Origin of the sequence: Reichenbachiella carrageenanivorans (assembly GCF_025639805.1) — a bacterium.
In the GTDB taxonomy this organism is placed as follows: Bacteria; Bacteroidota; Bacteroidia; order Cytophagales; family Cyclobacteriaceae; genus Reichenbachiella; species Reichenbachiella carrageenanivorans.
Genome location: NZ_CP106735.1, coordinates 3,999,975 through 4,057,645 on the forward strand (window position 1 = coordinate 3,999,975; position 57,671 = coordinate 4,057,645).

28 protein-coding genes and 1 other RNA gene (2 of these 29 cut by a window edge) are annotated in these 57,671 nt (G+C 43.6%); 22 read left to right on the forward strand and 7 right to left on the reverse strand.

The features are described 5' to 3' along the window. The 8 genes from N7E81_RS16320 to ssrA form a co-directional block, all read left to right on the forward strand. A protein-coding gene (locus N7E81_RS16320) for a PorP/SprF family type IX secretion system membrane protein (protein WP_263050666.1) crosses the window boundary here: on the forward strand, positions 1 to 190 show its 3' portion. Its footprint begins 1,388 nt before the window's first position; the window shows 190 of its 1,578 coding nt (coding positions 1,389–1,578); the start codon falls outside the window, past its left edge; its stop codon occupies positions 188 to 190. Positions 191 to 196: 6 nt separating this feature from the next. After that, positions 197 to 3,538, forward strand: coding sequence for an FG-GAP-like repeat-containing protein (locus N7E81_RS16325; RefSeq protein WP_263050667.1), 3,342 nt, complete (start codon positions 197 to 199; stop codon positions 3,536 to 3,538). 228 nt (positions 3,539 to 3,766) lie between these two features. Further along, complete coding sequence (locus N7E81_RS16330; RefSeq protein WP_263050668.1) at positions 3,767 to 24,220, forward strand: gliding motility-associated C-terminal domain-containing protein; 20,454 nt, start codon at positions 3,767 to 3,769, stop codon at positions 24,218 to 24,220. A gap of 6 nt (positions 24,221 to 24,226) precedes the next feature. Next, positions 24,227 to 25,156 (forward strand): PorP/SprF family type IX secretion system membrane protein, encoded by a 930-nt coding sequence (locus tag N7E81_RS16335; protein WP_263050669.1) that lies wholly within the window; start codon positions 24,227 to 24,229, stop codon positions 25,154 to 25,156. Between the two features lie 226 nt (positions 25,157 to 25,382). Further along, entirely contained in the window at positions 25,383 to 26,642 is a 1,260-nt protein-coding gene (locus tag N7E81_RS16340; protein ID WP_263050670.1) for a M24 family metallopeptidase, read from the forward strand. Positions 26,643 to 26,781: 139 nt separating this feature from the next. Continuing rightward, complete coding sequence (locus N7E81_RS16345; RefSeq protein WP_263050671.1) at positions 26,782 to 28,029, forward strand: parallel beta-helix domain-containing protein; 1,248 nt, start codon at positions 26,782 to 26,784, stop codon at positions 28,027 to 28,029. 1 nt (position 28,030) lies between these two features. Beyond that, entirely contained in the window at positions 28,031 to 29,092 is a 1,062-nt protein-coding gene (locus tag N7E81_RS16350) for an SO2930 family diheme c-type cytochrome (protein ID WP_263050672.1), read from the forward strand. A gap of 75 nt (positions 29,093 to 29,167) precedes the next feature. Next, positions 29,168 to 29,563: a transfer-messenger RNA gene (ssrA, locus tag N7E81_RS16355) on the forward strand. A 24-nt stretch (positions 29,564 to 29,587) separates the two neighbouring features. On the opposite strand, the gene N7E81_RS19520 is transcribed toward ssrA, so the two are convergent. Together N7E81_RS19520 and N7E81_RS16360 are read right to left on the reverse strand one after the other, a co-directional pair. Further along, positions 29,588 to 29,716: a hypothetical protein gene (locus N7E81_RS19520; protein WP_407692716.1), complete on the reverse strand. Its 129-nt coding sequence runs from the start codon at positions 29,714 to 29,716 to the stop codon at positions 29,588 to 29,590. Continuing rightward, positions 29,665 to 29,850: a hypothetical protein gene (locus tag N7E81_RS16360; protein WP_263050673.1), complete on the reverse strand. Its 186-nt coding sequence runs from the start codon at positions 29,848 to 29,850 to the stop codon at positions 29,665 to 29,667. Before N7E81_RS16360 ends, N7E81_RS19520 begins: the two co-directional genes overlap by 52 nt. A 473-nt stretch (positions 29,851 to 30,323) precedes the next feature. Between N7E81_RS16360 and N7E81_RS16365 the strand changes: the two genes are divergently transcribed. Continuing rightward, on the forward strand, positions 30,324 to 31,301 hold the full coding sequence (locus N7E81_RS16365; protein ID WP_263050674.1) for a sialate O-acetylesterase: 978 nt from the start codon (positions 30,324 to 30,326) through the stop codon (positions 31,299 to 31,301). 271 nt (positions 31,302 to 31,572) lie between these two features. Here N7E81_RS16365 and N7E81_RS16370 read toward each other — a convergent pair whose 3' ends face one another. Beyond that, positions 31,573 to 32,559, reverse strand: a complete 987-nt coding sequence (locus N7E81_RS16370; protein WP_263050675.1) for an SDR family oxidoreductase — start codon at positions 32,557 to 32,559, stop codon at positions 31,573 to 31,575. Positions 32,560 to 32,784: 225 nt separating this feature from the next. Between N7E81_RS16370 and N7E81_RS16375 the strand changes: the two genes are divergently transcribed. Together N7E81_RS16375 and N7E81_RS16380 are read left to right on the forward strand one after the other, a co-directional pair. After that, positions 32,785 to 33,234: a hypothetical protein gene (locus N7E81_RS16375; RefSeq protein ID WP_263050676.1), complete on the forward strand. Its 450-nt coding sequence runs from the start codon at positions 32,785 to 32,787 to the stop codon at positions 33,232 to 33,234. A 127-nt stretch (positions 33,235 to 33,361) separates the two neighbouring features. Further along, positions 33,362 to 35,563, forward strand: coding sequence for a B12-binding domain-containing radical SAM protein (locus N7E81_RS16380; protein ID WP_263050677.1), 2,202 nt, complete (start codon positions 33,362 to 33,364; stop codon positions 35,561 to 35,563). Positions 35,564 to 35,778: 215 nt separating this feature from the next. Here N7E81_RS16380 and N7E81_RS16385 read toward each other — a convergent pair whose 3' ends face one another. After that, the gene (locus N7E81_RS16385; RefSeq protein WP_263050678.1) at positions 35,779 to 36,396 is read right to left on the reverse strand and encodes a histidine phosphatase family protein; all 618 of its coding nucleotides are present in this window, start codon (positions 36,394 to 36,396) and stop codon (positions 35,779 to 35,781) included. Between the two features lie 110 nt (positions 36,397 to 36,506). Here N7E81_RS16385 and N7E81_RS16390 point away from each other — a divergent pair, with 110 nt between their 5' ends. From N7E81_RS16390 to N7E81_RS16415, 6 genes are read left to right on the forward strand one after another with little or no spacing between them, the layout of a single operon-like run. Next, positions 36,507 to 36,872 carry a hotdog fold thioesterase gene (locus N7E81_RS16390; protein ID WP_263050679.1) on the forward strand — a complete coding sequence of 122 codons (366 nt, stop codon included), beginning with the start codon at positions 36,507 to 36,509 and terminating at the stop codon, positions 36,870 to 36,872. Further along, positions 36,872 to 37,198 carry a hypothetical protein gene (locus N7E81_RS16395; RefSeq protein WP_263050680.1) on the forward strand — a complete coding sequence of 109 codons (327 nt, stop codon included), beginning with the start codon at positions 36,872 to 36,874 and terminating at the stop codon, positions 37,196 to 37,198. The genes N7E81_RS16390 and N7E81_RS16395 overlap by 1 nt, the downstream gene beginning before the upstream one ends. Positions 37,199 to 37,211: 13 nt before the next feature. Next, on the forward strand, positions 37,212 to 38,090 hold the full coding sequence (locus N7E81_RS16400; protein WP_263053096.1) for a chorismate-binding protein: 879 nt from the start codon (positions 37,212 to 37,214) through the stop codon (positions 38,088 to 38,090). Positions 38,091 to 38,093: 3 nt separating this feature from the next. Next, entirely contained in the window at positions 38,094 to 39,767 is a 1,674-nt protein-coding gene (menD, locus tag N7E81_RS16405) for a 2-succinyl-5-enolpyruvyl-6-hydroxy-3-cyclohexene-1-carboxylic-acid synthase (protein ID WP_263050681.1), read from the forward strand. Positions 39,768 to 39,807: 40 nt separating this feature from the next. Beyond that, positions 39,808 to 40,632 (forward strand): 1,4-dihydroxy-2-naphthoyl-CoA synthase, encoded by an 825-nt coding sequence (gene menB, locus N7E81_RS16410; protein WP_263050682.1) that lies wholly within the window; start codon positions 39,808 to 39,810, stop codon positions 40,630 to 40,632. Positions 40,633 to 40,635: 3 nt separating this feature from the next. Beyond that, complete coding sequence (locus tag N7E81_RS16415) at positions 40,636 to 41,187, forward strand: DUF4136 domain-containing protein (RefSeq protein WP_263050683.1); 552 nt, start codon at positions 40,636 to 40,638, stop codon at positions 41,185 to 41,187. Between the two features lie 26 nt (positions 41,188 to 41,213). Here N7E81_RS16415 and N7E81_RS16420 read toward each other — a convergent pair whose 3' ends face one another. Continuing rightward, positions 41,214 to 42,398: a C40 family peptidase gene (locus N7E81_RS16420; RefSeq protein ID WP_263050684.1), complete on the reverse strand. Its 1,185-nt coding sequence runs from the start codon at positions 42,396 to 42,398 to the stop codon at positions 41,214 to 41,216. A gap of 138 nt (positions 42,399 to 42,536) precedes the next feature. Between N7E81_RS16420 and hisS the strand changes: the two genes are divergently transcribed. The 4 genes from hisS (at position 42,537) to N7E81_RS16440 (ending at position 47,207) form a co-directional block, all read left to right on the forward strand. Then, a complete protein-coding gene (gene hisS, locus N7E81_RS16425) occupies positions 42,537 to 43,907 on the forward strand; it encodes a histidine--tRNA ligase (protein ID WP_263050685.1) in 1,371 nt (456 codons plus the stop codon). A 103-nt stretch (positions 43,908 to 44,010) separates the two neighbouring features. Continuing rightward, the gene (locus N7E81_RS16430; protein WP_263050686.1) at positions 44,011 to 45,867 is read left to right on the forward strand and encodes a gliding motility-associated C-terminal domain-containing protein; all 1,857 of its coding nucleotides are present in this window, start codon (positions 44,011 to 44,013) and stop codon (positions 45,865 to 45,867) included. A 4-nt stretch (positions 45,868 to 45,871) separates the two neighbouring features. Further along, positions 45,872 to 46,210, forward strand: a complete 339-nt coding sequence (locus N7E81_RS16435) for a YbaB/EbfC family nucleoid-associated protein (protein WP_263050687.1) — start codon at positions 45,872 to 45,874, stop codon at positions 46,208 to 46,210. Then, the gene (locus tag N7E81_RS16440; protein WP_263050688.1) at positions 46,203 to 47,207 is read left to right on the forward strand and encodes a glycosyltransferase family 2 protein; all 1,005 of its coding nucleotides are present in this window, start codon (positions 46,203 to 46,205) and stop codon (positions 47,205 to 47,207) included. Before N7E81_RS16435 ends, N7E81_RS16440 begins: the two co-directional genes overlap by 8 nt. Positions 47,208 to 47,224: 17 nt before the next feature. Here the strand turns inward: N7E81_RS16440 and N7E81_RS16445 are convergent, their stop codons facing one another. Beyond that, positions 47,225 to 48,640 (reverse strand): DUF5723 family protein, encoded by a 1,416-nt coding sequence (locus N7E81_RS16445; RefSeq protein ID WP_263050689.1) that lies wholly within the window; start codon positions 48,638 to 48,640, stop codon positions 47,225 to 47,227. Positions 48,641 to 48,690: 50 nt separating this feature from the next. Continuing rightward, positions 48,691 to 50,289, reverse strand: coding sequence for a hypothetical protein (locus N7E81_RS16450; RefSeq protein ID WP_263050690.1), 1,599 nt, complete (start codon positions 50,287 to 50,289; stop codon positions 48,691 to 48,693). Positions 50,290 to 50,839: 550 nt separating this feature from the next. Here N7E81_RS16450 and N7E81_RS16455 point away from each other — a divergent pair. Next, positions 50,840 to 57,671, forward strand: the 5' end (the start) of a protein-coding gene (locus tag N7E81_RS16455) for a PKD domain-containing protein (protein WP_263050691.1). The gene runs 9,131 nt beyond the window's last position; the window shows 6,832 of its 15,963 coding nt (coding positions 1–6,832); the start codon lies at positions 50,840 to 50,842; the stop codon falls past the right edge of the window.

A 57,671-nucleotide genomic window follows, 5' to 3' on the forward strand; every position in this document is an offset into this window, starting at 1 on the left:
TGAAGATTACAGTGACGACCTATTTGAAAGAGGCTTTCATGGAACTATCGTAGGGTACGTTACTGCATTGAAACAGTATTTTGTAGTCGTACACAAAGGAGCCACCATGGGAATTGCCGAAGAAGAGCAGCGAAAATGGAGCAAGCTCCCAGGCCTAAGTCACGTGTACATATTAAATGTGGTAGAATAATCAGCTATGAATAAGAACATCCATACAATGACCAAATATATCCTTACCACCTTATTATCTATAGCGTCTATGACTTATGTCCATGCTCAGGCGCCATACATTAATAGCATCAGTCCATCATCCGCAGGCGTAGGTGAGGTGATCAACATCACAGGAAGCAACTTTACTGGTGTCAATAAAATTTATTTTGGCGGTGTATTGGCGGATAATGCCACGATTTCCGTCAGTCCAAATTATATAACTGTTGCAGTTCCTTTTGGAGCTACTTTCGATCAAATAGTAGTCCTCCACCCTACTAACGGGGCAGGCTACTCTAGTCAGAAGTTTAACCCAACTTATGGTGGGCAATCCACTACAGCCGCAAATGTAGCACTGGCTATGGCTTCAGAAAGTGGTCAACACTTGTTCTCTACTGGACAAAACCAATCTCAAGACTTATGTGCATGTGATTTTGACAATGACGGTGATTTGGATGTGATCGTATCCAACGTAGAAGGCAACTCCATCACGGTATTTACAAATACCACTTCTGCAGTAGGTACGGTATCATTTTCAAGTTCGTCTATCATCAACTCATCCCCTGTAACCAACGTAACTTGTGGAGACATAGACGGAGATGGTAAGCCAGACTTCACTGCCAACGCACTAAGCGATGACGCATCTATCTATATCTATCACAATACATCTACAGTAGCCAATACTATCACTTTTGACCCCATCAAAACGTACAAGTTACCACGAACACCCAGTAATGACATCCGAAAGCCTGGCAGAATGGTAATACATGACTTAGATTTGGATGGCAAACCTGAAATTTCTGTAGTTACACAAGGTGAAAATATCATTTACTACTTTAAAAACAGCAGCACTGTAGGCACCATTGATTTAGAAGACCCAGAACCTCTTACTGCTACCGAAAATGCAGGAGCAGTAGGTCTTGGAGGCTTTGACGTAGCAGACCTCAACAATGACGGCATGCCTGAACTAGTTGTCTCAAACTTCTCTGGTAATGGCTATTACATTTTCAAAAACAGTAGTTCGCCTGGCGTACTACTGTTTGACCAACCAGACTACTACCCTACGATAAAGAACATCAACAACCTAAAAACAGGTGATTTGAACAATGATGGTTTTTTGGACATCGTATTAACCAACGGTGACTTACCAAGTGAAAACTACATCGAAATAGCTCAAAATACGACCAGCAATTCAGGTGGAACCATCTCATTCAACACAACTTTCAAAGTCACTGGCATCACATCCAACTGGGGTTTAGACTTCGGAGATATAGATGGTGATGGCAAGCTCGATTTGGCAATAGCCTCATACGGCGTTCAGGGCTACTTTGCTGTAATGAACAAAAACAACGGCGTAGATACACTAAGTCCTAGCGACTTTGACGTAGCCAAAATTAGCGATACCAATGACACCAAAAACATTCTTATAGCAGATGCGGATCATGATGGCAAACCAGATTTCCTTTATATAAGTAAATCCAAATCAGGTCTTGTGGGAAATCTAGGAGTAATGCTCAATCAAAACTGTTTTACCCCCGTAATATCCCCTTCTGGCACAATCAAACTTTGTGATGCTGAGTCGATCGACTTAATAGCTCCAGGCTCTGGCTATACTTATCTATGGGAAAAAGATAATGTACCCCAACCTTCAACGACGAATACACTATCCACATCAACAGCTGGTGTATATACCGTAACCATTGAAGATGGCTGTTCTACTACCTCTGCTGCAGTTACTGTAGAAGTAGTTGGAGAGTCTTATACCAGCCCATCATTTACATTCACAGATGCCACTCCTTGTTCTGGCGACGACATTACATTAAATGTGAACGCAGGAGCAGGTACAGCATCATATTTATGGTCAGGGCCAAATGGCTTTACCAGTACAGATGAGAACCCAATTCTCACAGGGGTCACTGCACAGCATTCAGGTAATTATACGGTGACGACCACTTCCAATACATTTGGTTGTCAAAAAACTTCAGCCGAAGTAACACTGACAGTCACAACTACCCCTGTAGTATCCGTTATCAATCCACTACCGGATTCATTTTGTAGTGGGTCTACCCTAGACTTGTCTACCAATGAATTTTCTGGATACACTTATGATTGGAAATTAGATGGGGCGAGTTTTACTCCCACTGCCCAAACCGATCCTTCTTTATTAGAAGCCTCGGCTGCAGGAGATTATAGTGTGACCGTTACAGGAAGTGGGTGCTCATACACCAGTGAGGCTCGTACCTTAAGTGAAGTAGCCCCTCCTGTATCTTCTTTTACTGTCTCAGATGCAGATTTAACCTTTTGTGAAAACACAGCAGCAATATTTACAGCCAGTTCAACAGGGGCATTCGACATAGAAAATACTTGGGATTTTGGAGATGGGAGTACTCCAGAAACTAGCAACAGCCTCAGCCACACTTTTAGCAGTAATGGATCGTATGACGTAAGCGTAACTGCCAAATACATCGGCATAGCTAACTGTACTTATACAGCTGCTACACAAGAAATGACTATTGTTGCGCCTCCTAGCGGAGCAGCACTTGACTTGATCCAATCCACCAATAGCGACCCACTGACCTATGACAAATGTCCAGAAAATGAGGTTACTCTTCTACTGGCCGACAGTTATATGAGTTATGATTGGGTAGTGAACGGTACCGACACGGTGAGCACTACAGCTGTAGCCAAAGTTTCAACGGAAGCCGAAGTGTATGTGGAATTGGTCAACGACGACAATTGTGCCTTTAGAAGCAGCTCCATAGACGTAATCAATTACGCAGGTGGAGGAATAGAAATTTCCACCACCAACCCAAACAGCATAGAAGATGACATAGATTTAGGAAAAATCATCAATCTTGAAGACAACCAAACTACTGTTTCGTTGAGCGTGAGCAATACGGCAAATCCAGCATGGGAGCCTGCTGCGTATATAGACGACACCACAGCTGTCGATGTCACTGTATCGCGAACTAGTGGAAAACAACTCATCAAAGTATACGGCACAGACGTACTCGGGTGTAATGTACAAGACTCTGTAACCCTGATTACACCAGGAGTAAGAGCAGATCGCAGTTTCACCCCAAATGGAGACGGCATAGGTGACTGCTGGCAAATCAGCAATGTGGGAAGTACAGACTGTGAAGTAGTTATCTTCGACAGTAAAGGAAGACGCATCAGAGACATCGCATTTAATGGCGATACTACGGACGACTGTGTATGGGATGGCACTAAGTCTGGAGGCTCTCCTCTTCCTGATGGCGTGTATTATTATTTCATAAAATGCTCAGATGGAGATAATGAAGGAAGCGGATCCATTTTTATGGCTAGATAGTCGACGTATTTTTTACCTAGTCTATAAGAGATATCCGTAAATTCATCGAAAAACGACCTTTAATAAGTCATATTATTTATAAAAATAATACACCGTACGTTTTTTATTTTACCTTTAAAGCATAATTAGCCACATTGAGATCGATGTATATTACCAACCAACTGATATTATCAATGGTTACTTTTTCGAACTTAGAGGCATTAAAAAGTAGAACTTTTTCACAATTGTATGAATAGCTATAGAAAGATTATTGTCCTTATCCTGTGTTTATTTCCTGCTACACTCTGGGCTCAAGAGATATGTGACGATGGAATAGACAATGATGGAAACGGGTTTATTGACTGTTATGACAATGCATGTTCTGGAACAGACGCTTGCGACGATTTCTATTTTGGAAATGCCGTACTCTGTCAAGACCCAGCCACACAGAGTCCAGCCTTTGATATTTCACTTCAATGGGCTTCGGATGAGCTAACCGCTTTCAACTCTATGACGCCTGCTATCGGAGATTTGACCCGAAACGGCACACCAGAAGTAGTAGTAACCAACAGAGAACTAAACACACTGACCGTACTAAGAGGTTCGGATGGAGTCACACTCAAAGGACCTCTAAACGTAGGTTTTGATATTGCAAAAACAGTAGCTATTGCCAACCTAGATGACGACGAATGTGGAGAAATTTTTGTCAGAGGATTCAACAACGGAGCATTAAGAGCCTATGATTGTAATTTGAACCTCATATGGAGCAAAACAGTCTCAGGCAATAAAGTAAACCTCATCTCACTTGCCGACTTCAATGGTGACGGTCAAGTCGAGCTGTTGCATGGTAATGAAATCAGAAACGCACATACAGGTGATGTCATCGTTGCAAAAAGTGGAAACTTTAGTAGTGAGGTAATTTACGGGTCATTAGCAGTAGACATCTTACCAGATGCCGCCTGTGCAGACTGTAGTGGCCTTGAAATAGTCGCAGGCAGTAAAATATACTCTGTCAATATTGGCACAAAAACACGTACCCTAGTAAGGGACATGAACGACATTGATGGTGTAGACTTTGCCATCAAATACAGCGGGTGGAACAAAAATGCCGCTGCTGTAGCCGATTACAATCAAGACGGAAATATAGACGTTGTTTTCAGTGGAGGACAAAATGTAAGTGGTAGCCTAAAAGCTGCTGCTTTTTTCTGGGATGTTGCCAATTCTACCGTTACAACCTTTATTATTCCCCAAAACCACAACAATGCTACAGGACGAATCAACATCGCAGACATCGATGGTGACGGCAAGCTCAATTGTACTTTTGTATCCAAACAAAGGCTATACGCACTAGATGAAAACATGACCCCCCTCACCTCTTGGAATGGGGGAAAAGGCTATAAAGACATTACTGAGGGGTCTTCTGGGTTTACTGGATGTACCGTATTTGACTTTAATGATGACAAAGCTGCTGAAGTTATCTATCGAGGCGAAAAATATGTGCATATTATAGATGGAAAGACGGGCGTTTCTTTGAAGCAAATTTTCTGTACTTCAAGAACTTATGAAGAATATCCAATTGTAGCCGATGTAGATGGCGACGGAGCTAGTGAAATTTGTGTATCCTGTTCGTATGACAACAATACACCATTTTCTCCTTACTCTCTTGGTCAATATGCACACATCAGAGTATTCGAAGCTGGCGGTGGAGAAAACTGGCAGCCATCTAGACCTATATGGAACCAACATGGTTATTTCAATGTAAATATCAATGACGACCTTACCATTCCGATTATTCAGCAAGACCCAGGCAAAGTCTTTTCAAGCAACGTCTGTACAACAGGAGAAAACCGTCCACTTAATGCCTTTTTGAATCAAGCCCCATACCTCGATGAATCGGGGTGTCCTTCGTATATCTCTCCAGACATAGAGTTTATCGAAGTAACTAGTGTAGGCTCTGCACAATGCCCTGAAGGAGATTTTCCTGTTAGTCTAAAAATAAGAAACACAGGTGACACAGACATGACTGGCGCACTCCCTATCACCTTCTATAATGGTGCACCTGACTTAGCTTCTTCAGTCAAATTAAACACAGTATATGTAGAACTTATCAACTTTAATGTAGGTACAGACTGGCCAGTCAACGAAACTGTAAAAAGTGATGGGGGAGATTTTGATTTATATATATCTATCAACGACAATGGTTCTCAGAACCCTCCTGTTTCAAATTTTGTAAGACCTATTCCCGAATGCGACGACAGCAATAATATTTCATTTACAAGTGTTACAGCGCAAAATTTTGACTTACAACATGAAATCATCAGTCACAACGTGAAGTGTGATGATGACGCACTAGATAATGGAGACGCCAGAGTCTACTACTACGGTACCATATCCGAAACAATAACTACACTTTGGAGCGAGAATTTTGACAACCTAGCTGAAGGAACTGAGATTGACAATGGGTCTACTGCATGGGAATTCACTACAGCTCCTTCTGGAGCCAACAAACTAGAAGTATCTTTTACAGGCACTAGTAACAAGTTGGTATTTGCTGGTGTAAGTAATTCAGCTACTGCAGTTTGGGAATCAGAAGCTATTGATATTTCAGGTCAAGAATCTGCAAAGATTTCATTGAGTTTAAGCTCAAGTAGTAATCTTGAGAATAGTGGTGATGGAAAAGATTTTATAGAGGTCTATTATGTCATTGATGGTGATCAAGAAGCCATGACCAATGGCATCCATGTTGCAGAAACAGGAACTGTAGTAGCTACTGCCGAAAATATCACCGGTAGCTCTTTAAAAATCAGAATTAAGGCAAAGAACAACACCAACGACGAACTTTACTACGTAGATGATATTTTAATTGAAGGAGTAAAAGATCCCCAAAATGGTGAAATCACTGCAGGTTTCAACTTTTACTGGTTTCAAAACAACAACTTCAACGATACTATATATGTAGGGAATAGATACTCTGCACTTGCTGATGGCAACTACCAAGTAGTAGGAGCATCTCAAAGTAATTCTTGTATCTCTAATGTGGAACACATCACCATAGAGAAACAAGAAAACCCACCGACTATCGGCATAGATGTAATCAGTAACCTCAACAATTGTGAGTCTCCCAACGGGGAACTTCAAGCTTATGCCATTGTAAATGGTGTTAAAGTCACCTCTGGTTTCTCATTCTTCTGGACGATTGCCAGTGATCCTACCACGCCAGTGTCTATCACTGCTACTGCAGAAAATCTACTTGACCGAACATACCAAGTCACTGTAACTGATGATATTTCAGGCTGTTTTAGTAATGCCACTCAAGAAATTACTACAGATCAAATAAAACCTAATTTAAGGGAAGAAAGTATTGTCCACATCACGGACTGTACTAACTCTGCTAGCGGATCAATCACGGTAAGCTCAGGATCCGATGGTAGTCCTGAAGTAAACGGCTATACCTTCAACTGGTATAATGGAAATGGAGTAAAACTAGTCCCAGACTATACAGCGTCAGGAGCTGCTGGTGCTACTTATGACAATCTAGAGCCTGGCGATTATATGGTTGAAGTACAGGATGAGAGCAGTAAATGTATATCAGACCCTATACTTTTTACTGTTTTGGACAATTCGACATCTCCAGACATAGTAGTGTCTCCTACCAACAGTACCTCATGTACCGAAAACGGAAATGGATTAGCTTCTGCTGAGATTTTTGGTAGAGATATAGATGATTATATCTTCACTTACTACAAAGGGTCTAATGCATTGCCCGCAAATAAAATTACTACTGTAAGCGGCACACAACAAGAAGTTGCTCAATTACTAAGTGCTGGACAATACCTCGTTACTGCCGAAGAGATTGGAGTAGGCTGTGTAGGTAGAGCTAATTTCACCATTGCAGACGACTCTGTAGAACCCATTACACTGCCTGTAGATGCCGCTGATAAAATTGTAATTGCAAATATAGTTTCATGTAATGGTGTACTCGATACTACTTCAGGTATTATCGATGCCAGTGGTATTGATCCCGCAGATGTTGATACCGATGAATTCGAAGCTATTCAAAATGGCAGTTTTGAAGTTCCAAACATCCAAACAGAATTCGGTTCTAGTACATATAAAATCTTTGATCAAGCATTAGCAGATGGTTGGTCATCCACAGATGGCGTACTAGAATATTGGAGAAGTGGATTCAATGGTGTCCCTTCTTTGGAAGGCAATCAATTTGCAGAAATCAACGCCAACAACCCTGGTGCATTCTACTTTGATGTAGTAACCAAACCAGGCGTTCGTATGAACTGGTCATTCGGACACAGAGGCCGAAGCGGAGTAGATGAAATGGCTTTGCAAATTGATGATCCCGCGGCAGTAAACCCTACTGAAATAGGGCGATTCTCTACAGATAAAAACGCATGGGCGGTATACTCTGGAGACTATACAATCCCTGCAGGTCAGACTATCTCAAGATTTTCTTTTAAAGCGATTAGTACAGCAGGTAACAGTTTATCTGTAGGTAACTTCATTGATGACATTGTGTTTGAAGTTGCTGATTACTATTTTCAACTCTTCTCTGGAAACAGTTCTACAGGAACTCCTATTGCAGAAAACACTACTGGTATTTTTGACGGTCTTGACAAAGGCACCTATACCCTGTCTGTTATCAATAACATCACAGGTTGTCCTGCCAAAGACATTGTAGTTAATGTAAAAGTTAATGAGCAGGCCCCCCTTCTAGTTCGTCAATTAAAAGAGTCTGACGATTATTGCGTAGGAGGTAACGGTTCACAGCAAATCAAAGTAACAACAGAAGGTACTGAAGCAAATGATGAGCCCGTCAACGGTTACAAATTTGAAATATACCCTACTGCTGATACGACTACAACACCATATTCGACCCCTGTCGTAGTAGTTGGAGGAGAACCTAGCACTACATACAAATTCACAGACCTAGAAGAAAATCCTAATTATAGAATTTTGGTCATCAATAGGGACAATGGCTGTAGTTCATATACTGATATTTCGATTGTTGACGATTCAGAAATTCCATCCTTCTCTGCTCCTATTACAGTGGACAATACAAGTTGTGACCCTGCCTCTCCTACTGGCAGCATCATTGCCAACGTATTTGGAGAACCAAAAAGCGAGTATACTTGGTCATGGCTAGACGATAGTGGTCTTCCTATTTCACCAGACAAAACAGATGCAGACGGAGCAGCTGATGGCACAGCCAACAACCTTACCAATATAGCAGGAGGTACTTATCAAGTACACGCTACCCATACGCTCACTGGCTGTGTAACTGGTTGGCTTTCCGTTACAATAGATGACGATCCTTCAGGGGAGTTCACAACACTTACACTAACCCAAGAAGCTGAAAACACTAGCTGTACAGTAGGAAATGGTCAACTTAAAGTTCTAATCGATGACGGCAATGGCACTCCGATCGATCCTCCAGCAGACCACACCGTAGAATGGTTTATTGGACCAGATGCTACAGGAACTCAACTCATAGATGGTGTAGATCCTGGTAATAATTCTATGCCTGTAATCGCTGGAGCGAATGAAAACGAAGTATCAGGCCTTAATGCTCCTTCGGGCAATAACACCTATACCGTAAGGGTAACTAATGCAACGGCTTGTGCCAATACGGCTACGATATCAATCACAAATGCACCCGTACAAGCAATCATTGCTGCAAACAATGTTACTGAAGTACAAACATGTGTAGGCAGCGTATCTCACCCTGAGGGAGCTATAGAAATAACTTCTATGACTGAAGCAGGAAACCCGACAGCCGTAGGAGACTATGATTATACGTGGTACTTTGGATCTTCAAATGACCCTACTAAAACGTTAGCAGACGGAGACAACATCGGCACTAAAAAAGGAATGACGGCCGTTGCCATCACAGTGTCCGATGCTACGACTAATCACATAAAAGGCCTTAATGCTGGTTTCTACACAGTAGAAGCTATCAACAAAACTACAGGTTGTACTTCTGATGCTGTGACAATTGAAGTGACGGAGAATTTTGTTTCCTTCAGTGCCACTCTAGATGGAACAGGCACAGATGATAATACCGTTTGTAGTGTTTCGGGCGGCGGTGATTATGATGGTCAAATCACTATGACACCTTCTGCTGGAGTTGCCTCTGATTACACTTGGGAATGGTTCGCTGGACTCAATGACAATGCAGGAAATGAGATAGCTACAATCGTTCCTACAGCTACCGTAGCGCTCAACGTACTAAGTGAAATCCCTGGAGGTGACTACACCGCCAGAATCACTAACAATACTTCACAATGTGCTGTTTTACAATCTTTCAGCATCAATGATAACCAAGACAAACCAGGTAGCACGGCTACCCCTACTACTTCGGCCACCCCTGTCTCTGAATGTGATGGTGGTACTGGATATGCCAATGGGTCAGTAACTGTCGAAACCATTGACGGAAACCCTGTTGCTGGTACTGGTGACTATTCTTATGAATGGTATTGGGGTAATAGCGTAGACCCTGCCAAAATATTGACTACTGATGGTTCGATTACCATATTCGACGCTGCACACAAAAACGACGCTACTAAAACGGCTGCCGCTTTTGTTCTCGAAACCGACAACGTACTCTCTGGGTTGAACCAAGGTTCATATACCGTGGTAGCTACAAGCACGGCTACTGGATGTGTTGCAGATCCTGTCACCATCGAAGTGGTAGAAACGCTCATCCCGATCACTGCTACACTAGATGGCGTTGGGTCTAACGACAACACCGTGTGTGACTTGGCTACTGCCACTAACTACGATGGACAAATCACGGTAATCCCAGGGCCAGATGCCATAGGGGATTACACGTGGGAATGGTTCGCTGGACTTAATGTAAATGCAGCAAATGCCATTGCGACTGCTGTCCCTTCTGCGGATGCTTCTGTCGATGGTGTATTGAGTCTAATACCGGGAGGAGACTATACACTCAGACTCACCAACAATACGACCAATTGTGAAAACACCTTCTCATTCAATATCAATGACGACCAAGACAAACCAGGTAGCACGGCTACCCCTACTACTTCGGCCACCCCTGTCTCTGAATGTGATGGTGGTACTGGATATGCCAATGGGTCAGTGACTGTCGAAACCATTGACGGAAATCCTGTTGCTGGTACTGGTGACTATTCTTATGAATGGTATTGGGGTAATAGCGTAGATCCTGCCAAAATATTGACTACCGATGGTTCGATTACCATATTCGACGCTGCACACAAAAACGACGCTACTAAAACGGCTGCCGCTTTTGTTCTCGAAACCGACAACGTACTCTCTGGGTTGAACCAAGGTTCATATACCGTGGTCGCTACGAGCACGGCTACTGGATGTGTCGCGGATCCTGTCACCATCGAAGTGGTAGAAACGCTCATCCCGATCACTGCTACACTAGATGGAGCTGGGTCTAACGACAACACCGTGTGTGACTTGGCTACTGCCACCAACTACGATGGACAAATCACGGTAACACCAGGGCCAGATGCCGTAGGGGATTACACATGGGAATGGTTCGCAGGACTTAATGTAAATGCGGCCAATGCCATTGCGACTGCTGTCCCTTCTGCGGATGCTTCTGTCGATGGTGTATTGAGTCTAATACCGGGAGGAGACTATACTCTCAGACTCACCAACAATACAACCAATTGTGAAAACACATTCTCATTCAATATCAATGACGATCAAGACAAACCAGGTAGCACGACTACCCCTACTACTTCGGCTACCCCTGTCTCTGAATGTGATGGTGGTACTGGATATGCCAATGGGTCGGTAACACTCGAAACCATTGACGGAAACCCTGTTGCGGGTACTGGTGACTATTCTTATGAATGGTATTGGGGTAATAGCGTAGATCCTGCCAAAATATTGACTACCGATGGTTCGATTACCATATTCGACGCTGCACACAAAAACGACGCTACTAAAACGGCTGCCGCTTTTGTTCTCGAAACCGACAACGTACTCTCTGGGTTGAACCAAGGTTCATATACCGTGGTCGCTACGAGCACGGCTACTGGATGTGTCGCGGATCCTGTCACCATCGAAGTGGTAGAAACGCTCATCCCGATCACTGCTACACTAGATGGAGCTGGGTCTAACGACAACACCGTGTGTGACTTGGCTACTGCCACCAACTACGATGGACAAATCACGGTAACACCAGGGCCAGATGCCGTAGGGGATTACACATGGGAATGGTTCGCAGGACTTAATGTAAATGCGGCCAATGCCATTGCGACTGCTGTCCCTTCTGCGGATGCTTCTATCGATGGTGTATTGAGTCTAATACCGGGAGGAGACTATACTCTCAGACTCACCAACAATACAACCAATTGTGAAAACACATTCTCATTCAATATCAATGACGATCAAGACAAACCAGGTAGCACGACTACCCCTACTACTTCGGCTACCCCTGTCTCTGAATGTGATGGTGGTACTGGATATGCCAATGGGTCGGTAACACTCGAAACCATTGACGGAAACCCTGTTGCGGGTACTGGTGACTATTCTTATGAATGGTATTGGGGTAATAGCGTAGATCCTGCCAAAATATTGACTACCGATGGTTCGATTACCATATTCGACGCTGCACACAAAAACGACGCTACTAAAACGGCTGCCGCTTTTGTTCTCGAAACCGACAACGTACTCTCTGGGTTGAACCAAGGTTCATATACCGTGGTCGCTACGAGCACGGCTACTGGATGTGTCGCGGATCCTGTCACCATCGAAGTGGTAGAAACGCTCATCCCGATCACTGCTACACTAGATGGAGCTGGGTCTAACGACAACACCGTGTGTGACTTGGCTACTGCCACCAACTACGATGGACAAATCACGGTAACACCAGGGCCAGATGCCGTAGGGGATTACACATGGGAATGGTTCGCAGGACTTAATGTAAATGCGGCCAATGCCATTGCGACTGCTGTCCCTTCTGCGGATGCTTCTGTCGATGGTGTATTGAGTCTAATACCGGGAGGAGACTATACTCTCAGACTCACCAACAATACAACCAATTGTGAAAACACATTCTCATTCAATATCAATGACGATCAAGACAAACCAGGTAGCACGACTACCCCTACTACTTCGGCTACCCCTGTCTCTGAATGTGATGGTGGTACTGGATATGCCAATGGGTCGGTAACACTCGAAACCATTGACGGAAACCCTGTTGCGGGTACTGGTGACTATTCTTATGAATGGTATTGGGGTAATAGCGTAGATCCTGCCAAAATATTGACTACCGATGGTTCGATTACCATATTCGACGCTGCACACAAAAACGACGCTACTAAAACGGCTGCCGCTTTTGTTCTCGAAACCGACAACGTACTCTCTGGGTTGAACCAAGGTTCATATACCGTGGTCGCTACGAGCACGGCTACTGGATGTGTCGCGGATCCTGTCACCATCGAAGTGGTAGAAACGCTCATCCCGATCACTGCTACACTAGATGGAGCTGGGTCTAACGACAACACCGTGTGTGACTTGGCTACTGCCACCAACTACGATGGACAAATCACGGTAACACCAGGGCCAGATGCCGTAGGGGATTACACATGGGAATGGTTCGCAGGACTTAATGTAAATGCGGCCAATGCCATTGCGACTGCTGTCCCTTCTGCGGATGCTTCTGTCGATGGTGTATTGAGTCTAATACCGGGAGGAGACTATACTCTCAGACTCACCAACAATACAACCAATTGTGAAAACACATTCTCATTCAATATCAATGACGATCAAGACAAACCAGGTAGCACGACTACCCCTACTACTTCGGCTACCCCTGTCTCTGAATGTGATGGTGGTACTGGATATGCCAATGGGTCGGTAACACTCGAAACCATTGACGGAAACCCTGTTGCGGGTACTGGTGACTATTCTTATGAATGGTATTGGGGTAATAGCGTAGATCCTGCCAAAATATTGACTACCGATGGTTCGATTACCATATTCGACGCTGCACACAAAAACGACGCTACTAAAACGGCTGCCGCTTTTGTTCTCGAAACCGACAACGTACTCTCTGGGTTGAACCAAGGTTCATATACCGTGGTCGCTACGAGCACGGCTACTGGATGTGTCGCGGATCCTGTCACCATCGAAGTGGTAGAAACGCTCATCCCGATCACTGCTACACTAGATGGAGCTGGGTCTAACGACAACACCGTGTGTGACTTGGCTACTGCCACCAACTACGATGGACAAATCACGGTAACACCAGGGCCAGATGCCGTAGGGGATTACACATGGGAATGGTTCGCAGGACTTAATGTAAATGCGGCCAATGCCATTGCGACTGCTGTCCCTTCTGCGGATGCTTCTGTCGATGGTGTATTGAGTCTAATACCGGGAGGAGACTATACTCTCAGACTCACCAACAATACAACCAATTGTGAAAACACATTCTCATTCAATATCAATGACAACGAGACTAAGCCAGTAATTACGAATGCTGTATTGGCTGATGTAGCTGAAAACAACAATACAGCTTGTATAGGTGCTGCCACCTACCCTAATGGGTCTATTCAATTGAATAACCTTACAGGAACAGGCACATATACTTTCGAATGGTACTATGGCACAAGTATAGACGCTGCTAAGTTGATTGCTGACGGTACAAACATTCTTGATCAAAAGGGAACTGGTACTGGATCTGGTGTTGTAGCAGATGCTACTACGAACCACATTCTAAACTTAGATGCAGGTGATTACACTGTAAGGTCAATTGATCAAGGTACAGGTTGTGTATCTGACCCAATTACCATTACTATTGGAGACGACATCCCTGCTATCGTTATAGATGCAGTTGTAGATCGAGATGACTACAGTTGTGATATTGCAACCCCAACAGGAAAAATAACTGCTGATGTGAATGGAGGAAACACTGGCTACCTGATTGACTGGTATTTAGGTACTAATATTTTGGGTGCATCGCTACAGCAAACTGACGAAGCTACTAACACGCTTGATAATCTTTCATCAGGAACCTACACTGTGAAAGTGACTAATAAGACTACATTCTGTTATGAAACGGCACAAGTAACCATTATTAGAACGCTTCCTATAATCACAGTTACTGGATCAGACATCGATCAAACCACATGTGCTCCTAATGGTTCGGCCACAGCTACACCACAAGCGATCACCTACACCAATGGAACACCAAGATATGACGGAGGAACTGGTATACCTACCACCTATACCTACGAATGGTATGAAGGGCAAGATGATTCTACCACTCCTCTTGCAGAGGTTTCTGCCACACTCGGCTCTCAAGTCGCAGGTTTTTATACAGTAGTCGCTACCAATACGGCTGCAGGATGTGAAAGCTCGGTTCTAACGATTGAGATTGGAGATGGCGTATCAGCCAACGCTCCAGTTGCGGATATTAGAGCCCTTGGAACCCAACCTATATCTGGAATTACAGGAAATATCCCAGGCTCATGTAATGCTAATGATGGCATCATCATCGCTAATATTACAGCCAACGCCAATGGCAATGAATTGGCTCTTTCTTGGTATGGTGGATCTGACGATTATACAGATGGGTCAGGAACAGAATTGACTACCAATAGCACAAATGTGAATGGCACTGGTACAAGCGCCTATGCAGCCTTAGGCGCTACAGGTGCTGGCAATGGCTACCCATCAGGGTTGTATTCGTTGTTAATGGAAGACTTAGTTACGGGCTGTATTTATCAGCAAGTATTTGATCTGCCTTTCAATGGCCAGCAAGCCACTACTACCCTATCCGTAGAGCATGTAGAGCAGTGTCCAGATGATGGAGTAGCCAAAGTAGGTATGGGAGACAACATCACAATCACCTATAATACCTTGGCTGGAACTTTCTCTGATGGAGAAGAGGTCACTGCACCAAGTGGAGCAACAGGTATTGTAGGCTTTGATAATGGAGCTCATACCATGCAAATATCTTCAACTACCAACCCAAGTGCATTTTCTATTGGAGATGTCATTACTGGTAGTTTTTCTACGGCAAGTGCTACTATTGATGGAATAAGTGGCATAGGGAACGAAGCAAGCAGCGTAGACGATATTACGAATTATGACATCTATTTATTTGTAGGAGATGGCGTTCCTGCAGGATATACACCAGTTCATCAAGTCATTCCAGGGAATACAGTGCTAGTTGGGGAAGAAGTAGAATTCACAGGACTTCCAGCTGGAACATATACTGCAGTAGCTAGGGAAAGAACAGGTGTACTAGGAGGCGGAGAATGTTACTCAGCAGCATCTACTGACGAAATCCTGCAAAATGCTTATGCTCCTTTAATTGATTCTTATTCCATTACTGAAAATACTATTTGCGATCCTGTGACTTATACTGGTAATGGATCTATTACGGTAACGGCAAGAAAAAATGCGGCAGATACTACCCAAACCAAAACAGACCATTTTACATTTACTTGGTATAAAGTAGGAGCTGAAAACCCAGGAGATGAACTACAAGCTGCTGATGAAAATGTTACAACTTCCACCCTACTTAACCAAGCCCCAGGTGATTACATCGTATACATTGATCGCTTAGGACTAGTAGGACCTGCTCCAAACGGTTGTCAGCTGATTGCCACATACACCATTCAAGACAACCCTGAACTCCATGAAATCACTGGCGTAGATGTGGCAACCATTGTAGACTGTGATGGCACTTCTGACGCTACGATCACTGATGCATTGATCACTGACGCGGCAGCCAACTATACCTATACTTGGTATAAAGGCACCTATCCAGGCGGCATCATCGCATTGGAAAACGGACCTACATTGGCTGGGCAAACTGAGGGCACCTACTTTGTAGAAGCCACTGAAAATGTAACCAAAGGGTGTACTACTTCAGTATTCGAATTTGAAATTGAAAAAGATGTTACCCCTCCTGCACTTACACTTACTGTAACTACCGAAGATTCTTATTGTTTAAGTGGTGATCAAGGAAATGGAGTGGTGACATGGAGCATCGGAGCCCCAACTGATAACTACACTTACCAATGGTACAAAGGAGCATCCGCTACCCCTGGTCAGGAACTTACAGATGTGACTATTACAGGTAAATCTGGTACTGATGTCAACATCACTGGAGATGTATTATCCAATGTTAATGCAGGTACTTATACCATTGAAGTTACTGATGTCACTAGTCCTCCAAATAATGCTTGTTCTTCAATAGCAACTATTGTGGTGCCAGATGCTACGCCTACGATTTCAATCAACGATCCAGCAGCCGACTACACGCTGACTCACAAGCTAAACTGTAGCAATACAGGTAGCTTTGAAATACTTCAAGTAAAAGAAGACGGTATCGTTACTGGCAATTTGAGTGACTATAACTTCACCTACACCAAACAAGATGATACGGCTGCTGGAGGTTCCCTTTCAGGAACAAACAACAATATCATCTCTGACTTATCAGAAGGAGACTACAAAGTAGTTATATCTAGTATTGCTTCTACTTGTACAAGTTCTGAATTCTTCTTCACTATTGAAGATCAATCGGTAGATCCTACCATCGACTTCACTGTCAATGCTGTGGATACCTTCTGTGGTGATCCAATCACTGACGGAGGTAATGGGTCTATCACTGCTACCGTACAAGGTGGTGCCCCTAGCTCAGACTATACCTTCGAATGGTTCTATGGGTCTGGAACAACTACCACTCTCGCTGCTTCGGGAATTGTAAGCCAAACGGCTACTGCGGGTACTGCTAGTGGTTTACCTCAAGGCACTTACACTTTAAGGGTAACAGACAACAACCCAAACAACGCAACATGTCAGACTATTTCTGAATTTGTATTAACCGAAGATCAGCCAGTTATTTCTATCAATGACCCTGCTGCGGACTATACGCTTACTCACAAACTAAACTGTAGTAATACAGGTAGCTTTGAAGTCCTTCAAGTAAAAGAAGACGGAGTTGTATCATTTGGCTTGGCTAGTTACACCTATACATTCGCTAGACAAAGTGGAGACCCACTAGGTGTAACACCTTCAGGTCTGAATGGACAAACAATAGCTGGGCTTGATGCTGACGACTATCAAGTGACGATAACAAACAAAAATTCTGATTGTGCTAGCTCTATTTTCTACTTCACTATCGAAGACCAGTCTGTAGACCCTACCATCGACTTCACTGTCAATGCAGTAGATACCTTCTGTGGTGATCCTGTTACCGAAGGCGGTAATGGCTCAATCACTGCGACTGTTCAAGGGGGCACTCCTATCGGAGACTATACCTACGAATGGTTCTACGGTGCGCAGACTACTACCCCATTGGACAATACCCAGATCGCTTCTTATGTCGCTGGTGCTACCGACAACATTGCTACAGGATTGCCTCAGGGTACTTATACCCTCAGAGTCACGGACAACACTGATCCGAACAATACTTGTCAGACTACTTCTGAATTTGTGTTGACTGAAGATCAGCCAGTCATTACCATCAACGATCCTGCGGCTGACTACACCTTAACACACAAGCTAAACTGTACGAACACGGGTAGCTTTGAAATTAGTCAAGTAAAAGAAGATGGTATCGTTACTGGTGCATTGGGTGACTATAACTTCACCTACACCAAACAAGATGGTACTGCTGCTGGCGGAACGCTTTCTGGTACCAACAACAGCATAATTTCTGGATTGGAAGAAGGTGACTATAAAGTAGTCATCGAAAACGATGCTTCTACTTGTAGCAGCTCTGAGTTCTACTTCACTATCGAAGACCAGTCTGTAGACCCTACCATCGACTTCACTGTCAATGCTGTAGATACCTTCTGTGGTGATCCTGTTACCGAAGGCGGTAATGGCTCAATCACTGCGACTGTTCAAGGGGGCGCTCCTATCGGAAACTATACCTACGAATGGTTCTACGGTGCGCAGACTACTACCCCATTGGACAATACCCAGATCGCTTCTTATGTCGCTGGTGCTACCAACAATATTGCTACAGGATTGCCTCAGGGTACTTATACCCTCAGAGTCACGGACAACACTGATCCGAACAATACTTGTCAGACTACTTCTGAATTTGTGTTGACTGAAGATCAGCCGGTCATTACCATCAACGATCCTGCGGCTGACTACACCTTAACACACAAGCTAAACTGTACGAACACGGGTAGCTTTGAAATTAGTCAAGTAAAAGAAGATGGTATCGTTACTGGTGCATTGGGTGACTATAACTTCACCTACACCAAACAAGATGGTACTGCTGCTGGCGGAACGCTTTCTGGTACCAACAACAGCATAATTTCTGGATTGGAAGAAGGTGACTATAAAGTAGTCATCGAAAACGATGCTTCTACTTGTAGCAGCTCTGAGTTCTACTTCACTATCGAAGACCAGTCTGTAGACCCTACCATCGACTTCACTGTCAATGCTGTAGATACCTTCTGTGGTGATCCTGTTACCGAAGGCGGTAATGGCTCAATCACTGCGACTGTTCAAGGGGGCGCTCCTATCGGAAACTATACCTACGAATGGTTCTACGGTGCGCAGACTACTACCCCATTGGACAATACCCAGATCGCTTCTTATGTCGCTGGTGCTACCAACAATATTGCTACAGGATTGCCTCAGGGTACTTATACCCTCAGAGTCACGGACAACACTGATCCGAACAATACTTGTCAGACTACTTCTGAATTTGTGTTGACTGAAGATCAGCCGGTCATTACCATCAACGATCCTGCGGCTGACTACACCTTAACACACAAGCTAAACTGTACGAACACGGGTAGCTTTGAAATTAGTCAAGTAAAAGAAGATGGTATCGTTACTGGTGCATTGGGTGACTATAACTTCACCTACACCAAACAAGATGGTACTGCTGCTGGCGGAACGCTTTCTGGTACCAACAACAGCATAATTTCTGGATTGGAAGAAGGTGACTATAAAGTAGTCATCGAAAACGATGCTTCTACTTGTAGCAGCTCTGAGTTCTACTTCACTATCGAAGACCAGTCTGTAGACCCTACCATCGACTTCACTGTCAATGCTGTAGATACCTTCTGTGGTGATCCTGTTACCGAAGGCGGTAATGGCTCAATCACTGCGACTGTTCAAGGGGGCACTCCTATCGGAGACTATACCTACGAATGGTTCTACGGTGCGCAGACTACTACCCCATTGGACAATACCCAGATCGCTTCTTATGTCGCTGGTGCTACCGACAACATTGCTACAGGATTGCCTCAGGGTACTTATACCCTCAGAGTCACGGACAACACTGATCCGAACAATACTTGTCAGACTACTTCTGAATTTGTGTTGACTGAAGATCAGCCAGTCATTACCATCAACGATCCTGCGGCTGACTACACCTTAACACACAAGCTAAACTGTACGAACACGGGTAGCTTTGAAATTAGTCAAGTAAAAGAAGATGGTATCGTTACTGGTGCATTGGGTGACTATAACTTCACCTACACCAAACAAGATGGTACTGCTGCTGGCGGAACGCTTTCTGGTACCAACAACAGCATAATTTCTGGATTGGAAGAAGGTGACTATAAAGTAGTCATCGAAAACGATGCTTCTACTTGTAGCAGCTCTGAGTTCTACTTCACTATCGAAGACCAGTCTGTAGACCCTACCATCGACTTCACTGTCAATGCTGTAGATACCTTCTGTGGTGATCCTGTTACCGAAGGCGGTAATGGCTCAATCACTGCGACTGTTCAAGGGGGCGCTCCTATCGGAGACTATACCTACGAATGGTTCTACGGTGCGCAGACTACTACCCCATTGGACAATACCCAGATCGCTTCTTATGTCGCTGGTGCTACCGACAACATTGCTACAGGATTGCCTCAGGGTACTTATACCCTCAGAGTCACGGACAACACTGATCCGAACAATACTTGTCAGACTACTTCTGAATTTGTGTTGACTGAAGATCAGCCGGTCGTATCTATCTCAGCTTCTGAGTACACACTTACAGATAAAACCAACTGTTCAAATGACGGTTCTTTCGAAATTACAGATGTATTAGAAGATGGTATTGCTCAAGGACTTGCTGATTACACCTTCACTTACGAAGTAGCAGGAGGAGGAGCACTGCCTGTAGCATCTACTCCATCCATGACTGGTTTAGCTACAGATGATAATAGAATTGATGATCTACCAGCTGGCGACTACCAAGTAACGATTAGTAGTGATATTTCTACTTGTTCAAGTTCTACCTTCTTGTTCACCATCGAAGACACTACTGTTGATCCTGTTGCTATTTTAACATCTAAGACACCAGATACTAATTGTACGACCCCTACTCCTGAAGATGGCAACGGTACTTTAACTGTCGCTCTACAAGGAGGTGCCGCTGTTGCTGACTATGATTACACTTGGTACAGAGGATCTATTGACCCTGCAAACAATATTACTTTGGGTAATAAAGTTGGCTCTGCGGTCATAGGAGGTGTAGGAGAATCTCTGACAGGATTGGCTCCAGGCCAATACGTTTTGGTCATTGAAGACTCGAATGGAGATGATGCCAATGATGGCTGTTCAAGTACAGCTACATTTACAATCACCAATACACCAACAACCATCACTATAGACGATGCTAATGTTGACACAGGAATTGTACATGTGACCGATTGTAATAACAACAATGGTTCTATTACACTTACTGACGCTGACGTCAATCCAGGTGTATTGGCAGACTATGACTTCACTTGGTATACTGATGGTCCTTTGACTGACATGGGATTAGCGGCTAACACCACTGCAATCACAAGTCAATCCCCTGGCCAATACTATGTGAAAGCAACACACAAGGCTACTGGTTGTAATTCAGGTCAGATTGGATTTGTAATAGAAAATCAAGCAGAACCTGCTACGATAGTCATTACCGAAAACACACCTGACACCAGTTGTGACCCTGATGCCAACGAAGGCAACGGTGCTCTCGATTGGACTATCGGAGATACTGATGGAGGCGTTGCCCCTGCAGGAGATTACACTTACCAATGGTATGTTGGCGGATCTGTAGCTACTGGAACCATACTAACAGATGGTGCTACAATTACAGGAGCAACAGGTACAGTAAGCGGACCATACACAGGTACAATTTCAGGGTTAGATGCTGGAGTATATACTTTACTGATTACCGATACTTCTACTCCAAATAGTACTTGTACTGTTGAGTCTACATTCAAATTGTCAGAATCTATCACTACATACGAAATCACGGCATCCTCTTTGACTAACAATACCCATTGTGAAGATAATTTGACTTTCTTCTCCAACGGAGAATTCGAAATCACAACGATCACTGGTGGAGCACTGGCCGACTTTACTTACACGTTTGTGAATAAAGATGACGCAGGCTATGTATTCAACAATGTCGCCGATGGGCATGTAGATCAATTAGATCCGGGGTCTTACGAAGTCACTGTTGAGCATACTTCAAATCAATGTATACTAGATGTATTTGACTTTGAAATAGAGGATGAATCAGTAACTCCAAGTTTAACATTCACACTAGATCAAGCAGATCAGTACTGTGTAGGAGGAAATGGAGAGTTAACTGCAGCCACGGATGCCACTACCCCTACTTATACTTGGGATCATGGCCCTGCTACAGCGCAAGTCACTGGCTTAGACAATGATTTTAATGCAGATGGAGAATACACCGTTACTGTACAAGATGGCATCACTGGATGTACAGTGACTGGTTCATTTATCATACCGCTCAAATCTGAGTTGATCGATATCGATATGACTGCTGTCAATATCACAGACGCTTCATGTAGTACCTCTACCGACGGTAGTGTTGAAATCACGACGATGTCACCAGACACTAACGCTGATTATGACTTTGCTTGGTATAAGGATACCTATCCTTCCCTCGCGATTGCAGGACAGTTTACTGCTACTTTGTCTAATCAAACGCCTGGTACCTACTACGCCGAAGCGACCAGTACCATATCTGGCTGTACTTCAGGAGTATTCGAATTTGAAATTGGCGACCTTGGCTTGAACCCAATAATCACCCAAGTATATAGTCAGAAACAATTCAACTGTGACCTAGGTAATCCTAACGGGGTGCTAAAAGTCATGGCCGATTCTACCGCTGGAGCCAATCAAGCAGATTATACATTCGCTTGGTCTTCTCCACTAGGTACGCCTGCACCAGCCGCTGGTCAGATCTACTCAGGCTTGGGAGAAGGTAATTACAACATCGAAGTAACTAACATCGCTACGGGATGTGTGTCTACAGAGTCATTGCCAATGGTGAATGACATTAACTTCCCTCTGGTACTTGGACTCTCAGCCGATGGTAACGACAACTGTATCGATGAAAATGGTCAGTTGGTCATCAACGTATTGAACTCTAAAAACCCAACAGCGGTATTTAACTACTACCTCTACTCTGGCGAACTTGCCAACCCTGGGTTTGTAGCAGCCAATCAGTTGGGCAGCTCTTATGTAGACGACTTGGTACATGGTAAATACACCGTAATGGTAGAAGATATCGACGGGGGTTGTGAGTCAGAACCCAACTATGTAGAGATCGAAGATTTCAGAAACACTGGAGATATGGCCATGAACATTGTTCAAAATCACGCTTTAACCAAATGTGATTTGACTCGTGCGGATGGAGAAGCGACTATCACACCTCTACCGAAAACGCCAAGCACCTATACCATCTACTGGCACGATGGCTCTAGTCTATCTGATCCTATCTTGGACTCAGCACTCAACTTAAATCAGTTGGTAGACAAGACTTACGCAATCGAAATGACAGACAGATATACAGGGTGTATGATATCAGATAATATCACAATAAGCAACGAAGCCTTAGATATACCGACACCTCTCATTACTGTACTACAAGACAGAATGAATTGTATCACTCCTGATGGAGCTATATCTGCAGAGGTAGACAGTACTGTAGTAGGCTATGCATTCGAATGGCAAGATGCCTCCGATGCGGTGATTAGCTCTACATTCTCTGCTAGTGGATTAGACATCGGAGAATACAGTGTTAAAGCGACGAGTCTAAGTACTGGTTGTGTATCTGACGAAGCTACAGTTCAGGTAACCGATGCTAGAGTAGATCCTTCGTTCACAGTTATCACTACTGAGTCTAGATGCTCTGAGGTATCAGAGTTCGGAGATGGATATGCTGGAAATGGAGAAGCTGTATTGGCATTTGACCATAACACAAGCATTGAAAACCAATACTGGGCAGTTGACAACGGCATAGAAATAGATCCTGCTGATGCCAGCACAATTATCAGCACCAACGAGCAAATGAGTGGATTGAGTCCTGGAGAATACAGAGTATTGGTGACTGATGTAAATGATTGTTCATACGAAGCCTCTTTCGTCATAGCCACTGACATCGAAATATTTAACGGTGTCTCTGACAACGGAGATGGTTTAAATGATTACTTTAGAATCTCTTGTGCGGATAGATTCCCATCCAACCATGTTAAAATTTATACTCGATCAGGAACATTGGTATATGAAACTGATGGATATGAAGATGATGTAACTGGGAACGTATTTACAGGAAAAAGAAATACTGGACTAGGTGGTGGTAGCGATGGCTTGCCATCTGGAACTTATTTCTATATTTTTGACAAAGGAGAAGGACAAGAAGGAGATGTTTACCAAGGATATTTGGAATTGGTCAGATAACGATAGATGAAACTGATAAAAGGATTATATATAGTAGTATTGGTATGTATGTGTCAGCTGGCGATAGCTCAGCAGCGACCCGTATTTTCAACTTACCCGTACAATGGGCTCGCACTTAATCCTGCCTACGCAGGGAGCTTAAACATGTTTTCGGCCATACTGACAAACAGAAATCAATGGGTCAATATCGACGGCGCACCTGTATTTCAGTCACTCACGGCACACACTACATTGAAAGAAAAAAATGTAGGTGTTGGCTTGAATGTAGTACGAGACGCAGTGGGGGTACATGAGCAGTATAGTGTATATGGTAGTTTTGCCTATAAGATCAGAATGCGAAAAGGTATCCTATCCATGGGACTACAAGGAGGGTTCGATCAGCGGGCTTCCAATCTGGATGACATCAATTGGCTTGACCAATCCGATCCCCTTTCTGTTTATACCAAAACTTTCAATCCTAATTTTGGTATGGGGATTTATTTTGCCAACAGAGATTATTTTATTGGAGCTTCAATCCCCTATTTTCTTACTCCAGATGTGATCGATGGTGGTGGAGATGGTGCCATTCCCTCTGACGGAAAGGCTTCCCGATATTATTATATCACAGCAGGATTTGTAAAGGATCTTAATCGTAATTTGAAAATTAATCCTTCTATCTTGGTTCGATTACAAGATAATTCTCCAGCTGCATTTGACCTCAATTTAAATTTCATTATCAATGAGATTGTCTATGCAGGAGTTTCTTACCGCTATCAAGATTCTTTTTCTATCATGACGCAATTGGTACTCAATGAAAATTTTAGACTTGGCTATGCCTACGACATCCCTACAGGAAGTCTGGGAGAATACACTGCTGGATCTCATGAGATATTCATCAATTATAGAATACCATTGAAGTTTGGTAAAAAAGACGGCCTTTGCCCAGTCTATTTCTAAAAAATATTTAAAGGAGTTTCGGCTCCTTTTTTTATACCGTCTTCCTTTGGTTTAAGTCAGATTTTGTATGCTGCTAACTGCTTCATCAAACTCCCCAAATAACTTTGGAAAGGAGGAATACTAACTACGCACTTCCCTGAATTTCTGTACCGCTCATCAATTTCTTCATTCCCCTCATTGGTATTTTCATTAAATTGTATGACTCATACAGCAAATCATTAATACCGTGAATCGAAGAAAATTTATAGAAAATAGTGCCCTAGCAGGATCTGCATTGGCTTTAGTAGGCACTACTGCCTGCGCAAGTGAAGCACCAACTACCGCAAGCAAACTAAACCTCAAACCCATGACCGACGGGGTGGAGTTTATCAACACACAAGATCGAATCCAGCGAGTAGAAAAAGCATCCCGTCTCATGCAAAAAAATGGTTTTGATGCCATTTTTATAGAATCTGGCACATCACTCGACTACTTTTCTGGTATACAGTGGTGGGCTAGCGAGCGAATGACTGGCCTACTCTTATTCTCAGACGGTACCATTCAGTATGTATGTCCAGCGTTTGAACAAGAGCGATTGCATGAGAAGATCACCATCAAAGGAGAAATTTACATCTGGCAGGAGCATGAAAGCCCTTTCGCGCTAGTAGCCAAGCTCATCAAAGACAAAGGTCACGCTCTCGGCACATTAGGCATCGAAGAAAACGTCAGGTTTTTCCAATCCGACGGCATAGCCGCACACCTACCGCAAGCCACTATCATCAACGCCAAACCCATTACCGCTGGGTGTCGAGCCATCAAAACCCGAAAAGAACTGGCACTGATGAAAAAAGCCAACGAAATAACGCTAGAAGGCTACCGAATTGGGTTTTCAAAACTAAAAGAAGGCATGTCGCAATATGACCTAAGTGCCACCGTAGCCGAAGCATGTTCTGCACTCGGAGCTACAGATGCAGGCTGGGCAGGGTCTATGTTTGGTGCATTCACGGCTTTCCCACATGGTAGCAAAACTGCCCAACAGCTCAAGGAAGGTGATTTGGTCTTGATAGATGGAGGGTGCAAGCTAGACGGGTATCAAGCAGACATTACCAGAACGACTATTTTTGGGAAACCCTCCCAGCGCCAACAAGACATATGGAATATAGTGAAAGAAGCACAGACCGCAGTATATGAACAAGCCAAAGCCGGGGTGCCCTGTGAACTGCTCGATGCAACAGCTAGAGCGATAGTAAACAAATATGGTTTTGGTGGTGGTTATGAAAACTTCTTCCATCGTGTAGGACATGGTATCGGTATGGATTTTCACGAGTGGGAGTACCTTGTAAAAGGGAATCAAACGATCATGCAACCTGGCATGTGTTTTTCAAACGAACCTGGAATTTATATCTATGGTGAATTAGGTGTCCGGTTGGAAGATTGTTTTTACATCACCGAAGATGGTTATGAAGCCTTCACTCCACAAAGCCCATCCATAGAAAATCCGATATAGCCCATAGTTGAAAAATAATACATTTAGCATCAGCGCGTATTTCGAACATAACAGTTTTTTGTTCAAATACTCTCTCATTCCTTTCGGATTCAGGCAAATAATTGCTTAATTGGTTATACAAAACACATCAACTCATGCTATGAAAACGACCTCTTTCGCCCTTATCCTACTGGGCTTAGTCTCATGTACCAAAACCGCTGAATACAACCCCGAACGAAATTTCTCCAATAATCAAAAGTCGATTTTAACCTCATTTATCTTAGCCCAAGACAGTAGCGTTATCGAACTACCAGCAGGGCATTTTCAGTTTGACAAAAGTTTGATTTTGGAAGGAAAGTCAAACGTAACCATCAAAGGACAAGGTAAAGACAAAACGATACTCTCATTCAAAAACCAAACACAAGGAGCAGAAGGGATACGAGTGGCCAATTGCAAAAACATAACACTGCGGGGCTTTGGTATCGAAGATGCTGCTGGCGACAACATCAAAGTAACAGATACTGACCATATCCTCTTCGAAGAACTAATGGTGGGTTGGACTGGCAAAGTAGACTCTACCAATGGTGCCTACGGCCTCTACCCCGTGATATGCTCCAATGTAACAGTAAGAAACTGTATCGTAATGGGAGCTAGTGATGCTGGCATCTATGTAGGACAATCCGACACCGTACTGATCGAAGGCAATACCACCTACTGGAATGTGGCAGGTATAGAAAGTGAAAACTCAAAAGAGGTCATTGTACGAAACAATATCTCGTATGACAATACAGGTGGCATACTCGTATTTGACCTACCAGGCTTAACACAATATGGCAACAATATAGAAGTATATGGCAACAATGTCTATGAAAACAACAGAGAGAACTTTGCCCCTCTAGGCAATATGGTCAGCGTCACTCCCCCAGGTACTGGCATCCTAATTCTTGCAACTAAAGGGGTGAAAATTCATAACAATACCATTCGCAACAATAAAACCATAGCCGTAGGCATGGTCAGCTATGCCTTGCTAGAAGCCATGGGTGGCGATCAAAATACAGGCGGTGGTGGTAGTCGCGAAGAACTCGAAAAGCAAAATCAGCTAGATGTAAACTACGACCCTTATGTAGGCAATATCCATGTATATGACAACACCTACGAAAACACCTACCTCTTACCCAATTTGAACAATGACTTTGGCAAATTGTTTCTGTTAAAATTTGGCGCAAGCCTCCCTCAAGTCGCTTGGGACGGACTACAAAGTCCTAATTACTACTTAGCGGATGGTAGTATCAATCCTTCCTATGTCATTTGTGTGAATGAGGCCGAAGAAGTAAAAACCGTAAACCTTGATGCTTCGAATGAGTTTGCTGGACTGGAGGAAAACCCCGCCATTTTCAATTGCAATTGATATGAGAAGTGTACTATTCGCTTTGTCGTTCTTCTTTTTTGCTTGTCAGCAAAAACAAACTAAACAAACCATAATCCCAGTCCCTCTAGGCACAGATCAAAGCATTACAGAGCAAATACAATATGCCTCCGTGGGCAAAACCAGACTATCTGACTATGGTTTTTTTGAGGGGCGATTGGCAGACCTGAAACCAAGTGAGCAGGTCATGCCATATGAACTCAATACACCTCTATTTTCTGATTATGCCTTAAAGAAACGGTTCATTTATTTACCGAAAGGGGAAAAAATAGGCTATCAAGAAAAAAATGTACTCGATTTTCCTGTGGGCACAGTTTTGATCAAAAACTTCTACTACAGTGCTCGTCAACTAGGTAACATTGCTGACAAAATATTAGAAACCAGATTGCTCATTCACGAAAGAGATGGATGGAAGGCTCTGCCATATATCTGGAACACCCAACAGACAGAAGCCTATCTAGAAATCACAGGCGGACTTCTCCCTACATCACTCCAAAACAAAGGGGTAGTACACTATACCGTCCCTGATATGAACCAATGCAAAAGCTGCCACGACAAAAGTGGTACAATGACACCCATCGGGCCTACGGTAAGACAGCTCAACCGAAAAGCTGTGGCCTCCGACACCAACCAAATGCTCCTGCTGGCTGACAAAGGATGGATAGGCCTACCCGATCACACACTTCCCCAACTCGCCGTGTGGAACGACCCTGCCAGTGGCTCACTTAACGAACGCGCCCGAGCTTATCTGGATATCAACTGTGCGCATTGCCACAATGATCAAGGCCCTGCTAAAAATTCTGGATTGAATCTGACCTATTTCGAAACCGACCCATATCGGCTAGGGGTCAACAAAAAGCCTGTGGCTGCAGGACGTGGCTCTGGCAATCTAAAATATGGTATTGTACCTAAGAAACCCGGGGGGTCTATTTTAATACATCGTATGCAAACCACTGAGCCAGGCACGATGATGCCCGAACTGGGTAGAAGTCTCCCCCATGACGAAGGAATCGCATTGATCCGAGAATGGATTGAGAAAATGTAAGCCCTTCTTCAACTGTTTTCTTTTATTCTCGTATGTTTGCAGACGCAAAAGAAATTTTGCCGTTCATTGATGTATGGGGTCGACCGGTTTTGACAGTAAGTGTGGATATTGTACTTGCGTGTCGGGTGTTGAGTAAGCACGCGTGATCAATTTACTCCTATTTTATTTGGCGAATCTAATTACGCCATGGCTGCTTAATTTTTTGCGATAGCAAAAATTATTAATCTCGATTAAGAATCGGGACAGACACATCCCTCCAGGCTTTTGTCTTATGAGCAGGATCAAGGGGTGTCACCTAGTAAGACTAGCTTGAGGCGAAGTTGCTAACCGATAGCGAAGCTAAAGTAACTGGCAGGAAAAGTGGGTTGTTGAACGCCAGCTCTCCTGTGAGATCCTAAGTTTCAACTATGCATGTAGACGGTCCAATATGGCCTTATCTGGACGAGGGTTCGATTCCCTCCGACTCCACAATCCTTTACGAAAATCGCCGAAATCTTACAGAATTCGGCGATTTTTTTCTTTTACATACGAGTTCACATCTCTATAAGTAAGTATTCTGGCCGAGCTCACTTTCACATCCAAAATTTCAGCATAAGACAGCCCTTCATAGAAATAGAGAAAAATGACTTCACGCTGACTGGGTGATAGTAAGTTTGTTTTTCATAGATGATTTTAAAATCACACTCCTTCAAGTTGCTAGAAATAGAAAACGGTGCTTCTGCAAAAGAGAAACTAAAGCCATCTTCTTCTAGCTGCACCCGTTCTTCCTTTTTGATGTGCCGTATAATTCTCCTTTTGAAGGAAGCAAATAGATAGCCTTTGATCGATTTGGAAAAATATTAAAAACGAAAGGAAAACCAATCAAAGAATTTGAAAATATCTCTCATACGCAAGGTATAGTACTAAATAAACACACGGTAGCCCTTTCAAAAAAATACAGGAGAAGTTATATACTCAAAAAAAACAAACACCTCTACCCATAGCTAATTCGAAGTTTTCAATAAGAGTGGTAACATGAAACAGGTGTATTTGTGACCCAGATCTAACCATTGTAACCTCCCCCCTGTAGTTTGGCAACATACACACAGCCTCTCATTTGAGTTTGTTTTTAACCTTGTAAAAGTTGGCTCTGCATAAGTCAACACACATACGATTAAAACAAAATAATTACTTCTTAACAAAGCATGATATGACACAAAAGTTTACAAACAACGCAATAACAATGTTCTTTATGATTTTCACGCTACTGATATTTGCTCCTGCGTGTGATGAACAAGCGATTGAAGAAAGCATCGCAAAAGAAGAAACCAAAGAAGAAGAAGAGGTCGTAGAAGAAGACGACAAAGTTGAAGATGAAGAAGAGGACGTCGTAGAAGAGGAAGAGGAGGTAATCGAGGAAGAAGAAACGGTGGAAGAGGAAGAAGATCCAAACTTTCAGGGATCAAGAGCCAATTTTCCCCGAAAGGTAGAATATGTAGAAAGTACAGACATGCCTAGTAAAGACAAACTATATATTTTCATTATGGCTGGTCAATCCAATATGGCTGGACGAGGATTTGTAGAACCTCAAGACACCATTCCAAATAGCAGAATATTATCGATTGATGCATCTTTGAATTGGATACAAGCAAAGGAACCACTACACTGGTATGAACCAAAATTTACAGGATTGGATTGCGGAGTATCATTTGCGCAGACCTTGCTCAATTCCGTCCCAGCGGATGTTTCTATTGCGATGATCCCTTGTGCCGTAGGTGGTAGCAATATACACAACTGGCAAACCAACGCTGAGCATAGAGAGGTATTCCTTCTGGACAACTTCAAGGAAAAAGTAGCACATGCCGAACAATACGGAACGATAAAAGGTGTAATCTGGCATCAGGGCGAAAGCAACTCCAGCACATCGGCTGCTACTTACAAAACGAAGTTGACCGACGTGATCAGCATATTCAGAACTGAAATTGGTGACGACAATTTACCGTTTATCATGGGTGAACTGGGACAATACACCTCACCTGAGGACAAGCAAGACAGATGGGATACTTTTAATGACAACCTCCATCTGATCGCTGATGAAGACGACAATCTTTCGGTGGTTCTCTCTGACAACCTTACCGACATCGGTGACGGCACTCATATGGATTCCGAATCCCAAAGAGAACTAGGAAAAAGGTATGCGGCTGCCTACGTAGAGTTGACGGAAGATTAAGGATCGTTTCCAATATTGAAAGAACCAAACACAACCTTGCCAAAGTCTAGACTTTGGCAAGGTTGTGTTTTTTATCCCATCTCGATCATAATTGTATCACGGCTCAAGCTTTATGAGACATTTGAAGCCCGCACTACCACAAATTACCTTTCCTTATAACTACCAATAAAAGATCAAAGAAAAGAAGCCTCATGTAGTGTAACTTTGACTAGAATAGGCTGGGTTAGATCTACTTACCAGACTCGACTACAAATAATCAATTTTTGTTTCCTTACACCCCATTATTTTCCCAAAACCACTTCACGGTTTCTTCCAGTCCGTTTTGAAAATCAAACTGAGGATCGTAGCCCAATAGTCGCTTAGCTTTATCTATACTGGCCAAAGAATGCGGAATATCCCCTACTCGATTCGGGCCATACTCTATTTCTATCGATTGGATCTGAGGATCATAAGCACTGAGATATTTTTGTATGTAACTGATCAAGTCATTGAGCGTATTACGGTCGCCATAGGCCGTATTATAAACTTGGTTTAGTGCCGCTTCATTAGTCGTACTCAGGGCTAGCAAATTCATCTGTATCACATTATCTATGTAAGTGAAATCACGAGAGTAGCTACCATCCCCATTGATCACAGGCGATTCATGATTGATCAAAGTTTTGATAAACTTAGGAATTACTGCAGCGTACCCTCCATCTGGATCTTGCTTCCTCCCAAATACATTAAAATATCGCAAACCGATGGTATTTAGCCCATACGTTTGATAAAAAATATCGGCATATAGCTCATTCACATATTTGGTAATAGCATAGGGAGACAAAGGCTTTCCGATGTGCTCCTCTACTTTAGGGAGCTGTTCGGCATCTCCGTAAGTCGACGAGCTCGCCGCATAGACCAACCGCTCCACTTTGGCTTCTTTAGCTGCTACGAGCATATTCAAAAAACCCGAAACGTTCACATCATTGGTTGTGATCGGATCATTGATAGAGCGAGGCACAGAACCCAATGCTGCCTGGTGCAAAACCACATCTACATCAGAAGCGGCTGCATGGCAAACTGCCAAGTCTCGAATATCTCCTTCTATAAGAGAGAAATTTGGATTGTCTAGCAACTGCTCAATATTGGATCGTTTGCCAGTCGAGAAATTGTCCAGACACACCACATGGTTGCCCAAGCCCAACAACTGTTCACATAGATTAGAACCTATAAACCCAGCTCCGCCAGTCACTAATATCTTCTTGTCACTAATGTACTCCATACCTGCAAAATAAATACAAACCTGCGGATCATTGACTTTCTATCTGGATTATATCAATCACAAATTCAACTCTACTAGCGCAACTAACAATTATCCTATTCAAAATATAATATGAGCGCCACAATCGAGTTTTATAAATGTGTTATGTAAAAGATCCGACTCGGGTCTAATTAGTTAGGACCGATCGGTGGGTCGGCCTTTTGGAATTTTAAAAATGTTAAACAAATGAAAAAATTATTAACCCTGCTATTGGTCTGCGCGCTAGGAGCCGCTGCCACAGCCCAAGAAATCACGCCCTACACCCAATACAAAATAAACGAAGGCGTAAGTCTGGAAGTGACCAAACTAAAACGTGTAGAACAGTATGGTTGGGACTCTTTCGAAGTCACTTACCGACTAAAAAACAACACCAAATTTGACTTATTCAAAGTAGATGTTACCCTGTATTTAGTTGATAAAAACGACAACCAAGTAGGCACAGTAGAAATACATGACTTCAAAGTCCCTAAAAACTCCGATACAGAATATACTTACGTAGACCTCAAATCACCCTACGTAAATGAAAAGTACAACAAGATCGTTGTAGTCAAAAACAACATTGAAGTACAAATAGAAGACCCTAAAGGAACCAGTTTGGCTAAAATCAACTGTACTCCCTCTTTCAGCATGAGATAATCAATGCCATCCGAAAGAAGAAAAAAGTGATCTCGAAAGACACTACATTTAGTAGCCTTCCGGGATCGCTTCTTTTTGATATAATAGAGGTTGTGAATTCGCACACAATCACGACCTTTGCGACCCTATGGCGCAGTCTATCCACACCCTTCTCCTCACTCCTCCCTTTACACAACTCAACACGCCCTATCCTGCCACGGCTTATCTTAAAGGGTTTCTCAATACCATTGATGCACCTGCTTCTCAGGCAGATTTAGGAATCGAAGTCATCCTGGCTTTATTTACCCGCAAGGGCATTCAAAGACTATTTCAAAAAATAAACGAAGGGCGATTTCAGCTTGGCGCTAATGAAAACCGCATGGTAAGCCTACAGGAAACCTATCTATCCACCATCGAACCTGTCATTGCTTTCTTGCAAAACAAAAACCCGACACTCGCCTACTCCATTTCCGAACGAGACTATCTGCCCGAAGCCTCCCGGTTTGATCAAATCGATGATCTCGAATGGGCCTTTGGCAATCTCGGCATTCAGGATAAAGCCCGACACTTGGCCACGCTCTACCTCGAAGATCTGGCCGATTTGATTAAAAACACAATCGATCCATTTTTTGGCTTCAGTCGCTATGCCGAACGCCTTAGTTTGTCCGCAGAATCTTTCGATCCACTTTACGAATCGCTCAATGCAGCACCGTCTTTTATCGACGAAATTTTATTCGATTGCTTAGCACAAAAACTTACCACCGTTCAACCAGGGCTAGTTTGCTTGTCTGTCCCGTTTCCGGGAAACCTATACGGCGCACTCCGCTGTGGGCAATACTTAAAACAGCACCACCCGGGTATCAAAATAGCCATGGGTGGTGGGTATCCCAATACCGAACTGCGCTCCCTAAAAGACAGCAGACTATTCGAATTCATAGACTACATCACCCTCGACGATGGCGAGCGCCCCATCCAATTGCTACTCGATCACCTCTCTAGACAGATCGGCCAAACCAAACTGAAAAGAACGCTCCTGCTACTAGACGGTCATGTGACCTATGTCAATGGTGCCTCCCAACCCGACGTGACTTTTAGCCAAACAGGCACACCCGACTACGCCGGTATGGCATTGGATCAGTACCTATCCGTGATCGAAATCACCAACCCCATGCACCGGCTGTGGAGCGATGGCCGATGGAACAAACTTACCATGGCACACGGTTGCTACTGGAAAAAGTGCACCTTTTGTGACATCTCGTTGGATTATATTAAAAACTACGAACCTGTAAGTGCTGCCATTATTTGCGATCGTATGGAAGCCCAAATTCAACAAACGGGAGAAACAGGCTTTCATTTTGTAGACGAAGCCGCACCGCCCGCGCTCATGCGAGAGGTCGCCATCGAAATTCTCCGCCGCCAGCTCAAAGTGAGCTGGTGGACAAATATTCGCTTCGAAAAACGGTTCACTCCAGATTTGTGTCGATTACTTAAAGCCTCTGGTTGTATCGCCGTATCTGGCGGACTGGAAGTGGCCTCTGATCGATTGCTAGAGAAAATCCAAAAGGGAGTCACTGTAGCTCAAGTAGCTCAGGTCACAGACAATTTCACCGCCAGTGGCATCATGGTACATGCTTACCTGATGTACGGATTCCCTACGCAGACAGAACAAGAAACGATCGATTCGTTAGAAATGGTTCGCCAACTCTTTGAACTGGGAGTCATTCAGTCCGCTTTTTGGCATCAATTTGCCATGACGGCACACAGTCCCGTAGGAATGACTCCAGAAGCATTTGGTGCCAAAGCACTCATCGCAGCTGGCGATTTTGCCCACAACGACATCCCACATGAAGACCTGGAAGGCGCCGACCATGCGCTATTTAGTGAAGGTTTAAGAAAATCACTCTTCAATTACATGCATGGGGCTTGCTTAGATTTCCCACTACAGGAATGGTTTGATTTCGAAATCCCAGAAACAACTATATCTCCATTTGAAATAGAAATGGCCATCCAAAACAATCCTGGTACACCTATTTCCAATAGTTCAAAATTGGTCTGGCTTCATGCCAATCCACAGATTAGTTTTTATTCTAAAAAACAAAAAGGAAAAACTCAAACACGATGCAAGTTTGTAATCCATACGCATCAATCTACAGAAGAAGCTATTTTCAACCAAGCCCAAGGGCAAAGTCTAAAAGTCACATTCGAAAAACTGACAGTCAAGCGAGGCACACCCATCACCCTAGCGGAGTTTAAAACCATCTATGAACAAGAAGGGTCAGAAAGTTTTGATAAACTCACCAAAAGCCAAGGCTGGCAAACCCTTAGAAAAGTGGGTTTATTGATGGTTTAAGATAAAAAAGAGGGTTGATCTAAAGGGTACATTTCAAGTAATGTAGCATTAAAAAAAAACCAAAACCCGGCGTCACCGGGTTTTGGGCTTAGTTAGCATTTTTAAAGACAGAACGTCTCGCCTACTTGCCGTGCCAACCGTTCAAGGACGGCTTCGGATATAGAAGTTAACAAATTCTGAGATGAAGTACAACGAAAACCGTTTTTATGATTTCATCATGAGGGTAGATGAGCTGTACAGCCATGTTTTACGATTCTATATTGACCGCCAGTGTATTGCATTTGATACAAACATAGGTTGGCATGCTCAAAGACATCCATCCGTTCCAAAGGATAATTAAGCATCCAACACACCAGCATGCGCATGGCGCGTCCATGGGTAGCAATTAATATATGTTCTTCGTCTTCATTGGCCATGATGTACTTCATGGCTTCCTTCTGACGAACCACTACTTCCAAAGGCGACTCTCCTCCTCCCACAGTCATATCCAGCGCTCCATTGGCCCAGCCTGCAATCGTATCCAAATAGATTTGATGCATCACAGGATCATAAGGGCGCCCCTCATGTTTGCCCCAACTGATCTCGTCTAAGCCACTATGTGACTCGTAAGGAATCCCCAAATCGATAAACTGTTGTACAGATTCTTGCGTACGCTTCAGAGCCGACACATATATTTTGTCAAATGGCACATCCTTGTAGGCGTCGAAAAAAGCCTGCGCTTGCTGCTGTCCCGTTTCATTGATAGAAGAATTGATACCTCGTCCTTGTACTTTATTTTCAAGGTTGAAATTAGTCTGACCATGCCGGATGATGTATATATTTTTGGTTTTCAAGCGAATTGTCTTTTTGTTTGTAACAGGTGAATATAACCCCGTAATTGAAAGAAAAAATGTTCCTCCCCACGTTTACCCTCGAAGGTATAAATGCCTTCTCAAAAAACACAATGGTTGACCGTATTGGTATAGAATTTACCGAAATCGGAGAAGACTTTGTGAAAGCCACCATGCCAGTAGACGAACGTACAGTACAACCACTCCGACTGCTACATGGAGGGGCTTCTGTAACGCTTGCCGAAACACTGGGCAGTGTAGCTGCCACCATGACTGTAGACCCTAACAAACAGTACTGCGTAGGATTGGAAATCAATGCCAACCACATCAAAAGTGCTAAAAGTGGTATCGTAGAAGGCATAGCCCATCCGCTACACATAGGTAAAAAAACGCAAGTATGGGAAATCAAAATCACCAATGAAGAAAAACAATTGATTTGCGTAAGCAGAATAACCATGGCCGTGATTGATAAAAAATAATGGAATCGAGTAAACAAACTGCAAGTCAAAAACCAACTACTGCTTTTTTAGATAAAATCGAGCGTTTATTTAATACTGGTATTAAAATGGATTTGCCTTTTGCTATCTGGAGAAATCCCAAAGAGCAGATCATTCATGCCACATTGCAACTCGATCAAGAAAGCGATATTCCCGAAGAAATAGAACATGCTCCCACTGGTTTTTTGGTTCATCCTTTTCAAAAAACAGACGCTCATCAAGCACGGTTTATCAAATCGGATGTGCTGCTAGACAGCGAGCTAAACGAAGTACTACTCAGTTCCAGGGTTCAACGACAAAGACGGTAAGTTTGACCAGCTAATCAAGCATTTAGCTTCTTTTAGTGAAAAGGATGACTTTGACTACCGCGACTTTCTAGCTTCGCCTGTCAATTTCAAATCGTCCAAGGATCATTTTCTTACATTGGTAGAAAACTGTAAGGCCTCGATCACTGACGGCTACTACCAAAAAATAGTACCCTCAAGAAGAGAAAAGTTCCGAACAGACAAAAGTTTTCACCCAGTAAAAGAACTAGTCAAACTCTGCGAAGCTTACGAAAATGCTTTCGTATCGCTGGTTTACCTCCCTAATCAAGGGCTTTGGCTTGGTGCAACACCAGAACTACTCATTTCGGTAGATGAAGACCAAAATTTTGAAACCATTTCTCTAGCAGGCACTCAAGAGATCCAGCCAGCGTTTGAGTTATCTCAAGCCAGTTGGATGCAAAAAGAGATAGAAGAACAAGCGCTAGTCAGTCGATACATTATCAACTGTTTTAAAAAAATCCGCTTACGAGAATATGAAGAATACGGCCCAAAAACAGTAAAAGCAGGCAACCTCATCCACCTCAAAACCTCTTATAAGGTAAACATGAAAGAGGTGAATTTCCCACAACTAGGTAGTGTTATGCTCGACTTGCTGCACCCTACTTCAGCCGTATGTGGCATGCCTATGCTTCCTGCTGCCAAATTTCTTCAAGAAAACGAAAACTACGACCGTGAGTACTACAGCGGCTATTTGGGGCCGATCAACTACGAAGGTGCGACCGCACTTTATGTCAACTTGCGCTGTGCAAAAATCTATAAGCACGACATGATCTTGTTTGCAGGCGCAGGTGTCACCGAAGACAGTGATCCTGAAAAAGAATGGATGGAAACAGAAATCAAATTTCAAACCTTGCTCAATATCATCCAAGCCTAACGCATGAATTTACAACCTGTATTTGATCTTGTGCAACTTTGCCACCTCAAGGGGATCCAACACGCCGTGATATCCCCTGGCTCGCGCAATGCCGCACTCACCATTGCTTTTGCAAGACATCCAGAGATCAAATGCTATAGCGTACCCGACGAACGCTCCGCAGCGTTTATTGCACTTGGAATCAGTCTAAAAAGCCAGCTACCCACCGTATTGATCTGTACCTCTGGTTCTGCTGCCCTCAACTACGCCCCTGCCGTAGCCGAAGCCTTTTTCAACCAAGTCCCCCTACTCATACTCTCTGCTGATCGCCCCCCCGAATGGATCGGGCAACGCGACGGACAAACGATCTTTCAGGAAAATCTATTTGGCCGGCATGTCAAAGCAGCATACGTCTTTCCTTCACTAGAGAATAATGAATCAGCTAGACAAGCAGGGCACACGATGATCAACGAAGCGATCAATACAAGTCTATCTGAAGATAAAGGGCCTGTACATATCAACATTCCCTTCCGGGAACCCTTTTATCCTGAGACTGGCACTTTGTATGGGTCTCAAGAAAGTTTACCCGTCATCCCTCCTACATCAAATCAATCTCTCAACTGGAAAGAGGGCATAGATAGTATTTGCCATTACACTAAAATCCTGATCGTAGTAGGGCAATCGGCCAAATCAGAAGAGATCAGTGCAGCACTCAGCCTGCTGTCTATCAAATACCATCTCACAGTGATAGCCGATGTCATATCCAACGGCCATGACGTAGCAGGAGTCATATCTAGTCAGGATATTTTCCTCAAAAACCTAGGCAACGAAAGTTTACAGCCTGATTTACTTATCACTATTGGACTGTCTGTGATTAGCAAAAACTTGAAAATATTTTTGCGAACGCACAAGCCAAAAGCGCATTGGCATGTTCGGAACGAATCCATCTCACCAGACACCTATTTGGCTCTGAGCCAACACATCAAAGCGGATGCTTTACCTTTTTTACATGAGTTGCCCAAATACTTGAGAGCCAGTGCAAACCAGCGCGACTTTCAAGCAGCTTGGCAGGCAGTAAACACCAAGACCAAAGCACACATTAAAAACTATACGTCTCAGTCGTTTTCGGATTTCAACGGATACAAAAGAGTACTCCTCGCACTTCCTGATGGGTCAGACCTACACCTCGCCAACAGCATGGCCGTACGCTATGCTAATACCATTGGCCTAGCGCCAAATAAAGACATAGAGGTATACTGTAATCGTGGCACAAGTGGTATAGACGGCTCTAACAGCACGGCTATAGGCACGGCTCTAATGAGCGATCGCCCCACCTATTTACTCACGGGCGACATGGCTTTTCTATACGATCGCAATGCCTTTTGGCACAATCACCTACCCGACCACCTGCACATCGTAGTGTTCAACAACCAGGGCGGGGGTATTTTTCGTATGATCGATGGACCTTCGCAGCAGCCCGAGCTAAAAGAATATTTTGAGACGCATCAGCAAAGAGACGCCAAGTGGCTCGCTCAAGAATTTGACTTTGAGTACACGGCTTGCGCCAATCACGAAGCCCTTGAAAAGGCACTTCCTGGGTTTATGAAACCAGGCAAAAGGAACCTCTTAGAAATTTTTACGGATGCAGAAGAAAGTAAACAAGCCTACAAAGAATTATTTAGGAAACTAACCGATTGATCAAATAGCCACTTATTTTTGGCTTCAAATTTTCAAACATATGAGTACAACATTCGACTGGAAACCAATCAAAGAATATTCGGATATCAAATTCGAATTCTTCGAAGGTATTGCAAAAATCACCATCAACAGACCTGAGGTATACAATGCCTTCAGACCAGAAACCAACAATCAAATGCTGGAAGCCATGGATATCTGTCGTGAACGCACAGATATCAATGTAGTGGTGTTTACCGGAGCTGGAGACAAAGCCTTTTGTTCTGGCGGAGACCAAAATGTAAAAGGCGTTGGTGGATACATCGGTGAAGATGGCGTACCAAGACTCAATGTGCTGGATCTACACAAAAAAATAAGATCGTTGCCTAAACCTGTAATTGCTATGGTCAACGGCTACGCTATAGGTGGCGGCCATGTTTTACATGTAGTTTGTGATCTCACAATTGCCTCAGACAATGCGAGATTCGGGCAAACAGGCCCAAAAGTGGGAAGCTTCGACGGTGGATTTGGCTCTTCCTATCTAGCCAGACACGTAGGCCAGAAAAAAGCCAGAGAAATTTGGTTCTTGTGCGAGCAGTACACGGCCGACGAAGCCGAAAAAATGGGTATGGTAAACAAAGTAGTACCACTAGATCAGCTAGAAGCCACTACTGTGGAATGGTGCCGCACGATCATGAAGCGTAGCCCTCTGGCCATACGCATGATCAAGCGCAGCCTCAACGCCGAACTGGATGGTCAGCATGGCTTGATGGAAATGGCGGGTGATGCCACCCTGATGTATTACCTAATGGAAGAAGCACAAGAAGGCAAACATGCTTTTCTCGAAAAAAGAGACCCTGATTTCGACAAATTCCCTAAGTTTCCTTAAAATATGAAAGTAGTCTACTGGTTCATCATTCTATTACTTATATCATCTTGTTCTACACCCAAGGTGATCAAGTATCTGAATGATGAATTGGACTACAGTCAGTATCATACCTACCGGCTGATCAATTACAAAAGTGATGACAAGTCTTATTCGCAAGAAGGACTTGCTTTTTTTACGCAAGTAGAAGAGGCCATCACTCAAAACATGACAGCCAAAGGATATGAAAAAGCAAACAAACCAGACCTGATCGCCAGATACGAAATCATATCGACTACTGCCTCCAGTTCTAATAGCAACAACAACTACTACGACCCATACAGTTACTACCAGCCCTACTATGCCCCTACTTTTTACGAAACAAGTAAATTCACGGAAGGTGTAATCTTAATCGAACTCAGGGATCGTAAGCAAAAAAAACTGGTATGGCAAGGCAGCCTAGATCTCAAATACACCAAACGCATAGAAGCGCATCTAGCGATATTAGAATCTATCAATAAAATATTTAAGACCTATCCTTATCTGGCAGGAGCAAATGAAGCACAGCCTGAGCAATAAAGTGCAAGCGATCTATTGGAGGCCTGCTAAAAAAGCTCTACTCTCCCCTTCAGTTGCTCAATATTTCCCTCTAAATGATTTAAATACCTTCGACTACCTAGGTAACGATTTTTGTTGAATTCATCATAATTGAGAGCAGCAGGATCGATAGAACTGATGCGTACGCGCTCAGAAGCATGAATAAATTCGCCCGCACCCAGCCAAAGGCCTACGTGAGTAATTCGTTGCTTGGAGCTATCTGTGGCAGGTTTGCCAAAGAATAACAAATCTCCTTTTTTCAATTCTTCAAAAGTTCGTTCTAAATCTACCGCAATACCAGCATTTACCTGCTGTGAAGCGTCTCTCGGAATCACCAAGCCATTCATCAAATAAACAGTTTTGGTAAAACCACTGCAATCCATGGCTTTGGCTGAAGTGCCTCCCCACAAGTAAGGCGTTCCCATCAGTTGTCGCGCATAGTACTCCATCAAATAACCTGAAGGTTTTAGTTCGTTTAACCAATTTTGATAATCTTTCACCTCATCAGCACTCACATATCCGAATCTACCATCAGGAAACCTTACTCGTATCAGTTTATCTACTTGCCCCTCTTTCATCAGCACATTGCCCAGAACCAAATCCGAAAGCACCGTTTTCTGTTTGCTATCGAAATAAGCCTTAGTGGCAACTGTAGTCACTATCACTTTATTAGCGGCTTGCCACTCTTGCAGTTCAGTGTTCGTTTTCAGCGCTACTCCACCATGATCTACCCAAGCGATATAATCATCGGGCGTCTGCACATAATACCACTCTTCTGTGATTTTGAGCACTTTCAACACTGTACCCAAAATAGCTTGCGTGGCCAATTCAGCCGAATGCTTAGGTTGGGTTCTCAGGTTAGCAACCGAATTGGTAACTATAGCGTACTCGTGTTTCAGCGTAGACTCATCGGGCAAGGTATTGACTTGATTAACCAACTGGATGCCCTGTGCCCCCAATATATTCATAAAAGTAGCCAAAGCCCTGTACTGATCTGTTTGTCCAGCAAGCAACAACCGATTGCCTTCTTGGCTAATCTGAATATCAAACAAAGCCACACGACTATCAGGTGCATATTGTTGTTTGATACTATCTCTGGAGACCAATGCTTGATCTAGTATTTTAGAAGATTGGTTTTGCTGGCAAGCAAAAGCCGAAAGAAAAATAAGGACAAAAAGTAATCGATGAATCATATATGGGTCTATTTTGGATCAGACGCTAATCTACAAAAATAATCGTTTCAGCATTTGTTGAAGTGTATAATAAATAGGGCAATCAAATTGCTTTGCAGAAGGCCGATTCTTAGTTTTGCGACAAACAATTACTATCAAATGCAGAAGCCTTCTATTCCCAGAGGAACCCGTGATTTTGGTCCATTACAAATGGCCAAAAGAAACTACATTTTCAATACCATCAGAGGTGTATATGAGCGCTATGGCTTTGCGCAATTAGAAACCCCTACGATGGAAAACCTTTCGGTGCTCACAGGCAAGTATGGCGATGAAGGCGATCAGTTGTTGTTTAAGGTATTGAACTCAGGCGATTTTTTATCAAAGTCCAAGGCCGAAGATTTTGAATCTGGCAGTAAAACAATACTACCGAAAATTGCTGAAAAAGGCTTAAGGTATGATCTAACTGTACCTTTTGCTCGGTACGTGGTGATGCACCGCAACGACATCACCTTTCCATTTAAACGCTACCAAATCCAGCCCGTATGGAGGGCCGACCGTCCTCAAAAAGGCCGGTACAGAGAATTTTATCAATGCGATGCTGATGTAGTAGGCACAGATTCGCTGATCTGTGAATCCGAAATCATCGCGATGATCAATGAAGTTTTTACCGCATTGAGGTTGCCTGACTTTACCATCAAACTCAACAACCGCAAAATTCTGGTTGGCATTACTGAAGTGATCGGAGCAGAAGGCAAAGAAGGAGATTTTTGTATGGCAATCGACAAGCTGGACAAAATAGGCCTAGACAAAGTGAATGAGGAATTGATTCAAAAAGGATTTTCGGCTAAGAGTATAGAGTTACTAAAGCCTATTTTTGAATTTGATGGTACCATCAGCGAAAAATTGACCTTCTTAAAAGACTATTTTAGCGAAAGCGAAACAGGTCTAAAAGGAGTAGCCGAAACAGAAGAAATACTCAACTACCTAAGTGCCTACAAACTAGAAAACGATCATCTAGAATTGGATTTGACACTGGCCAGAGGGCTCTCATACTATACGGGCACCATCTTCGAAGTAAAAGCCAATGGCGTACAAATCGGCAGCATCACTGGAGGAGGAAGGTACGACAACCTCACTGGGGTATTTGGACTGAAAGACGTGTCTGGTGTAGGCATATCATTTGGGGTAGATCGCATCTATGACGTACTCGAAGAACTGGAGCTCTACCCAGAGTCTACAGCTACACAGGTGCAAGTAATGATTGTGAATTTTGGTCAGACCATGACCACACAAGGTATCCAACTGATGCAATCGCTTAGGAATGAAGGCATTCGAACAGAAATTTATCCTGACGAGGCTAAGATGAAGAAACAAATGTCTTATGCTAATAATCTCAACATACCGTTCGTTGTGATGATAGGTGAAGATGAAATCGCTGCCGGCAACTATACTTTGAAAAACATGATCGATGGCGAACAAGCTGCCTACAAAATCGATGATCTTATTTCTAAAATCAAGAATAGTCGCTAGATTGATGACTTTTAATTGACACTACGTCAGACCAATAAAGTAGCCCTTGAAACTAAATTATTTCCATTTCCTCATCCTGTTCGTGCTGTGCTTGTTCACAAGTATGATCCAAGCTCAGCACACGAGTGTGCTTGGCAGGTTCGATGTGGACTTTGTAAAAGGCTGTACAGGCATGACGATCAACGTGAGTCTAAATGATCCCAAATGGGCTGGTGGTCAATTTTGGTATGAAGGCTTCGACGGAAAAGCTGGCGAACTCAACACCTCACACACCTACGCTGTGGCGGGCGATTTTTATGTCACCATGTCTACCAACATACCTGGAGAAGAAGATTTGGATTCTATCCAAGTGGTGGTCAGCGCCCCAGACAAGCCGAATTTCACTATCCATAATTGTTCTTCGCACACCATACGGGTAGAAATAGAAGACGACCACTACGACAGTTATTTTGTAGAATATACCACTACTGACAACGAGGTAGTAGCGCCACTGTCTCTTTCTACTGCCTATAACTACGGTACCCAAGGCAGCTACCGTATAGATGTGACAGGCAGGTACAATGGTGGCAGCAATACCACCTGTGGCACAGACAACAAGGGGTTCAATAGCATATCTACTATAGTAAGCCCTGAGCTGACCTCTGTAGAGACTATTACCGAAAGTAAAACAGGAGAAATCCAACTCGGATACTCTCTAGCTGAGGATATCATCTATAACTTAGAAAGCTCACCTGATGGCACAGACGAGTTTACCTTCAAAAAAGAAGTTACTGGTGCTGCAACAGTACTCACCAATCTAAACACGGAAGATGATTTTTATTGCTATCGCATCAATACCTATGATGCCTGCAACAACCTCACTCTATTATCGGACATTATATGTTCGGTCTATTTTGATGTAGCAGGTACCGAGCAAGCCAATACTATCACATGGCAAACAGATACAGTACAAGCCCAGTCTTACGATATACTGAGAGATGGCAAAGTGTTGGCCTCGATCACAAATACATCCTTGACCAGCTACGATGATAGCGAGGTGATTTGCAACAAAGAATATATTTACAATGTACAACCTCGGTTCAAAAACAATGGGTCTTCTTTATCGGTGGATACCGCCGTTATCGCTAGCAAGTCTGCCAGTTTGCCTGCCATAGGCTACCCTACTTCTACCATCAACATAGCCAATGAGGTAGAACTCACATGGGGACCTCCTGATACGGGAGAGATTCCATTCAGACGTTACATTATCGAAAGAAACATTAGAGATCGTGCATGGAAATACTATGATGCCTCTGACGATACCACTTACGTGGATACCGAAGCTACTTTCTCTGGAGAGCATGCCTATCGCATCCGCTACGACGACGACTGTGGCAACCTCGCAACACCATCTCCAGCCACTATACCGATCATAATAGAGCAAGGAGCTGTACGAGGTAAAGAAGTCAATTTCAATTGGAATAAATACGAAACTTGGCTCAATGGTATTCGAAATTATACGATTGAACGAATCGATGAATCTGGCCAGGTATTAGAAGAATACCAAGTATTTAGCGGACGCGAAAAAGTAATCACCTTCTCCCCCAATGACTCTGAAGACAAGCTGATTCGTGTACGTGCAGAGTCGCTAGATCCGACACCAACGTTTACTTATTCTAATGTGATCCTCACAGAACTGAGCACCAGTATGTTTATGCCCAATGCCTTTACACCAGACGACGATGGGGTCAATGATATATTGGTAGCAAAAGGGCCTTTGGTTTTCAACTTCAAATTGGAAATTTACAACCGATGGGGTGCCTTGATTTTTTCGACTACAGACAATTTTAACGGGTGGGACGGTAGAATACGAGATCAAGAAGCAGATGAAGGTACTTACATCTACAGGATATATTATGAAGATGCCGAAGGCAGGTCTTTCGACCAGTCGGGATCTGTATTACTCATGAGAAAAGGATAGCGATATGTTAGACATGATGAAAATGATGGGCAAAGTGAAGGAGATGCAAGAGAAAATGAAAGCAGCTCAAGCTACACTCGCTCAGATAGAAGTAGAAGGAGAGTCTGGAGCTGGTTTGGTTAAAGCCACAGTAAATGGCCAAAAAAAGGTATTGAAAGTGATAATAGATGATTCTCTAGTCAATACGGCCGACAAAGAAATCGTACAAGACCTGATTGTAGCTGCGATCAATAAGGCACTAGACGAAGCTGACGTGATCTCCAAAGAGCACTTGCAAAAACATACCGAAGGCATCATGCCCAACATCCCTGGTTTTGACTTAGGCAATATGTTTAATGGCTAAAACAGCCGTAGTCATATTAAACTATAATGGCGCCCAATACCTGGAGCAATTTCTACCCTCGGTAGTTCAATACAGTGACACCGCTGAAATCATCATCGCAGACAATGCTTCTACAGATCAATCGCTGGCGTTTCTAAAAGATAACTATCCTGATCTTCGATTGATTGTATTTGAAGAAAACCTAGGCTATACAGGCGGCTACAACGAAGCCCTACAACAGTTGGATCACGACTATTGCATACTACTCAATTCCGACATTGAGGTTACTCCCAATTGGATCGAGCCTATCACTAACTTCATGGACGAACATCCAGAGGTAGCGGCCTGCCAACCTAAAATTTTGGACTACCAAGACAAAACAAAATTCGAATATGCTGGCGCAGCTGGAGGGTTCATCGACTTTATGGGCTATCCCTATTGTCGTGGGCGCCTATTCGATACACTAGAGTCCGACTTAGGCCAATACGACGACATTACGGAAATCACCTGGGCTACAGGTGCTTGTATGTTTGTACGAACGAGCGATTTCAAAGCCGCTGGTGGATTTGATGTTGATTTCTTTGCTCACATGGAAGAGATAGACCTGTGCTGGCGCTTTCGACTGATGGGCAAAGCTCTATACTGCATCCCTGCTAGCAAAATATACCATGTCGGCGGAGGCACTCTCAATAAGCTCAATCCACGAAAAACTTATCTCAATTTCAGAAACAATCTCTCGCTTCTATTTAAAAATGAAAGCGGCACGGCACTACTCTGGAAACTCCCCTTCAAATTTGTACTAGACTGGGCTGCTGCTTTAAAGTTCGGTTTAGATCAATCATGGGATCATGCATGGGCGGTACTTCGTGCTCAGTTTGACTTCATGAGACGACTCTTATCGAATTGGAAAAAACGCAGAAAGATTCATTTTCAAACAACAAAAAAGGTATCCAATACAAAAGTCCTTTTGCCTTTTCAGTATTTCATAAAAGACAAAAGGACTTTTGATCAGTTGTGATTTCACCCAAAATCAGATTAGTCTAATTGGGACTCCTCTACTGGTAGTGATTCCTCCTGAGAATCTAGTTGTTGTTCTAAGTGGTCTAAATCATATCCTTCTGGGAATGGACTTATTTCTTGCTTCACAGGCTTTACTTTTGGCTCTTTTTGTTTTTTCACAGAATGATAACCAAACAAGAAATTGACGCCTGCACGCACATTCAAATTCTTTATTTTTCTCACATCCCCCGCTCCTATAAAATTATCCACGGAAGTATAAAGCTGTAGAAAACCCAACCGAGCACCAAGCCCTCCTCCTATAGCAAATCCTTGACTTGGTTTCTTAGAGACCGAAGTAGACACCGTAAGCATTCGGCCCAACCTATGCGTATAGCCCAACCCATAAGTAAAGCTAAGATTGCCTAGGTCATTTCTGGTCATCACTGTAGCACTTACTGTCCCTTTTGGAATCACTTTGTACGCACCCGAAACAAAGACTCTAGTGTTTAGTTTAGACTTAAAACCCTCGAAGTTTTCACTATAATCGAAAAGCTGCTCTAATGTATCTTTGAGAATATCACCTGCATCATCCAAGTCTTCCAGATTCAACCCTCCAAAAACAACTTCCGACTCCTCTAGCTGATAGTTTTTCACCCCTTCCTTCCATGTAATACTTCCTATATCGTTGATAGAAACAGCAACGTTAAGCTTAGGTGTCAACTGCAAGTCAGCCCCAAAGTCAAAACCATAGCCACTATTAGGGTTGCTAATTATATACCCTTCTTCATCAAACATATCAAAACCAGCAGTATTAATCACAGGTTTATTGGTACTTACATTTACATTGTAGCCTTCGGCATCAGTAAGAAAACTCACAGAAGCATCTTTATCTACCTGTGCTTGTGCAAAGCCCTGCAAATATTTAACCTTCATTCCCACTCTGAGTTTTTTATTTCCCATAATCATCCATTCGTGCGAATAGCCCACTCCATACTCTCTATAGTAGGTGCCTCCTCCACGAAGATTATTCTCCGTTACCTCTTGATCCAAAAACTCACCGTTACCATGTAATATATACTCTAACATGCGCTTAGGGTAGTAAAAGCTTGATTTGACTCGTTCATTGGCGAATACCTGAACAGCTCCACGCCCTACATGAAAACCCATTTGAAACAAAGAAATCGAGCCATCAAAACTCAAACGATCTCCCTGTTTCATATTGGACAATAGTTTTTCTGGGACAAACTGAACGGAATCTGTTCCTGATATGGCATCAAACATATCATTATAGTTGAAACTATTACTGATATTGGTATTGATTCCCGAAATCACAGGTAGCGAAAGGTAGAAATCCGCATCTGGAAAAAATACAGGATTATAGATATTGCTTTGGGGAGTCAGTTCACCCATATGATAAAACGTCAAATCACTTTGCGCTTTAGCGACAGTCATAGCAACAAATAAGATCGATACGACGGCGATTATTTTTATGGTGAACTTTATCATAATGCTATCGTTACCTCACCTGCCAATGACAAGTCTATTTTCAAAATATAATCCGAATACAAATCAACAAACCTACCTTCTTCGTGCTCAAATGTTGATATGTTGGCTACTGCCAATATCTTATCTGTATTCAACAAGGCGTCGATACCCTCACGGGTCAGGTCGATAGTCGAAGCAGACAGCTTAGGTTCTTTTGTTTTCCCTTCTGCATCCAGCTCTGGTGATTCTATCAAAGCTGCATTTCCTAAAGAAAATAAAACTTGTCCATCGCTATCCAAAAATTTAAGATCTATATTTCCTGCAAAGGGAATTTCATTGGTTGCCACCAAATTAAAAACAATTTGTTCGGCATCTTCTACATCCAATCCATCGAGTGCAAAATCAAAATCGACACTAAATCCATCCATCTGAAACTGCATCGGAATGGCAATCACAGACACCACCTTGACTTCGCTCTCCTCTAGTAAAAAATTACTTAAACGTGTGCTTTTAGAAGGGTTAGGTATACCCGAAACAGAAAACTCCATCCGTTCTGGTGCTGAATTGAGCAATTCGTCGATATTACTATTTTTGGAATCCAGTATAACAGTATCAATTTCTACTTCTCCCTCTTTCTCTGGAGATGACACAAAACCGTCGATCCCGGGAGGCGTTTTGTCTTCCAATTGAATCTCGCTATTATCAGAAGCAACCGCTTTTACTTCATCAAAAACAAGCTCCATATCCATCCCATATGAATTCTCTGTAATGAGTAAAACCTGAGGATCTTTTAACTTAAGACCATCGCCCGACAACTGATCAAAAGCAGCCATTTCAATCGAATGAGAATGTAATACCACCGGATCACTTCCGAAATTTCCATATATCTTAGAAAATTCAGAATTTGTATAAGACAGATCAAACACCATTTTATCTGTAGGCAAAATTTCTTCCCCATCAAAGGTAATGGTCCCTGTCACCGTCACGGTAAACTCATTTTCATTCGAACCGTTTTTTCTAAACTTGGATTTTAGACCTAGCAATGGTCTAGAGTAATCATCTATCACCTCTGCCCCAGTATAAAAAAGCTGTTGAGTTGAAGTTAAATCTTGATTGGTCGCTACATCCTTGGTGCCTTCGATTACCCAGGTATAGTCTATATCTCCCTTGAAAGTCGATACCATATCAAAGTCGAGTGTACCTCCATTATAAACCACAGAATCTATCTCTTCACCATTGATAGATGCAAATGTAAAATTGAAGGTTTCGTTAATATCGATAGTATATGCTGCTGGAGTTACAGGAAAGGCAATATTTGGCTCAAACAATTCCGTATTAGACACTGTTCCAATCTCAATCAGGTCGTCGTGCTGATTGTAATACGTACTGTCTTTAAAATACATATAGAGTAACTGATCTTCACCTGTGACTAACTCTAATGACTCATCATCTAAGTCATTAATAAGTTCCCCCATCGTATATTCGGAATACCCTAGATTGAGTGCGATATGTGGTGAAATGGTCGGTGCTTTTATTTTATCTAAATCTTCATAATGACATGAAGCTGTAAAAGACAAGCAGAACAAGACGGCTGCCTTAAATAGGTAAGTTCTCATAGTTATGTTAAGTGAAGTATGGTACAATTTGACCGCCTTTCCAAGTTGGAAACAAAACTAAATATTAAAATTCCATAATTGAATATTTTCGATGAATGAATAGTTTTTCACTACGTATACTTCAAATCAGTAGGATTAATCAAAGGTGACTCTAACAATTTATTCTCTAAAATTGGAATAATCTTCGTTAAAATTGAATGATTTTTATGTTACGTTTATTGATATTCCATCGTAAAATGGCTACTTTAGTTCTTGTTTCATTACCAAACAAATCCTAACTAAAGGTTTTAATCCATTTTTCTAATACCAATCTACTTCCAAAATCGGTGATAATGAGCTTTGGAACATCAATTCTTAAGAAGTAGAAAAAAAGCCACTTTTGCGAGTGGCTTTTTCTATTTTCAATTCTTCATAGCTAAAAGCAAATAGCTCATTAAGCTTACGTTAAACATCAGGTTTTCATCTGATTAATCACTTTCAATTAGAGTATAATTAAGTTGGGTTCTTTATTTTTGTCTCTTATATTTAGAGTACATTCTATACCTATCGCATGCTTAAATACCTACTTGGACTAACCGCTGTTTTATTTGCAGCTAGTACTTCATTCGCTCAATCAGCTGAGTTTTATACCAACCTCACCAACAACCAAAATTGTGGGGCTACGTCTGTCAACTTCACCCTTACCGATGAAACAGGAATTACCAGCTTTGATATCGATTTTGGCAATGGAGAAATAGACACTGGCCTTACCCCAAGTGGAGATGCTAATGCTGATGCGGGCACTTCCTATCTCAACCCTGGCAATTACACCGTAACCTTGACCATCAATGGAGGCAGCACAAGTTCTTCGGAAGTCATTACAATATTTGCCAAACCAGAGCCCGAGTTCGAAATCATCAACAACACTGCTACTAGCTGCATCGACGAGTCATTCACCGTCGACTTTGACTACACAGGCACAGTGCCTACTGGTGGTGGCGAAATTGTAAAATGGAATTGGGATTTTGGAGACATGACCGACCCAATCGAACTCCTAGCTGCAGACGGAAACAATGGAGATATCAGCTATACCTACAGCACATATGGTACATTCAATGTGTTAGTCAATGTAGTTGACGTGAATGGCTGTACCGAAAGCTTTTTCATTCCATTGGCTGTAAGCCTCTACCCTGAACCCACAGCAGATTTTGATATCGCATACGCAGATGAAAACTGTTCTTTCCCGCTTACGCTTAATCTCACCAATAACTCCACAGACGAGTTAGACGACATCAGTCAGTATAGCTGGACAATCACCGACACCAACACCAGCAGTGTAGTGGCTACCAGTACAGTAGAAAATCCTGACCTAGTACTCAACAGCGCAGGAAATTATGACATTACACTCGAAGTCAAAACCTCAAAAGGAGGTTGCACCGACGAAAGCACACAAAGTGTATCGTTCGTGAATAACACTTCATCCTTTACAGAGGATGCAGTAGAAACTTGTGAAGGTGGCACCATCAATTTTACCAATACCTCTACCGACGGCTTAGGAGGCATACCTAACGCCTACTTTTGGCAATTTGGAGATGGCACAGATAGCAACGAAGAAAACCCAAGCCACACGTATACCGACGCATCAGGCAGCCCATATACCGTATCGCTACAAGTCACCTTTAGCAATGGCTGTAAAGAAACAGTGACCATGACAGATTTGATCACCATCAATCCTGGCGTAGCACTTACACTCACCACAGACAAAGACGAACTGTGTGACACTACGCCCGTCACCTTTACTACTACAGGAGGAGCAGATACATACTCATGGGATTTTGACTACGATGGCATCACTCCAAATTTCGATCAACAATCTACTACAGAAAACATCCAATACGCCTACTTAGCTGAAGGCGAATATGACGTATATGTATCCGCTCAGACGAGCGATGGCTGCTCGTCAAGCACCCTACTGTCTGATCAAGCTGGTAATCCGACCATCAAAGTAGAGTTTCCCAAACCCGTATTCGAAATCACCGATGGCCAACAAGGCTGCATAGATCCCACACCTACTACAGCAGATTTTGATGCTACTCTGTCGAGCAACAGCTATCCGACAGGGTCTAATTTGATCACCAACTATGCTTGGGATTTCAATGACGACAACTCCGTGGATCAGTCTGGATCCAGCCCTTTAGCTAATGATATTATTTTTGACCAAGAAGGACGATATGATGTTCGGTTAACCATCACAACCGAGACCGGCTGTTTGGCAACAATCGTCTATGAAGATACCGTGATGAGAGGCTATACACCACAAGCCTCATTCGACATCACCTCTCCCACTACGCTCTGCGTAAATGATGCCGTGAGCGTACAAAACACCTCCATCCCCAACGGAGCCACACTCACACCCATCGACAGTTTGGTCTGGGATTGGGGAGATGGCTCTACTACCACTGGCACACCAGCACAGGTAGGCACCAGTGGTCATGTGTACGACGACGACACCCAATCCACCGACCCCACCGAATACGTGATCACGCTATATGCCTATAGCAATGGATGCGAAGACATATCAGCCTCACAATCGATAGAAATCAACCTGCCTATTGCTCGGTTTGACTACCCCAATATTGGCAATTGCTTTCCTGGCGTAGGCATTGATTTCGATGCTTCGGACAGCGAAGGCGTAGATGAATACCGATGGGATTTTGGAGATGGCAGTTACTACCCAGGGCCTACATCCGCAGAATACACCACTGGATCAGACCCTACTTTTATCGGACATAGATTCACGAAATTAGGAGAATTCACTGTTTCACTTTACGTAAAAAACAATAGCAGTGGATGTGAAGACTACTTTTCATCCCTCATTCCAGTCACTTTCGGCACACCGAGATTCTCTACAGTAGACGTCGAAGTATGTAAAGATGATGAAGAAGTAATTTTCACTAACACCTCTCTGTCCTACGCATCGAACCCCTCCTATTCGTGGGATTTTGGTGATGGAGCCACCCCTGCTACTTTCGACGGAGAAACCCCTCCTGCAGTAACATACGCCACAACCGGACTAAAAACCATCACACTCACAATGGATGAAAACAATGGGTGCAATATCAAACAAGAACAAAAAACAGCGTACATCGATGTACGTGGACCAGTGGCTAGCTTCACAGAGCTCTCAGACAATACAGACGACGACTACCAATGCCTAGACCCAGAGGAATCTATCGCATTCACCAGCACATCCAACGCCTCTACCAGTGCACAGCAACCCGACGACAACGAAAACACCAACATCGGGTGGAGTTGGAATTTTGGCGCAAGCGCTACCCCATCTACTACAGATGCCACCGACGAAAGTAGCATCGATGTACGATATAATACGCCAGGCCAAAAAGATGTATCGCTCACCGTCACAGATGATTGGGGATGCACAGACACCATGCTCGCCGAAAAGGAAATCAATATCCCTAACCCTACCGCTGCATTCAGCTATGCTTCTGGCAACTTGTGTACTGGCGAAGATTTATTAGTAACCAACGAATCGACCACAGACGGACTCACCACATTAGTAAGTTATCAATGGAGTACTGACGCTGACGGTACTATCACGGCTCCTACGTCCGCCGATCCTGGCATCATCACTTACGCTACTGCCGGAACGAAAACACTGACTTTGATTACCACCGATGACAAAGGGTGTGAAAACAGCGTTGCTCAGGCGTTTGAAGTCTATACTGCCGATGCAAGCTTCACCGACGATGGGGATGGCGGCTGCGCAGTAGCGACTATTAATTTCACCGACACTTCGAGCCCAGATGCAGGAATCGTAGCATGGCACTGGGATTTTGGAGATTCGTTTGGAGGTACCTCCAACGAGCAGAACCCTACTTATTCCTATGTGTATCCTGGCACTTACGATGTAGTGTTGACTACCACAAGCGCTGGAGGTTGTGAGGCGACCTCTTCGATTGAGACACTGACAGTGGCTGGCCCAGTGTATGACGACTTTACCTTCACTCCACTTGACGGCTGCCTAGGCGACACCGAGACCGACATCGAAGTTACCTTCACAGTCGTAGGCATGGACAATGTCAAAATTCTAAGAATCGACTTTGGTGATGGCTCACCAGTATATGAAGAATCTTTTGCCGATCCTGACAATCCCCCTAGCCCACACGATGTAGTGTATAGCTACAATCGCAGAGGTCTCTTTCAACCCAAATTGATTCTAGAAGATGACCCCAACAATCCAGAGTCTTGTGGCAAATTCATTTTCACCACAGACAACGAAATAAACATAAGCGAAGACCCACAGCCTGTATTTTCTTCAACTGCCATAAGTAATGAATCATGCGAAGACATTACGGTTGACTTCGAAGACATTACCCAAGAATCTGGTGGACTGATCGACGATAGATTTGAGATCGTAAGCTGGGCATGGGACTTCGGTGGTGATGGTAATTCGACAGATCAGAACCCCTCACATGCCTTCTCTAGTGCAGGCGACTATGATGTAACACTGACAGTGACCACTTCTGTAGGCTGTACCGGCACCACGAGCCAGACGATCACTGTAGACCCAGGACTCAATGACACCTCAGTAGCTTCGGACGAATCCATATGCGCTGGAGACACACCTACATTGGATGGACAAGCTGCAAGCGGTGGCAATGGCGCTTATGCATACCTATGGGAAACAAGCACCAACCAAACCAACTGGACAGACGCATCAGGCACCAACGATGGAGAAGACTACACCGTAGCCGCTACCGACCCGACCAGTCAGACAACAGACTATTATAGAAGAAAAACAACCTCTGTCAACTGTGAAATATATGGACCTACCTATTCGGTAAAGACAGACCCTACGACCATCGCAGGCACGCTAGATACTGATGCCAACGAATGCTTTGGCAACAACAGTAACACACTGATACTGAGCGGATACCGTGGAGCCATACTAGAATGGCAATCGTCGCCCGACAACTTCGTATCGACTACCACCACCATAGCCAATACCAGTGCAGAATATAGCTATACAGACATCACAGAGACCACTTACTATCGCGTGAGCGTGCAGAGTGGCACATGCCCTGGAGCATTTTCTAATGTAGTCACCATTTCGGTTCAAGACGAAATAACCGGCAACGTGATCAGTCCAGCATCTGTCGACATCTGCTCAGACAACGACCCTGCTGCGATCACACCCTCAGCAGCAGCTGGCGGCGATGGCAACTTTACCTATCAGTGGCAAGAAAGTACAGACGATACCAACTTTACCGACATCGGCGGCGCAACCAGTGAATCCTATGACCCAGGACTACTCACCACCACTACCTACTATCGCAGAGTCGTAACCTCCACGGGTACAATCGCCTGTGCAGTCATTAGCAACAGCATAGTGATCAACGTGACACCCGTACCAGACACTGGCCTCACCGTAACCAGCCCAGATGTATGCGACGATGAAGATGCCATCATTACCATAGAAAACTCACAAAACGGCTACACCTACGATGTCTTGAATGTAGACGCTGGAAATGCCAACGTAGGCAGTGGCACTGGAAACGACGGCACACTCAACATCACCGTACTGGAAGGCAATCTCCCTGACGGGGAATCCGTGTTCAACTATGTGATCAATGTATCTCTCGACGCTTGTACAGACGATGAATTCCCTGCGGGCTCACTCCAGATCAACGCCATCCCTACACTCACCTTGGGTGTAACCGACCTAGGCAATAGATGCGCAGGTGATGACCAGACAGTGACCATATCAGGAGCTCAATCTGGCTACACCTACGACATCCAAGACACAGACAATAGCAATCACATAGTAGCCAGCGGCACAGGTGCTGCAGGCGACCTAGACATTGTCATACCTAGCAGCGAGCTGCCTGCCACAGGCACTTTCAATTATCAAATTGCCGTGACCAATGGTGCTTGTGAAAGAGTACTAGACAATAGCGGATCATTCGATATCATCCCTATTCCAGACAATAGCATGGCTGTTTCGGACCCAACGGTCTGTAAAGAAAATCCATCACCTACTGTAGAGATTACAATAAACCCCACTTATGCAGACGTCTTTTATCAAGTCAGAGAAGATTTGGGTGATGTAGATGTAGCAGCTGCTCAGGAAGGCAACGGCGGCACATTGACTTTTGTCATTCCTGTTCCTGATGCGACTACTCTTTATAATATTTTGGCAACAGCCGAACCGATAGATGGAGAAAGCAACCCCTGCGAGGGCATAGAACTCACCGACAAGTCTACGGTAACGATCATCCCTATTCCAGCGACAGACTATACCGTCAGTGATCCTATCATTTGCGAAAACGAAGGAGACCTCACAGTCAACGTATCGGGCAGCGAAACGGACGTCAACTATTACCTAAGAGTAAAAGGTGACCCAACCAATCTCTTGACAGTAGCAGGTACAGGATCGGCTTTCGATTTTGTGCTATCTCCTGCGCCCACAGCCGACACCGACTACGAGGTAGTGGCGCAATCCGCCATCAGTTCTGACCTAGGTTTTTGTGCAGAGTACACACTTGCAGACGAGTCCAATGTACATGTCATTCCGATACCAGAGACAAGTGCGAGTATACTGAGTGTGAATGACTTCGAATACTGTGAAGAAGACGCAGCCGGCACACCTGATCTGGTATTTACAGTCTCCAATACAGAGATGGGTGTAAACTATACCTTGAGAGAAAGCGTTGCCATGACGGACATCGAGACACTGGCTGGCAATGGCTCAACAATCGCATTTACAGGGCAAACGGCACCGTCTGTCACCACGATCTATCAAGTGTATGCGCAAGCAGACGAATCTAGTGACGCAGGCCTGTGCTCAGAATACGTACTCGAAGACGAAGGAGTAGTGACAGTAGCGCCTATACCTGACAAACTAGTCGCAGCCGAAGATGCCTTTATCTGTATTGGCGACCCTGGAGAAATCCGAATCAACAGCCCAGAGGCTTTCGTGTCTTATCAGCTGATACGCCTCGGTGACCTGACTCCGGTAGGCCCTCCAATAGCCACCACCAACACAGACCCGATAGCCTTCCCTATCGCTATTGTAACGACCACTACCTACAAAATAGAAGCTACTTCAACTATTGTGGGAGGTTGTGACGCCGTCGAATTGGACAAAGAACCAGTGGCCACCATCATCCCTAGGCCTGATGCTTCGGTAGACTTTACTACACCTGACGACACGTATTGCGATGGAACTGAGATTACATTCAGTATAGAGACGGCTTCAGGCGTATCTTATCAACCTTACAAAGACGGTGTGCTCTTCGGGTCTGCGATTTCTGGATCGGGAGCCACAGAAACTTTCACAGATACACCTGCGGAGTCTGCACTATACACCGTAGTCGCCACTC

Coding starts and splice junctions, on each gene's coding strand:
- N7E81_RS16325 (WP_263050667.1), top strand. CDS start 197: ATGAATAAGAACATCCATACAATGACCAAATATATCCTTACCACCTTA.
- N7E81_RS16330 (WP_263050668.1), top strand. CDS start 3,767: ATGAATAGCTATAGAAAGATTATTGTCCTTATCCTGTGTTTATTTCCT.
- N7E81_RS16335 (WP_263050669.1), top strand. CDS start 24,227: ATGAAACTGATAAAAGGATTATATATAGTAGTATTGGTATGTATGTGT.
- N7E81_RS16345 (WP_263050671.1), top strand. CDS start 26,782: ATGAAAACGACCTCTTTCGCCCTTATCCTACTGGGCTTAGTCTCATGT.
- N7E81_RS16350 (WP_263050672.1), top strand. CDS start 28,031: ATGAGAAGTGTACTATTCGCTTTGTCGTTCTTCTTTTTTGCTTGTCAG.
- N7E81_RS16365 (WP_263050674.1), top strand. CDS start 30,324: ATGATTTTCACGCTACTGATATTTGCTCCTGCGTGTGATGAACAAGCG.
- N7E81_RS16370 (WP_263050675.1), bottom strand. CDS start 32,559: ATGGAGTACATTAGTGACAAGAAGATATTAGTGACTGGCGGAGCTGGG.
- N7E81_RS16375 (WP_263050676.1), top strand. CDS start 32,785: ATGAAAAAATTATTAACCCTGCTATTGGTCTGCGCGCTAGGAGCCGCT.
- N7E81_RS16380 (WP_263050677.1), top strand. CDS start 33,362: ATGGCGCAGTCTATCCACACCCTTCTCCTCACTCCTCCCTTTACACAA.
- N7E81_RS16390 (WP_263050679.1), top strand. CDS start 36,507: ATGGTTGACCGTATTGGTATAGAATTTACCGAAATCGGAGAAGACTTT.
- N7E81_RS16395 (WP_263050680.1), top strand. CDS start 36,872: ATGGAATCGAGTAAACAAACTGCAAGTCAAAAACCAACTACTGCTTTT.
- menD (WP_263050681.1), top strand. CDS start 38,094: ATGAATTTACAACCTGTATTTGATCTTGTGCAACTTTGCCACCTCAAG.
- menB (WP_263050682.1), top strand. CDS start 39,808: ATGAGTACAACATTCGACTGGAAACCAATCAAAGAATATTCGGATATC.
- N7E81_RS16415 (WP_263050683.1), top strand. CDS start 40,636: ATGAAAGTAGTCTACTGGTTCATCATTCTATTACTTATATCATCTTGT.
- N7E81_RS16420 (WP_263050684.1), bottom strand. CDS start 42,398: ATGATTCATCGATTACTTTTTGTCCTTATTTTTCTTTCGGCTTTTGCT.
- hisS (WP_263050685.1), top strand. CDS start 42,537: ATGCAGAAGCCTTCTATTCCCAGAGGAACCCGTGATTTTGGTCCATTA.
- N7E81_RS16430 (WP_263050686.1), top strand. CDS start 44,011: ATGATCCAAGCTCAGCACACGAGTGTGCTTGGCAGGTTCGATGTGGAC.
- N7E81_RS16435 (WP_263050687.1), top strand. CDS start 45,872: ATGTTAGACATGATGAAAATGATGGGCAAAGTGAAGGAGATGCAAGAG.
- N7E81_RS16440 (WP_263050688.1), top strand. CDS start 46,203: ATGGCTAAAACAGCCGTAGTCATATTAAACTATAATGGCGCCCAATAC.
- N7E81_RS16445 (WP_263050689.1), bottom strand. CDS start 48,640: ATGACTGTCGCTAAAGCGCAAAGTGATTTGACGTTTTATCATATGGGT.
- N7E81_RS16450 (WP_263050690.1), bottom strand. CDS start 50,289: ATGAGAACTTACCTATTTAAGGCAGCCGTCTTGTTCTGCTTGTCTTTT.